At 63.0% G+C, this 57,671-nt stretch carries 50 protein-coding genes and 1 tRNA gene (2 of these 51 cut by a window edge); 26 read left to right on the forward strand and 25 right to left on the reverse strand.

Features of this window, described 5'->3' with window-relative positions:
* The 3 genes from QRN42_RS03975 to QRN42_RS03985 all read left to right on the forward strand — a co-directional run.
* Positions 1 to 893, forward strand: partial view of an MFS transporter gene (locus QRN42_RS03975; protein WP_284978189.1) — the 3' portion only. The gene continues 511 nt to the left of window position 1, outside the view; the window shows 893 of its 1,404 coding nt (coding positions 512–1,404); its start codon lies beyond the left edge, outside the window; the stop codon is at positions 891 to 893.
* 65 nt (positions 894 to 958) lie between these two features.
* Positions 959 to 1,441, forward strand: a complete 483-nt coding sequence (locus QRN42_RS03980; RefSeq protein ID WP_284978190.1) for a cation:proton antiporter regulatory subunit — start codon at positions 959 to 961, stop codon at positions 1,439 to 1,441.
* A 5-nt stretch (positions 1,442 to 1,446) separates the two neighbouring features.
* Entirely contained in the window at positions 1,447 to 2,646 is a 1,200-nt protein-coding gene (locus QRN42_RS03985; RefSeq protein ID WP_284978191.1) for a cation:proton antiporter, read from the forward strand.
* Between the two features lie 70 nt (positions 2,647 to 2,716).
* Here the strand turns inward: QRN42_RS03985 and QRN42_RS03990 are convergent, their stop codons facing one another.
* The 3 genes from QRN42_RS03990 to QRN42_RS04000 form a co-directional block, all read right to left on the reverse strand.
* A complete protein-coding gene (locus tag QRN42_RS03990) occupies positions 2,717 to 3,658 on the reverse strand; it encodes an endonuclease domain-containing protein (RefSeq protein ID WP_284978192.1) in 942 nt (313 codons plus the stop codon).
* A 151-nt stretch (positions 3,659 to 3,809) separates the two neighbouring features.
* The gene (dcd, locus tag QRN42_RS03995) at positions 3,810 to 4,385 is read right to left on the reverse strand and encodes a dCTP deaminase (protein WP_284978241.1); all 576 of its coding nucleotides are present in this window, start codon (positions 4,383 to 4,385) and stop codon (positions 3,810 to 3,812) included.
* A gap of 180 nt (positions 4,386 to 4,565) precedes the next feature.
* Positions 4,566 to 4,793 carry a hypothetical protein gene (locus tag QRN42_RS04000; RefSeq protein ID WP_284978193.1) on the reverse strand — a complete coding sequence of 76 codons (228 nt, stop codon included), beginning with the start codon at positions 4,791 to 4,793 and terminating at the stop codon, positions 4,566 to 4,568.
* A 136-nt stretch (positions 4,794 to 4,929) separates the two neighbouring features.
* Between QRN42_RS04000 and QRN42_RS04005 the strand changes: the two genes are divergently transcribed.
* A complete protein-coding gene (locus tag QRN42_RS04005) occupies positions 4,930 to 6,447 on the forward strand; it encodes a CAP domain-containing protein (protein ID WP_284978194.1) in 1,518 nt (505 codons plus the stop codon).
* Between the two features lie 6 nt (positions 6,448 to 6,453).
* On the opposite strand, the gene QRN42_RS04010 is transcribed toward QRN42_RS04005, so the two are convergent.
* A complete protein-coding gene (locus tag QRN42_RS04010; protein ID WP_284978195.1) occupies positions 6,454 to 6,897 on the reverse strand; it encodes an SRPBCC family protein in 444 nt (147 codons plus the stop codon).
* 219 nt (positions 6,898 to 7,116) lie between these two features.
* On the opposite strand from QRN42_RS04010, the gene QRN42_RS04015 reads away from it, so the two are divergent.
* Positions 7,117 to 8,565 carry a M15 family metallopeptidase gene (locus QRN42_RS04015; protein ID WP_284978196.1) on the forward strand — a complete coding sequence of 483 codons (1,449 nt, stop codon included), beginning with the start codon at positions 7,117 to 7,119 and terminating at the stop codon, positions 8,563 to 8,565.
* 74 nt (positions 8,566 to 8,639) lie between these two features.
* Positions 8,640 to 8,710 (forward strand) — tRNA-Gly (locus QRN42_RS04020).
* A 59-nt stretch (positions 8,711 to 8,769) separates the two neighbouring features.
* Here the strand turns inward: QRN42_RS04020 and QRN42_RS04025 are convergent.
* Positions 8,770 to 10,215 (reverse strand): MFS transporter, encoded by a 1,446-nt coding sequence (locus tag QRN42_RS04025; RefSeq protein WP_284978197.1) that lies wholly within the window; start codon positions 10,213 to 10,215, stop codon positions 8,770 to 8,772.
* A 158-nt stretch (positions 10,216 to 10,373) separates the two neighbouring features.
* On the opposite strand from QRN42_RS04025, the gene QRN42_RS04030 reads away from it, so the two are divergent.
* Positions 10,374 to 11,228, forward strand: a complete 855-nt coding sequence (locus QRN42_RS04030; protein ID WP_284978198.1) for a LysR substrate-binding domain-containing protein — start codon at positions 10,374 to 10,376, stop codon at positions 11,226 to 11,228.
* 62 nt (positions 11,229 to 11,290) lie between these two features.
* Here QRN42_RS04030 and QRN42_RS04035 read toward each other — a convergent pair whose 3' ends face one another.
* From QRN42_RS04035 to QRN42_RS04045, 3 genes are all read right to left on the reverse strand, one after another.
* Positions 11,291 to 11,497 carry a hypothetical protein gene (locus QRN42_RS04035; RefSeq protein ID WP_284978199.1) on the reverse strand — a complete coding sequence of 69 codons (207 nt, stop codon included), beginning with the start codon at positions 11,495 to 11,497 and terminating at the stop codon, positions 11,291 to 11,293.
* A 30-nt stretch (positions 11,498 to 11,527) separates the two neighbouring features.
* Positions 11,528 to 12,589 (reverse strand): YihY/virulence factor BrkB family protein, encoded by a 1,062-nt coding sequence (locus tag QRN42_RS04040; RefSeq protein WP_284978200.1) that lies wholly within the window; start codon positions 12,587 to 12,589, stop codon positions 11,528 to 11,530.
* A gap of 130 nt (positions 12,590 to 12,719) precedes the next feature.
* Positions 12,720 to 13,934 (reverse strand): ROK family transcriptional regulator, encoded by a 1,215-nt coding sequence (locus tag QRN42_RS04045; RefSeq protein ID WP_284978201.1) that lies wholly within the window; start codon positions 13,932 to 13,934, stop codon positions 12,720 to 12,722.
* Between the two features lie 185 nt (positions 13,935 to 14,119).
* Between QRN42_RS04045 and xylA the strand changes: the two genes are divergently transcribed.
* From xylA to panD, 8 genes are all read left to right on the forward strand, one after another.
* Positions 14,120 to 15,307 carry a xylose isomerase gene (xylA, locus tag QRN42_RS04050; RefSeq protein ID WP_284978202.1) on the forward strand — a complete coding sequence of 396 codons (1,188 nt, stop codon included), beginning with the start codon at positions 14,120 to 14,122 and terminating at the stop codon, positions 15,305 to 15,307.
* A gap of 81 nt (positions 15,308 to 15,388) precedes the next feature.
* On the forward strand, positions 15,389 to 16,819 hold the full coding sequence (xylB, locus tag QRN42_RS04055) for a xylulokinase (protein WP_284978203.1): 1,431 nt from the start codon (positions 15,389 to 15,391) through the stop codon (positions 16,817 to 16,819).
* 69 nt (positions 16,820 to 16,888) lie between these two features.
* Positions 16,889 to 17,872 (forward strand): LacI family DNA-binding transcriptional regulator, encoded by a 984-nt coding sequence (locus tag QRN42_RS04060; protein ID WP_284978242.1) that lies wholly within the window; start codon positions 16,889 to 16,891, stop codon positions 17,870 to 17,872.
* A gap of 153 nt (positions 17,873 to 18,025) precedes the next feature.
* Entirely contained in the window at positions 18,026 to 19,837 is a 1,812-nt protein-coding gene (gene araB, locus QRN42_RS04065) for a ribulokinase (protein ID WP_284978204.1), read from the forward strand.
* Positions 19,834 to 20,541, forward strand: a complete 708-nt coding sequence (locus QRN42_RS04070) for an L-ribulose-5-phosphate 4-epimerase (RefSeq protein ID WP_284978205.1) — start codon at positions 19,834 to 19,836, stop codon at positions 20,539 to 20,541. The genes araB and QRN42_RS04070 overlap by 4 nt, the downstream gene beginning before the upstream one ends.
* A gap of 76 nt (positions 20,542 to 20,617) precedes the next feature.
* Positions 20,618 to 22,147 (forward strand): L-arabinose isomerase, encoded by a 1,530-nt coding sequence (araA, locus tag QRN42_RS04075; RefSeq protein ID WP_284978206.1) that lies wholly within the window; start codon positions 20,618 to 20,620, stop codon positions 22,145 to 22,147.
* Entirely contained in the window at positions 22,144 to 23,040 is an 897-nt protein-coding gene (locus QRN42_RS04080; protein ID WP_284978207.1) for an aldose 1-epimerase family protein, read from the forward strand. The genes araA and QRN42_RS04080 overlap by 4 nt, the downstream gene beginning before the upstream one ends.
* 107 nt (positions 23,041 to 23,147) lie before the next feature.
* Complete coding sequence (panD, locus tag QRN42_RS04085; RefSeq protein WP_284978208.1) at positions 23,148 to 23,579, forward strand: aspartate 1-decarboxylase; 432 nt, start codon at positions 23,148 to 23,150, stop codon at positions 23,577 to 23,579.
* On the opposite strand, the gene QRN42_RS04090 is transcribed toward panD, so the two are convergent.
* From QRN42_RS04090 to QRN42_RS04105, 4 genes are read right to left on the reverse strand one after another with little or no spacing between them, the layout of a single operon-like run.
* Complete coding sequence (locus tag QRN42_RS04090) at positions 23,572 to 24,924, reverse strand: flavin monoamine oxidase family protein (RefSeq protein WP_284978209.1); 1,353 nt, start codon at positions 24,922 to 24,924, stop codon at positions 23,572 to 23,574. The two genes, panD and QRN42_RS04090, sit on opposite strands and share 8 nt — an antisense overlap.
* Positions 24,925 to 24,934: 10 nt before the next feature.
* Positions 24,935 to 25,267, reverse strand: coding sequence for a cupin domain-containing protein (locus QRN42_RS04095; RefSeq protein WP_284978210.1), 333 nt, complete (start codon positions 25,265 to 25,267; stop codon positions 24,935 to 24,937).
* Positions 25,268 to 25,295: 28 nt separating this feature from the next.
* Positions 25,296 to 26,087, reverse strand: coding sequence for a MoaF C-terminal domain-containing protein (locus QRN42_RS04100; RefSeq protein ID WP_284978211.1), 792 nt, complete (start codon positions 26,085 to 26,087; stop codon positions 25,296 to 25,298).
* A 19-nt stretch (positions 26,088 to 26,106) separates the two neighbouring features.
* Positions 26,107 to 27,567 (reverse strand): APC family permease, encoded by a 1,461-nt coding sequence (locus QRN42_RS04105; RefSeq protein ID WP_284978212.1) that lies wholly within the window; start codon positions 27,565 to 27,567, stop codon positions 26,107 to 26,109.
* A gap of 200 nt (positions 27,568 to 27,767) precedes the next feature.
* Between QRN42_RS04105 and QRN42_RS04110 the strand changes: the two genes are divergently transcribed.
* Positions 27,768 to 28,367 carry a TetR/AcrR family transcriptional regulator gene (locus QRN42_RS04110; protein ID WP_284978213.1) on the forward strand — a complete coding sequence of 200 codons (600 nt, stop codon included), beginning with the start codon at positions 27,768 to 27,770 and terminating at the stop codon, positions 28,365 to 28,367.
* Between the two features lie 109 nt (positions 28,368 to 28,476).
* Positions 28,477 to 29,403 carry an AEC family transporter gene (locus tag QRN42_RS04115; protein ID WP_284978214.1) on the forward strand — a complete coding sequence of 309 codons (927 nt, stop codon included), beginning with the start codon at positions 28,477 to 28,479 and terminating at the stop codon, positions 29,401 to 29,403.
* A gap of 17 nt (positions 29,404 to 29,420) precedes the next feature.
* On the opposite strand, the gene QRN42_RS04120 is transcribed toward QRN42_RS04115, so the two are convergent.
* Both QRN42_RS04120 and QRN42_RS04125 read right to left on the reverse strand, forming a co-directional pair.
* Entirely contained in the window at positions 29,421 to 32,057 is a 2,637-nt protein-coding gene (locus QRN42_RS04120; RefSeq protein WP_284978215.1) for a trehalase-like domain-containing protein, read from the reverse strand.
* 86 nt (positions 32,058 to 32,143) lie between these two features.
* Positions 32,144 to 33,133 (reverse strand): LLM class flavin-dependent oxidoreductase, encoded by a 990-nt coding sequence (locus QRN42_RS04125; RefSeq protein WP_284978216.1) that lies wholly within the window; start codon positions 33,131 to 33,133, stop codon positions 32,144 to 32,146.
* Positions 33,134 to 33,402: 269 nt separating this feature from the next.
* Here QRN42_RS04125 and QRN42_RS04130 point away from each other — a divergent pair, with 269 nt between their 5' ends.
* On the forward strand, positions 33,403 to 34,395 hold the full coding sequence (locus QRN42_RS04130) for an ABC transporter substrate-binding protein (RefSeq protein WP_284978217.1): 993 nt from the start codon (positions 33,403 to 33,405) through the stop codon (positions 34,393 to 34,395).
* 45 nt (positions 34,396 to 34,440) lie between these two features.
* Here the strand turns inward: QRN42_RS04130 and QRN42_RS04135 are convergent, their stop codons facing one another.
* Positions 34,441 to 35,370, reverse strand: coding sequence for a threonine/serine dehydratase (locus QRN42_RS04135; protein WP_284978218.1), 930 nt, complete (start codon positions 35,368 to 35,370; stop codon positions 34,441 to 34,443).
* Positions 35,371 to 35,514: 144 nt separating this feature from the next.
* Here QRN42_RS04135 and QRN42_RS04140 point away from each other — a divergent pair, with 144 nt between their 5' ends.
* On the forward strand, positions 35,515 to 36,396 hold the full coding sequence (locus tag QRN42_RS04140) for an aldo/keto reductase (protein WP_284978219.1): 882 nt from the start codon (positions 35,515 to 35,517) through the stop codon (positions 36,394 to 36,396).
* 166 nt (positions 36,397 to 36,562) lie between these two features.
* Here QRN42_RS04140 and QRN42_RS04145 read toward each other — a convergent pair whose 3' ends face one another.
* Genes QRN42_RS04145 through QRN42_RS04175 form a run of 7 tightly spaced genes read right to left on the reverse strand, consistent with a single transcriptional unit; the run spans position 36,563 to position 43,838 of the window.
* Complete coding sequence (locus QRN42_RS04145) at positions 36,563 to 37,909, reverse strand: NtaA/DmoA family FMN-dependent monooxygenase (RefSeq protein ID WP_284978220.1); 1,347 nt, start codon at positions 37,907 to 37,909, stop codon at positions 36,563 to 36,565.
* 8 nt (positions 37,910 to 37,917) lie between these two features.
* On the reverse strand, positions 37,918 to 38,970 hold the full coding sequence (locus tag QRN42_RS04150; protein WP_284978221.1) for an LLM class flavin-dependent oxidoreductase: 1,053 nt from the start codon (positions 38,968 to 38,970) through the stop codon (positions 37,918 to 37,920).
* Positions 38,967 to 39,818 carry a DUF1684 domain-containing protein gene (locus tag QRN42_RS04155; protein WP_284978222.1) on the reverse strand — a complete coding sequence of 284 codons (852 nt, stop codon included), beginning with the start codon at positions 39,816 to 39,818 and terminating at the stop codon, positions 38,967 to 38,969. Before QRN42_RS04155 ends, QRN42_RS04150 begins: the two co-directional genes overlap by 4 nt.
* Positions 39,802 to 40,968: an LLM class flavin-dependent oxidoreductase gene (locus QRN42_RS04160; RefSeq protein WP_284978223.1), complete on the reverse strand. Its 1,167-nt coding sequence runs from the start codon at positions 40,966 to 40,968 to the stop codon at positions 39,802 to 39,804. Before QRN42_RS04160 ends, QRN42_RS04155 begins: the two co-directional genes overlap by 17 nt.
* A complete protein-coding gene (locus tag QRN42_RS04165; protein WP_284978224.1) occupies positions 40,965 to 41,990 on the reverse strand; it encodes an ABC transporter substrate-binding protein in 1,026 nt (341 codons plus the stop codon). The genes QRN42_RS04160 and QRN42_RS04165 overlap by 4 nt, the downstream gene beginning before the upstream one ends.
* A gap of 10 nt (positions 41,991 to 42,000) precedes the next feature.
* On the reverse strand, positions 42,001 to 42,876 hold the full coding sequence (locus tag QRN42_RS04170) for an amino acid ABC transporter ATP-binding protein (protein WP_284978225.1): 876 nt from the start codon (positions 42,874 to 42,876) through the stop codon (positions 42,001 to 42,003).
* On the reverse strand, positions 42,873 to 43,838 hold the full coding sequence (locus tag QRN42_RS04175; protein WP_284978226.1) for an amino acid ABC transporter permease: 966 nt from the start codon (positions 43,836 to 43,838) through the stop codon (positions 42,873 to 42,875). The genes QRN42_RS04170 and QRN42_RS04175 overlap by 4 nt, the downstream gene beginning before the upstream one ends.
* Positions 43,839 to 44,133: 295 nt before the next feature.
* Between QRN42_RS04175 and QRN42_RS04180 the strand changes: the two genes are divergently transcribed.
* The 4 genes from QRN42_RS04180 to QRN42_RS04195 all read left to right on the forward strand — a co-directional run bounded on the left by QRN42_RS04180 (position 44,134) and on the right by QRN42_RS04195 (position 49,387).
* Positions 44,134 to 46,113, forward strand: a complete 1,980-nt coding sequence (locus tag QRN42_RS04180; protein ID WP_284978227.1) for an FAD/NAD(P)-binding protein — start codon at positions 44,134 to 44,136, stop codon at positions 46,111 to 46,113.
* Positions 46,110 to 46,628: a GNAT family N-acetyltransferase gene (locus QRN42_RS04185; protein ID WP_284978228.1), complete on the forward strand. Its 519-nt coding sequence runs from the start codon at positions 46,110 to 46,112 to the stop codon at positions 46,626 to 46,628. Before QRN42_RS04180 ends, QRN42_RS04185 begins: the two co-directional genes overlap by 4 nt.
* A 9-nt stretch (positions 46,629 to 46,637) precedes the next feature.
* Complete coding sequence (locus tag QRN42_RS04190) at positions 46,638 to 48,251, forward strand: helicase HerA-like domain-containing protein (RefSeq protein ID WP_284978229.1); 1,614 nt, start codon at positions 46,638 to 46,640, stop codon at positions 48,249 to 48,251.
* Between the two features lie 143 nt (positions 48,252 to 48,394).
* Complete coding sequence (locus QRN42_RS04195) at positions 48,395 to 49,387, forward strand: hypothetical protein (protein ID WP_284978230.1); 993 nt, start codon at positions 48,395 to 48,397, stop codon at positions 49,385 to 49,387.
* Positions 49,388 to 49,428: 41 nt separating this feature from the next.
* Here the strand turns inward: QRN42_RS04195 and QRN42_RS04200 are convergent, their stop codons facing one another.
* The 3 genes from QRN42_RS04200 to QRN42_RS04210 all read right to left on the reverse strand — a co-directional run bounded on the left by QRN42_RS04200 (position 49,429) and on the right by QRN42_RS04210 (position 54,038).
* On the reverse strand, positions 49,429 to 51,402 hold the full coding sequence (locus QRN42_RS04200; RefSeq protein ID WP_284978231.1) for an NHL domain-containing thioredoxin family protein: 1,974 nt from the start codon (positions 51,400 to 51,402) through the stop codon (positions 49,429 to 49,431).
* Positions 51,399 to 53,546, reverse strand: a complete 2,148-nt coding sequence (locus tag QRN42_RS04205; RefSeq protein WP_284978232.1) for a bifunctional copper resistance protein CopD/cytochrome c oxidase assembly protein — start codon at positions 53,544 to 53,546, stop codon at positions 51,399 to 51,401. Before QRN42_RS04205 ends, QRN42_RS04200 begins: the two co-directional genes overlap by 4 nt.
* 204 nt (positions 53,547 to 53,750) lie before the next feature.
* Positions 53,751 to 54,038 carry an HU family DNA-binding protein gene (locus QRN42_RS04210; RefSeq protein ID WP_284976225.1) on the reverse strand — a complete coding sequence of 96 codons (288 nt, stop codon included), beginning with the start codon at positions 54,036 to 54,038 and terminating at the stop codon, positions 53,751 to 53,753.
* Positions 54,039 to 54,517: 479 nt separating this feature from the next.
* On the opposite strand from QRN42_RS04210, the gene QRN42_RS04215 reads away from it, so the two are divergent.
* The 3 genes from QRN42_RS04215 to hxlA form a co-directional block, all read left to right on the forward strand.
* Entirely contained in the window at positions 54,518 to 55,921 is a 1,404-nt protein-coding gene (locus tag QRN42_RS04215; RefSeq protein ID WP_284978233.1) for a DNA-binding protein, read from the forward strand.
* A gap of 154 nt (positions 55,922 to 56,075) precedes the next feature.
* Positions 56,076 to 57,452 (forward strand): C1 family peptidase, encoded by a 1,377-nt coding sequence (locus tag QRN42_RS04220; protein ID WP_284978234.1) that lies wholly within the window; start codon positions 56,076 to 56,078, stop codon positions 57,450 to 57,452.
* Positions 57,453 to 57,567: 115 nt separating this feature from the next.
* Positions 57,568 to 57,671, forward strand: the beginning of a protein-coding gene (gene hxlA, locus QRN42_RS04225; RefSeq protein WP_284978235.1) for a 3-hexulose-6-phosphate synthase. Its footprint extends 535 nt past the window's final position; the window shows 104 of its 639 coding nt (coding positions 1–104); it begins with the start codon at positions 57,568 to 57,570; its stop codon lies off the right edge, out of view.

Genomic DNA, 57,671 nt, shown 5'->3' on the forward strand with positions numbered 1-57,671 from the left:
ACCTCGGTGGGATCGTGGCCTTGTTGTTGGTGCTGCAACTCTTCGTCCAACCCTCCTTCGAGTGGTTCGGCGCATCAACCCAGGACTCACTGAACATCCGGCTCGTCGCAATCTTCTCAGCGCTGTGGTTCTTCATTTTCGCGCTTCCTGTGATGCTCGCCGTTCCCGAACTATCCGTAAAGAAGGAAGGCGCATCCCTTGGTTTCATAGCGTCCTACGGACTGCTGATCCGGCGGGTCCGAGCAATGTACCGAACCAGCCCCCACACCATCTACTTCCTGCTCTCGAGCGCCATCTTCCGGGACGGGCTGGCCGCGGTCTTCACCTTCGGCGGTGTCATCGCCGCAGGCACCTTCGGCTTTCAGCTCAAGCAAGTCATCTTCTTTGCCATCTTCGGAAACATCGTCGCTGCCGTCGGCGCCATGATCGGCGGGTTCATGGATGACAAAGTAGGGCCCAAGACAGTGATTGTGTGCTCGTTGATTGGCCTGCTCACTGCGGGGACCGCCATCCTGGTGCTCGGCAACGGCCACTACGTGTTCTTCGGCTCAGATTGGCCCGGAACCAACACCTTCTGGGTCTTCGGCCTGCTGCTCTGCCTGTTCGTAGGACCGGCCCAGTCATCGTCGCGGGCCTACCTCGCCCGGCTGGCACCGGCAGGTGAATCGGGTGAGCTGTTCGGCCTCTACGCCACCACCGGACGTGCAGTGAGCTTCCTCGCTCCCCTGCTCTTCACGCTCTGCATCACCATCGCAGCACCCCTGGTGGCCGAGGGCCAAGCCCAACGCTGGGGCATACTCGGGATCATGGTGGTCCTCTTGGCAGGGTTGCTGGTGATCCTTCCGGTGAAGCCACCTGCCGCTGTGGAAATAGCGGTGGTCCCCGAACGTTAACTAGATAGGAACGGCCGACGGCGGTCGCCGCACCAGCGCCGTTTCAGCAAGGTTAGGGTGGAGCTATGAACGTGGAAGAGACTGAACTGCCGGGCCTGGGGATCCGCAAGGACTTCGTCACGGCATCAGGACGCCGCATCGGCGTGGTGGAACTTCGCGAAGGCGAAACCCAACTATTCGTCTCCACCTGGGACGATCCAGACACGTGCCAAGCATCCATCCCCCTGACGGCCGACGAGGCAGCGGCCTTGGGCAACCTCTTGGGCGGCCAGCACATAGCCATGCGGCTCGCGGAGGCCCACCGGGAAGTGCCGGGGATCGTGACACGGCAATTCTCCATAACTCCCGATTCCCCTTTCGTGGACCAAGCAATGGGCAAAGCCCAGATTCGTACCCGGAGCGGAGTCTCGATCGTGGCGATCATGCGCGAAGGCGAAGTTGTTCCGTCGCCGGCGCCCGACGTCGTACTCCACACCGGTGACCTGCTCGTGGCGGTGGGCACCCAGGAAGGCCTCGACTCGGCAGCCGGCATCCTCCGCAACGGCTGAGCGGGATGGATCCGCTCGCGCTTGCCCTCGTTGAACTGGGCGCCGTGGTCTTCTGCCTCGGCCTCCTGGCCAGACTCGCGGGACGGATCGGCATGTCGCCCATTCCGTTGTATTTGGTAGGTGGCTTGGCTTTTGGAGCCGGGGGCCTGGTCAAGCTGGATGGAATGCACGAATTCGCCCACCTCTCGGGCGAGATCGGGGTCATCCTGCTGTTGCTCATGCTTGGTCTGGAATATACCGCCTCCGAGCTGGTGACCGGACTACGGCGTTCCTGGCAGGCCGGCGTGGTGGACTTCGTGCTCAACTTCCTCCCCGGGGCCGGCATTGCCGTGTTCCTCGGCTGGGGACTGGTAGGGGCCATCGTCATGGGCGGCGTCACCTACATCTCGTCCTCCGGCATAGCAGCGAAAGTCATCACGGACCTGGGACGGATCGGTAACCGCGAAACACCCGTGGTGCTGTCAATCCTCGTCTTTGAAGACCTGGCGATGGCCATCTACCTTCCGATCCTCACGGCCATGCTCGCCGGCGTCGGATTCCTGGGCGGTCTCCAGACCGTGGGGATCGCGCTTGCCGTCGTCACCTTGGTGCTCTTTATCGCGCTGAAGCAGGGGCACCGGGTCTCCCAAGCGGTGCACAGCGAGAACTCGGAAGTCTTCCTGCTCAACCTGCTGGGGCTGGCGTTGCTGGTGGCTGGAATAGCCTCTGCCCTCCAAGTTTCCGCAGCCGTGGGCGCCTTCATGCTGGGCATCGCTATCTCCGGCGCAACAGCACACAACGCCACCCGGATCCTTGAACCGCTGCGCGACCTTTTTGCGGCAATTTTCTTCGTGGCGTTCGGGCTCAACACCGATCCGGGTTCGATTCCACCAGTGCTCGGCTGGGCGCTGGTGCTGGCGGTGTTGACCACAGCCACCAAGATGATCACGGGTTTCTGGGCTGCCAAGCGCGCAGGTATCGCCGTGCCGGGCCGGTTCCGTGCCGGCGCAGCGTTGATAGCGCGCGGCGAATTCTCGATCGTCATCGCAGGTTTGGCGGTGACCTCCGGGGTGGTGCCGCACGACCTCGCCGCGCTTGCCACGGCCTATGTGTTGATCATGGCCATCATGGGGCCCCTGGCCGCGCGCTTCGTCGAACCCGTGGTCAAGGCCCTTCGCAGGTCCCCGAAGGCGCCACCCCGGACGCAGGAGCGCCCAGCGGCCTAGCCAAAGCGCCCTGCTTCCCCTCGCCGAGGGGCGACATCTCGGCCGAAAGATCCCACCAAAGCCCCGAGAGCTAACCCCTCGGCACCCACCCGCCACGTAGGAGAGCCTCCCGGACGCGGTGGACAACCCCGTCGTATCCGCGGTCCCGAACCTGCGCGGCCGTGATAACCACGGAGATCCACCCGTTCGCCGCCAGCAGGGCCTCACGCCGAATATCGGATTCCTTCTGCGTCGCGGTGAGGTGATGGCCGCCGTCGTAATTAACCGCAACTTTGACGTTCGGGAAAGCCAGATCCGGCCACGCTACTTCCCGCCCAAAGGCGGTGCAGACGACGTAACTCAATACCGGCTCGGGCAGGAAGTCTCGCCCGATAGCCAGGCGTAGTTTGGTCTCCGGAACGGAATCGGCACCAACCCTCGCCAGATCCAGGGCAGCCCGAGCCTTCCGAATGCCACGCATACCGGTGTTCCGCTTCACCTGTTCCCGCAGGTCTTCCAGCGTGCAGAGGGCGGTCCTGTTATGGCCGAAGCTCCTCCGCTGGCTGCAGATAAAGTGGTCGGCTGCTGCGACCAGGTCCTCAAAGGGCAGGATCGCGGCAAGGTCCAGCCACGTTCGGGCGGGAGTCGTCACTGGAATGGTGTGCACACAGGCGATGTCTTGATCCCCCAGCAGCATCCTGTGTCCGCGAACTCCCCTGCGTTGCGGGCGGAAGCTGCCTTCCGCCCGCGTGAGATGCACCAGAAAGTCCTGCTGCTGCTCCCACGGCAGCGGGCATCCCCACAGCAACGCCGCGGTTTCCCGGCAACAGAGAGCACCCTCACTCATGGCGCTGAGGAGGCGGGCCGTATGGGCAAGGTCCTGCTCCTGACCCCACGGAACCCGGATACCCCTGCTCGCAACATGCAGGTCGCTGTTCCACGCGCGATGCTCCGGGATGCCTGCGGCACGTTGTTCGGAAAGCGTGAATGAGCGGTCGCGGAGCTCATCCGGGAGTGGCTGCGGAATCCTCATCAGCCCATTGTTGGCGCGCTCTAGGAAGCCCGAGAGGTTACCCACAGTGTGGAGGAGAAGTGGAGCCTAGGAGGCTGCCGCGAGGGGCGACATCTCGGCCGAAAGATCCCACCAAAGCGCCGAGAGCTAACCCCTCGGCAAAGGGGAAGTGCTAGATGGCGGTCTTGTGGAAGTTCTGGTGGCTGCGGCTCGCCGTGGGCCCACGTTGACCTTGGTATCGGTTGCCGTATTTCCCGGAGCCATAGGGGTGCTCGGCAGCGGAGGTCAGCCGGAAAAAGCACAACTGGCCGATCTTCATGCCGGGCCACAGCTTGATGGGCAGCGTAGCGACGTTAGACAACTCCAACGTCACATGCCCTGAGAAGCCAGGATCGATGAAACCGGCAGTCGAGTGGGTCAACAGTCCGAGCCTGCCCAAGGAAGATTTCCCTTCCAGCCGTGCGGCGATGTCATCGGGGAGGCTGACCATCTCATACGTGGAACCAAGGACGAATTCGCCCGGGTGCAAGATGAACGGTTCGTCGCCGTCGACCTCCACCAGGCGGGTCAGTTCAGGCTGCTCCTCCGACGGGTCGATGTGCGCATATTTGTGGTTGTCGAAGAGCCGGAAAAACCGGTCAATTCGCACATCCACAGATGATGGCTGGACCATCGCGGGGTCGTACGGTTCAAGAACAATCCGTTGGGAGTCTATTTCGGCACGAATATCGCGGTCAGAGATCAGCACAGCATCAAAAATACCCCATTCATTGTCCAAGCCGTCCCGTGGGACTATAGTTCCGGGACGTAAACAACCGCGCCCGTACTTGGGGGCAACGAGCATTCGCGGGGTTATTGTGAAAAAACTGGCAGCGCCGGCCGCTATTGTGCTGGGCGGAGCGCTGGCCCTCCTGGTCGCCGCCTCGGGTCAGCTCTTGCCTGCGACACAAGCAATTCCCTCCCCGGCCCCTCCCGCAAGTACCGCGCCAACCGGATTGGCGGCGTCGGAGCCAAGCACGACGCCGGTTCCGGCGCCTTCCGTCGCGACGCCCACAGCCGCGAGCACTAGCCCGGCCGTGGAGGCCGAGCCGGGCGCAGGGACGAACACGGATCCCGTCAGAAGTCGGCCGATTGCCGTGGACCCTGTGTACGACACCCCGCCTCCAGTGCCGAACATTGGGCCGTTGCGGGGGCCCGACGCTCCCTCCACTCCAGTAGCGGGCCCAGGCCAGCCGCCTGAAACCGCCATCTCCGAACCTTCCCCAAACCTGCCCGCAAACACGGCAACCCCCGTGCCCACTCCGTCGGCAGGAGCAGCAGGGCCGGCCGCCGTCGTACCTCCAGCAGGGCCAACCACGGCACCCGCCACCCCCTCACTCAAAGCGGCAGCCCCGAGCCCGGCCGCCGTCCCGACCACGTCACCGACCGCAAGCCCGTCACCAACCGCAAGCCCGTCATCAACACCAACCCCAACCAGCACGCCCTTCCCCGGCAAGGCGCCAAGCAGCCAACCGGACCTGGAAAACGGTGCGCTTGCCCTTCTTCCTGATGACAACCGGGCAGCAATCCTGACCGTATTCAACGCAATCAACAGCTACAGGGTCTCCCTCGGGCTGACGGCGTTGAAGTTCAACGCCACCGTTGCAGGCATGTCCCAAGAGTGGTCAAACAGCATCGCCTCGCGGGAAATCATCCAGCACCGTGCCAACTTTTGGACCGACCCGCGCGCCCTGAACCCAAACAATGGCGCAGGTGAGGTGATCGCCGTCCGTTGGGACCGGGACGCCGCGCAACTTGTGGAGTGGTGGAAGCATTCCCCTGGACACGACGCCTTGTTGCGCGATCCCCGGTTCAACGTCATGGGCATCGGGATCACCTACACGGACGGCAACCCGCAGACCACACCGAACCGGTACACCATCTGGGGCGTGGTGAACTTCTTCGGTTACACCACCTTGCCGCCAGGAACCACCACCAGCCCGGGCGGTGGCGGTGGCGCTGTGACTCCCCCGGTGGATCCGGTGGGAGTCTGCGAACCCAGTGACAAATACCAGCCACCCACGGTGAACTTGAGCGCGGCATCGATCGGTAGTGCCGCCGACCTCGTGTCCGTCGCTTCCGACGGAACCGTGTACTCCTACCCTTCCACCGGCAACGCCACCTACGGTGCTCCGCGGAAAATCGGGGTAGGGTTCACTGGCCTGAAGGAACTCTTCGTCTCCGATTGGGATCGCGACGGCGTCTTCGACCTCATCGCCCAGCGCACGGACGGCACCCTGCTGGTTTACCCAGGCAAGCAGTCGGGTGGCTTTGGATCGCCCGGCATCCTGGGGCAGGGCTGGCAGTCCCTGAACATCTCGGTCGGTAACTGGTGTGCCAATAACCGCCTTCCCCAGATCGTGGCGATGGACGGATCGGGCGGGCTGTGGCTGTACAAGAATTCCGGGCTTTCCTACATACGCTCACAAGCTGCTATCGGAACCGGGAATCCCGCCACGCGCCTCAGCATGGTCGATTACGACGCAGATGGGTTCCAGGACATCCTGACTGTGGAGGCCAACGGCTCGCTAAGGCTCTACCGGGGCAGCGGCTTGGGCACCCCCAAGCAAGAGAGCCGGCCGGTGGTTGGCGCGGCATGGACCGACTACACCGCTCTGCGCGCCCTGAAGGGCGTCTCCGGGGTCGGCTCCACCGGCGTCGCAGGCTTGGGCAGTAACGGCGTTTTGGAATATTGGGACCTCACCTCGGGCCGATTGACGACGCCGGTCACCGTGGGCGGAGGCTGGGGCGGCTTCAGGCTCGCACAATAAGAGGGGCTAATCCGCCGGGTGTGACTCGATCACCGTTTTTAGCTGCTCCAGCTGTGCAACTTCTGCCTCCATGGTTTTCTGGACCATGCCGTTCATGAGCTTTTGCAGGCCTTTGGGGTGATACTCAAGGGCGAACCGCAGCCGGGTCATGGCTCCCTCGGTGCTGAGGAAATAGCCTCCCGTGGGCCGGGCCGGGCCTGCGACAACGTTGAACCGGATTTCAGCTCCGGGACGGGCCTCAGTGATTTGGAAATCCGCGGCGATCGGGCGCCCAGCGGGACCTGCCACGGTTTGCTTGTACACCGCACCGTTTTCGCCAAGGACCCCTGACTGGAGTGCAACGCTGCGGACGCCGGGGCGCCACAAGGAGTTGTTGGTTCCGTCCATCAGGAACTTGTAGACGGTCATGGCGTCCTTGCCAATCAACACTTCATAGTCTGCAAATGCCACGGAAACCTCTTTCGGCGTACGGTTCGGGGAGGTAGCCGGGTCCCCCCTCCACAGCAGCCATCTCTCATAGAGTAGCCAGCGCTGAGCGGCAATCACCATATGATCCCCGAGCCTTGACCTAATGGTTATGTGCGGGCCTCGACTGGGAATGGCTGACAATCCCACACTGACCGGGTAGAGTGCCTGCCGCTGGCTAAAAACAATTTGGGGGCGCCGTCCGTGCGAGTTCACATCCATCCACGAAATGCCCGACGCCGGATTGCCGCTTGCGCTGCTTCGCTCGCACTGGCGCTGATGTTTGCAGGCGGAGCCTTCGCAACTGCTGCGGTTCCCCTCACCGCGAACCCGCTTCCGAGCCTGGATCCCATCAGCGATCCCACGAGCACGTCGGTGCTCGTCAACAAATCCCGGCCATTGAGCCCCGCAAATTACGCCCCCGCCGATCTCATCAACGTCCGCGGCACGGGTCAATACATGCGCCAAGAGGCTGCCGCTTGGCTCAATGGGCTTTTCCAAGGCGCGGCGGACGCCGGAACCGGCGGCCTGGCCGTCGTCAGCGGCTACCGTTCCTACGCACAGCAGCAGCAGGTGTACTCGTCATACGTCAGCCAGTATGGACAGGCGTACGCCGATACAATCTCGGCCCGCCCCGGATACAGCGAGCACCAAACCGGTATGGCCATGGACATCGGAAACGCAGCGGGCTCCTGCGGACTGACCACGTGCTTTGGAGACACAGTTGCCGGGAAGTGGGTGGCGGCGAACGCCTACAAATACGGCTTCATCGTCCGGTACCCCAACGGCTACACGAACATCACAGGATACAGCTACGAACCGTGGCATCTTCGGTATGTGGGGGTTGCCCTGGCAACGGATATGAACCGGCGTGGATTTGCCACCCTGGAGCAGTACTTCGCAGGGAACCCCGCCGGCGCAGCCAGCATCAAGTCAGGGGCCGACCTGGTGGCTGCTGATGCTTCGGGCCGCTTGCTGCGCTATCCGGCGACGACGGCGGGAGGCTACGCGGCGCCCGTGCAAATCGGTTCGGGGTGGACCGGCCTGAAGCAGGGCTTCGTAGTGGACTGGGACATCGACGGTGTTTACGACGTCCTCGCGCAGTGGGACAACGGAACTTTGGGCGTTTATCGGGGCTTGCCTGGGGGCGGCTTCGCCAGCCAGGTCGTTGTGGGCAACGGCGGCTGGGACCGCATGACCATCACGGTCGGAAAGTGGACGCATGCAGATGCCCGGCCCGGCGTCGTCGGGTATTTCCCCGATGGCGTGCTGCGCTACTACCCCAATACGTTCGGAGGAGCCCTCAGCGCCCCGCAGGCGATTGGAACAGGCTGGAACGGTTTGGACCTGACAATGGCTGATTGGGAAGGCGACGGAGCCAACGACATCCTGGCCCGGACGGCTTCGGGCTCCCTCATTAACTACCGCGGCGACGGCTGGGCCGGTTTCTACGGGCCCGCAACCACCGCGGGTACAGGCTGGCAGTACATGAACACCCTGCTTCCCAGCTTTGGCCTAACGGGCGCTGGTACCAGGGGAATCACGGCGCAAACGGTCGACGGGAACCTTTACAACTACGGACTCGGGGCTGGTTCTTGGACGACGTACGGGCAGGTGGGCTCCGGCTGGAACGGCTTGAAACTGTTCAAGTAGGCACATCGGTGGTCATCGGGAGCCCTTCAACTACGCTATGCTAAAACTCGCTCGGCGGAATTTAGCCGGGCTACGCGGGCGTAGCTCAATGGTAGAGCGCTAGCTTCCCAAGCTCGATACGCGGGTTCGATTCCCGTCGCCCGCTCACAAAAACCCCGGATCAAGCGATCCGGGGTTTTCGCTTTTGACCGGCCGGTTACCCGATCAGGCCGCTTGCCTTCGCTCCACAATGCGCAGCACGCGCCGCCTATCGCGGAGGTCAACCTCCAAATGCAGCGATGACTTCCGGGCAAGTACGACGGCGACCACGGCGGCCGCTATTGCCGGCACCCCGCCTGCAACAAACAACGCCAGGTGCGGCCCGACGTGTTCTGCCAGCCAGCCCATCATGGGACCACCAATGGCCTGGCCGCCAATGAGCACCACAAGGTAGAGGCTCATGACACGCCCACGAATGCTGAGGTTGGAACTCGTCTGGACCATTTGGTTGGCCGCCGTGAGGAACATCAGGCACCAGAAACCAGCCAAGACCATAGTGGCGCTGAACAAGGGCATGGACGGCATGGCTCCCGAGAGGCAGAGCATCAGCCCATACAAACCGGCCGCCACGACCACCGAACGTAGCCGCAGTTGCCGCCGCCGGGTGGATGCAACAGCTCCTGTGAGCGCCCCCAAGGCAACCATAGCGTTCAGTAGTCCGTAGCCGCCGGCACCGGCGTCGTACACGTGGTCCGCGAACGCGGCCAGCAACACCGGCAGGCTCATCGCGAAGACAGCAACGAATCCTGCCATCAGCCACGGCCAGTAGATGGTGGGCTTGCTGAGTGCGTAGTTCAGCCCTTCGCGCAGCATGCCCTTTTTGCGGGGCGTCGGTTGGCTGGTGTGGAGCTGGTCCTTATGCAAGAGCATCAGCATGGTCACCGTGGAGCAGCATGCAACCGCATTTGCCGCGAAAGCCCACCCTGCACCTACTGCGGTGAGCAGCCAACCGGCCACCGCTGGTCCGATCAGCCCACCCAACTGGAATGTTGTGCTGTTGACGCTGATCGCGTTGCGCAGGTACTTGGGTCCCACGAGTTCGTTCACGAAGACCTGACGGGCCGGTTGGTCCAGGACGGTAACGAAGCCAAGGACAAAGGCAATCACATACACGTGCCAGACCTCGACGCGATGGGTCAAGGAAAGCGTTGCGAGTACAGCCGCGAGGACTGCTGCGGCCGATTGGCACGCGATGAGGATCTTGCGTTTGGCAAAGCGATCGGCGATCATCCCGCCCCAAGGACCCAAGAACAGGGATGGGGTGAACTGCAGGGCGACAGTGATCCCCACGGCGGTCACGGAGCCTGAGAGCTGCAGCACCATCCAGTCCTGGGCGATGCGCTGCATCCAGACGGCCACCACCGCAATGAAGTGACCGATTGCGAAGATCCTGAAATTGGGAACCTTCAAGGAGATAAACGTGTGCCGCCACGGCAGCTTTTCGCCAACGACGGCGAGTGGCTGGGTGACGGTGTCCGGCTGGTTTGTTTCCGGCTGGTTTGTTTCCGGCCGGTTTGTTTCCGGCCGGTTTGTTTCCGGCAAGGGACGGGCGGACGGGGAATCGACGACGGGCTGGCTGACATGTGCCGCTGAAGGCGGTGGGGGTGCCAAAGGGAGTCCTCGGATCGAGAGTTTCGGTGGGATGTGATTAACGCTATGGTGGCCAGCAGCAATCATGGAAGCGTATTAGGCCTATAACTAGCATTGCGAAACGCAATGACCGCTTCCCGTACGGCGCAGTTTCCATCCCGGCCCCTCCGAGGAGTTCCGTGTTCGAACCCGTCCAGCTCCGCACCTTCCTTGCCGTCGCCGAGACCCTGAGTTTCACTAAGGCAGCAGAGCGGCTCGGCCTGGCCCAGCCCACCGTCAGCCAGCATGTCCGCAAGCTCGAAGCCGCAGCCAAACGTGCGCTCGTCGCCCGTGATACCCGCGAGGTCAGGCTCACCGATAATGGCGACGCCATGGCCGGTTTTGCCCGGAACATCCTGGCGGCCCACGACTCGGCAGCCCGCTACTTTTCCGGATCGGCCATGCGTGGCCGCCTCCGCTTCGGCACGGCAGACGATCTTGCCATCACCGGACTCCCCCGGATCCTGCGCGAATTCCGGCAGCTGTACCCCCAGATCAACCTGGAACTCACCGTCAGCCAAAGCGATCAGCTCTACAAGCGGCTCAACGCCGGGCAGCTGGATCTGGTCTTTGTAAAGTGGGTCGCCGGAGCCAAGGAAGGGACCGTGGTCCGGCACGACAACTTTGCCTGGGTCGGCCTTGAACAGACCCAGTTGGAGCCGGGAGCCCCTGTACCGCTTATTGCCTACCCCGCGCCCAGCCTCAGCCGGAAGCTGGCCATTGACGCATTGGAGGCAGCGGGCAGGACGTGGCGGATCACGTGCAGTACCAAGCAGATCAGTGGGGTACTGGCGGCGGTGCGCGCCGGCATCGGAGTGGCTGTGATGCCGGCGTCCCTGGTTCCCGAGGACTTGAAAGTGATCACTCAGCGCTTCGGACTGCCACCAGTAGGTGACGTCGATTTCACCTTGATCCGAAATCCGTTGGCGAACGCTGAGGTGATCGACGCACTGACCCAAGCCATCATGGGACGCACCCTGAGCAAGTCGACTTAGCCCAGGGAGCCCGTCCGCCCACCGCAAGCCAGTCCGCTCACCGGCCAGGCCCCTCCGCTCAATCAGGGCGTTGCAGCCAAGGAGACTCTAGCCCCCGGGACCCCTATAACGGTGACCGAGCCGCCGTCGTTCCCTTGCAGCTCCAGCTGGATATTCTGCGAGTCTGCTTGTGGCCGCACCGAACTGACCTGGAACACTTCGCCACGGATGGCCACCCGATCGCCGTTCTTGATGCTCTTGAGTTTCTTGTTTCGGGGCTCCGTTTTCACCGTTAGCGGCCTCCCTGGCTTGCGCCGACTTTAGTCCCGGTGCGACTCGCGGAGTTCTTCACCTGCACGGATGCCTTCTTCTTCCTTCTTCTGCGCCTTGTCACTCCGCTTGGTACCGCGCGGAGGCAACTGGAGGCTCTCTTCGGCTTCGATGCCTGACTGCAGCTCGCGTCCGCGTTCCATTTCGGCGTCGAATTCGGCACCGAAGAGGAGTGACATATTGAGGATCCAGAGCCACAAAAGCATGATGATGACCCCGGCCAAGGCCCCGTAGGTCTTGTTGTAGTTGCCGAAGTTGGCAACATAGAAGCCGAAGCCAAGTGACGCCAAGGCGAAGATGACCAGGGCGATCAGGGACCCCATGCTCATCCAACGGAACTTGGGCTGCTTGACGTTGGGGGTGAAGTAGAACAAGACCGCGATGATGATGACCACCAATACGACGAGTACGGGCCACTTGGCTATGTTCCATACAGTCAGGAACCCCTCAGACATGCCGATGGCTTTCCCGATCGATTCGGCCACAGGTCCGGTGAGGACCAGCATGGCGGCGACGAGGGCGGCACCAACAACCGCGACGACGGTAACGGCAAGCATGGTGCCACGGAGCTTGATGAAGCCGCGGCCCTCATCAACTTCGTACACGCGGTTCATCGCCCGGCTGAACGCCGTCACATAACCCGACGCTGACCACAGCGCCACCAGAATGCCCAACACCAAGGCGAATCCCGCCGCGTTGGAGGTGGTCAACTCCTCAATGGGCTTACGCATGGCGTCCAGCCCGGGTCCCGGCGCGAATTGCTGGACGATGTCCAGCAATGACGACGTGGTTTTTTGGGCGTTTCCGAAGAGTCCCAACAGGGACACCAGCGCCAGGAGCGCAGGGAAAAGCGAGAGGACGGCATAGTAGGTGAGCCCGGCAGCAGCGTCGGGGCACTGGTCTTTGCTGAACTCACGCAAGGTCCGCTTGGCAATGTACATCCACGTGGGCTTGGTGAGGTCCGTGGGACCATCGGCCTTGCGGGAATCATCGGGTGAAGGAGCGGTCTGCGCCTTCGCCGTGCTGGTTTGGGCTGAGTCTTGTGATGTCATGGGGCACTCGTCCGTTGGGGTAGTTTGCGCGAACAACTGACCCCTCAATACTAAGCATCCTGATGAATCCATGGGAAGCATCCACGCCGTTTTACCTCGAGCGCCTTCCGAATCAGCGGATCCAGTCCGGCTAAGCGAGCTTGGCAGCCAACAGGAACTCAAAGGGTGATTCGATGACCGAACGAATGACCTGGCCAGCTGCGCCCAGGAGCGTTCCGGAGTGCTCCAGCCCGGATACGGTGAGGTTCTTGGGATCCAGAAGCCCCGGAGCGTGTCGCTCGAGGCTACCGGCCAGCGCGGGCATCAGCCACTGTCCCAACACCGCAAAATGGCCTCCGAGGACGATCGCCTGCACATCCATCAGGCGGGCAGCAGAGGCGAGCGCCACGCCCAAGTACCGGCCGGCGTCGTCCACTGCCTTGGACGCAGCCGGGGTTCCGTCGTCAAGGGCGCGCAGCAGCAGCTCGGTCCGTTCCTTGAAGGAGCCTTCGGCGATGCCGGCAGCTTGGAAGATGGCCTCTTGGCCTGCAAAGGTTTCCAGGCAGCCGGCGCCTCCGCAGGAACAGGGCGGCCCATCCGGGTGAACCACCATATGCCCGAGCTCGCCCGCATTGCCGCCGGGGCCCGTGTAAAGCTCGGACCCGATGACGACTCCCCCACCGACCCCAACCTCGCCCGAGACATAAAGGAAGTCCGGCCGCCCCCCGCCGTACCAAAGCTCGCCGAGCGCGGCGCTATTGGCCTCATTGGACAACCTGACACCCAGGGGCGCACCGTCCAACAAGGCCTGGGGATCCAATCTTTCGTACTGCCAGTGCAAGTTGGGGGCTGACAGGACGATGCCGCGTTGCTCATCCACAAGGCCAGGCACGGCGAGACCGCCTCCCATGATGCTGATGCCTTCGGCGTCGGCGGCCGCCCTTGCCTCGGCTGCCAATCCGGCCAGACGGGCCATGACAGCGTCTGGAGCCAGCCCGCGGTTCCGTGATTCGATGCTGGCTGAAAACCTGAGGTTTCCTGCAAGGTCCACCAAGCCGACCGACAAGTAATCCACATTGATCTCCATGCCCACCACGCCCCGTCGGGAACTGAGCTCAAGGCCTTGCCCTGGGCGCCCACGCTCGCCGTCGCGGTAGAGGCCTACCTCCGCGACCAGTCCGGATTCGACGAGGTCCGCGACAAGGCTGGACACTGCGGCCTTGGTCAGCCCCGTTCCGGCGGCTAACTGCGCCCGGCTTGGCTTCGAATCGCCCGTGCGGGCAATGGAGTCCAGCACCAATGACAGGTTTCGACGGCGGACGTCCCCCACCCGGCCGGGCGCATTGGGCGCTGCTGGTTCATTCACGGCGCACCCTCCTTGCTGTTAGCACGATCCGGACGTTCGCATGCTCGGCTGTTCCGGCGCGCTTGGCTGTTTCGGCGATGTGGTCATCGCCTATTGACCATGATCCATTATCAGCCATATAGTTCAGATTGAAAACTAAATCCCAAGGTTTTTCACCCTTCCCCTGCTTTGCAAAGGAGCAATTCATGTCCCCGCAGCCAACCCCGCAGGATCGCTTCACTTTCGGCCTCTGGACCGTCGGCTGGACCGGTGCGGATCCCTTCGGTGTCGCCACCCGAGCCGCTTTGGATCCAGTGGAAGCCGTCCACAAGCTGAGCGAACTCGGTGCTTACGGCATCACTTTCCACGACAACGACCTCATTCCGTTTGATGCCAGCGCGTCCGAACGCGACCTTATCCTCAAGAACTTCAAGGGTGCGTTGGCGGAGACGGGCCTGAAAGTTCCCATGGTCACCACTAACCTGTTCAGCCACCCGGTGTTCAAGGACGGCGGTTTCACGTCGAACGACCGCTCGGTTCGGCGCTTCGCACTCAGCAAAATCCTGCGGAACATCGACTTGGCAGCAGAGCTTGGTGCAGACACCTTCGTCATGTGGGGCGGCCGCGAAGGCAGCGAATATGACGGGTCCAAGGATCTCTCTGCCGCCCTGGACCGGATGCGGGAAGGCGTTGACACCGCCGCTGGCTACATCAAGGAAAAGGGCTACGGCCTGAGGATTGCCCTTGAACCGAAGCCGAACGAGCCCCGTGGTGATATCTTCCTGCCCACCGTCGGCCACGGCCTTGCGTTCATCGCCCAGCTGGAACACGGAGACATCGTCGGCCTGAACCCCGAGACCGGCCACGAGCAGATGGCGGGGCTGAACTTCACCCACGGCATTGCCCAGGCCCTGTGGGCGGGCAAGCTCTTCCACATCGACCTCAATGGCCAGCGCGGCATCAAATACGATCAGGACCTTGTGTTCGGCCACGGCGATCTCACCAGCGCCTTCTTCACCGTGGACCTGCTCGAAAACGGCTTCCCCAATGGCGGACCTAAGTACGATGGTCCCCGCCACTTCGACTACAAGCCCTCGCGCACGGATGGTTACGACGGCGTGTGGGAATCCGCCAAGGCGAACATGTCCATGTATCTCCTCCTGAAGGAACGCGCCCTGGCATTCCGCGCCGATTCGGACGTCCAGGAAGCCCTCGCCGCATCTGGCGTCTTCGAACTGGGCGAACCCACGCTGAACGCCGGGGAGACCACGGCGGACCTGCTTGCAGACGCCAGCGCCTTCGACACGTTCGACGCCGACAAGGCCGCCGAACGTTCGTTCGCCTTTGTGCGCCTCAACCAGCTGGCCATCGAGCACCTGCTCGGCGCCCGCTAAACCACACCCCACCCTCACGCCGTCACCGGCCGCGCCAACTTCACCCGGCACGGCCGGTGACGGTCCGCCAAAGGAAAATTCATGCCCCTTGTAGCAGGAATCGACAGCAGCACACAGTCCTGCAAAGTCGTCATCCGGGACTCTGACACCGGTGCCCTGGTGCGTCAGGGCCGGGCTTCCCATCCCGACGGCACAGAGATCCACCCGGATCACTGGTGGACCGCCCTGCAGGAAGCCATTTCCCAGGCGGGCGGCCTGGACGACGTCGAGGCCGTTTCAGTGGGCGGCCAGCAGCACGGCATGGTGTGCCTGGACGAGTCCGGCGAGGTAGTCAGGCCCGCCCTGCTATGGAACGACACCCGATCGGCAGGCGACGCCGAAGAATTGATAGTGGAGGCCGGGAACGGCAACGCCAAGGCTGGGGCCGAGCATTGGGCGGCCAGGACAGGGACAGTGCCCGTAGCTTCCTTGACGGCCACGAAACTCCGGTGGCTTGCGCGCCACGAGCCGGAGAACGCAGCCCGGACCGCCGCAGTATGCCTCCCCCACGATTGGCTCTCCTGGCGGCTCGCTGGCCACGGACCTGGCACTGGGCCGTCGTCGCTGGGCCTCCTCCGGACTGATCGTTCGGACGCCTCAGGAACGGGCTACCATGCGGCTTCTTCGGGCGAGTACCTACCCCAGGTCCTCGAAAGCACACTCGGACACGTGCCGGCGCTGCCCACCGTTGCGGGGCCGTTGGACGTTGCCGGGAAAATGCCGTCCGGTGCACTGATAGGGCCAGGCGCCGGGGACAACGCTGCCGCAGCTCTGGGCGTGAGCGCGGGCGTTGGCGATGTCGTGATTTCCATCGGCACCTCGGGGACAGTGTTCGCTGTATCCGATGTTCCTTCAAAGGATGCGACCGGATTGGTGGCAGGTTTCGCTGACGCCACCGGCCATTACTTGCCACTGGCCTGCACGCTCAACGCCACCCGGGTGTTTGATGCGACAGCGGCACTGCTGGGCGTGGACCTGCCCGAACTCAGCGAGCTGGCGTTGACCGCCCCGGAGGGAGCAGAGGGGCTGACACTCATCCCCTATTTCGAGGGAGAGAGGACACCGAACCTGCCGAACGCAACCGGCTCCTTGCACGGCATCACACTCTCTAATTACACACGGGCCAACCTTGCCCGGGCCGCCGTCGAGGGCGTGGTCTGTTCCTTGGCGGACGGGCTGGCCGCGTTGCAGGCCCAGGGGGTCTCGGCGCGTCGCGTCGTCCTGGTGGGCGGCGGGGCCCAATCACCGGCAGTGCAGCATGTTGCTGCGACCGCCTTCCAATTGCCGGTATTCGTTCCTGAACCCGGCGAGTACGTTGCGAATGGAGCGGCACGCCAGGCTGCCGGCGTTCTCGAAGGCCGGTTCCCCGAATGGCCCATCGAGGGCACGGAAGTAGTGCCGGCGCCCGCGGATGGGCCTGCCCCTTTCCTGACGAGGTATCGGCAGTGTGCCACTCGCGCAGCGATGAGCTGATCGGCGTCGCCAGTGCTCTATCGTGACAGGGTGAGCACTGAACAATCCGCACAAGGCCGGCCACCCGTGATGGAGGATGTTGCCCGCGTGGCCGGCGTCTCCCACCAGACCGTGTCCCGGGTGCTCAACAACCATCCCAACGTCAGCTCCACCACACGTGAGCGCGTGGAACAAGCCATCACTGAGCTCGGATATCGGCGAAACACTGCCGCGCGGAGCCTGGTGACGCGGCGCTCCCAAACCATAGGCGTCCTAGGAAGCGAAATGGCCCAGTATGGTCCTTCCCGCACCCTCCTTGGTGTCCAGCAGGCGGCGAGGGACTCCGGATATTTCGTCAGCATCGCCAGCTTGCGGGAGGTAACACCGGCTTCCATCAAAGACGCGATCGCCCATTTCATGGATCAGGGCGTGGATGGGATCGTGGTGATCGTTCCGCACCCGGGCACTTTTGAGGTCCTCCAGGATGTGACCGCGCATGTGCCGCTCGTTGCCGTGGGCTCAGCCGGAGATGAACGCCTCAGCGGAGCCATGGTTAACCAACGCCAAGGGGCGCGCCTGGCCGTAGAGCACCTTGTGGAGCTGGGACACACCCGGATTGGGCACCTCTCCGGTCCCGCCGATTGGATCGACGCGGCAGCTCGGATCGACGGTTGGCGGGATGCCGTGACCGAAGCGGGCCTGGAACCCGGCGCCATGATCGAAGGCGATTGGAGCGCCGAATGCGGCTACCGGGCGGGTTTGAGTATCGCGCAGGAGCGGACTGTGACGGCGCTTTTCGTAGCCAATGACCAAATGGCGTTGGGCGTCCTGCGTGCCTTCCACGAGTCAGGTGTGCAGGTACCGTCCGACATCAGCGTTGTGGGCTTCGACGATCAACCTGAATCGGCCTACTTCATCCCGCCGCTGACCACGGTTGCCCAGGACTTCGAAGAACTGGGGCGCAGGTCCATCGACTTACTGGTGGAACGACTCGAGGGCGGGGACCCTCGGCCGGCAGTCACGGTGGAGCCCTACTTGGTGGTCCGTTCCACCACGGCGACGTTCTCGAATTAAGTAGCCCCGCGCCACACCGGCGTCGCAAGCAACCCTGACCGAAGAGCCCGCTCTTGACATCAAAGTTGTGAGCGCTAACAATTGCATCAGACCTAGTGTAGTTTCCCACCCCAACCCCCGGCAATGAGGCCCTGGCCAGCCGGATGGAGACCCATGAATACCTTTGAAAACCTCCCGCTTGACCAGCAATATGTGATTGGCGTGGATTACGGGACGCTGTCCGGACGCGCCGTCGTGGTACGGGTCTCGGACGGCGCCGAACTCGGCAGCGGTGTGTTCGAGTACCCGCACGCCGTCGTGACTGAAAAGCTCCCCGGTACCGGCCGGCGGCTCCCGGCCGACTGGGCCCTGCAAGTACCCGACGATTACCGCGACGTTCTCCGCAACGCGGTCCCGGCCGCCGTCGTCGACGCTGGAATTGACCCCGCCGCGGTGGTGGGCATCGCTACCGACTTCACCGCATGCACCATGGTTCCGACGACGGCCGACGGCACGCCGCTGAACGAACTGGAACGCTTCGCGGACCGTCCGCACGCGTTCGTGAAGCTCTGGCGCCACCACGCAGCTCAGCCGCAGGCCGACCGGATCAACCAGCTCGCCGAGGAACGCGGCGAGTCGTGGCTCCCCCGCTACGGTGGCCTGATTTCCTCCGAATGGGAGTTCGCCAAAGGCCTGCAGCTCCTCGAAGAGGATCCGGAAGTCTACGGGGCCATGGACCACTGGGTGGAGGCAGCAGACTGGATCGTCTGGCAGTTGTGTGGAAGCTATGTGCGCAATGCGTGCACGGCTGGCTACAAAGGCATCTACCAAGACGGTCATTACCCGTCGGACGATTTTTTGACGGCCCTCAACCCGGATTTCAAGGACTTTGTCAGCGCGAAACTCGAACACACCATCGGCCGCTTGGGTGACGCGGCCGGCTACTTGACCGAAGAAGCAGCCGCGTGGACGGGTCTTCCTGCTGGAATCGCGGTAGCCGTGGGCAACGTGGACGCCCACGTCAGCGCCCCGGCGGCCAACGCAGTGGAGCCCGGGCAACTGGTCGCGATCATGGGCACATCCACCTGCCATGTGATGAACGGCGACGTCCTGCGTGAGGTTCCGGGCATGTGCGGCGTTGTCGACGGCGGCATCGTGGACGGGCTGTGGGGTTACGAAGCCGGCCAATCCGGCGTCGGGGACATCTTCGGTTGGTTTACGAAGAACGGAGTCCCGCCCCAGTACCACCAGGCCGCCGCCGAACAGGGCCAGGGCATCCACGAATACTTGACCGAACTCGCCCAGAGGCAAGCAATCGGGGAGCACGGCCTGATCGCCTTGGACTGGCACTCAGGCAACCGCTCGGTGATGGTTGACCACGAGCTGTCCGGAGTGTTGGTGGGGCAAACACTGGCCACTAAGCCCGAAGACACCTACCGCGCCCTGCTGGAAGCCACGGCATTCGGGACGCGCACCATCGTGGATGCCTTCCGCGACTCCGGCGTCCCGGTGAAGGAGTTCATCGTGGCCGGTGGACTCCTGAAGAACAAGTTCCTGATGCAGATCTACTCGGACGTCACCGGGCTGCAGCTATCCACCATCGGATCCGAACAAGGCCCTGCCCTCGGCTCTGCCATCCACGCCGCAGTGGCCGCCGGGAAGTACCAGGACATCAGGGAAGCCGCTGCGTCCATGTCCGCTGCACCGGGAGCTGTGTACACGCCCATCCCCGAAAATGTCGCGGCTTACGAGGTCTTGTTCCAGGAATACCAAGCCCTGCACGACTACTTCGGCCGCGGGGAGAACAACGTTATGCACCGCCTCAAGGCAATCCAGCGCACAGCAATCCAAGGGGCGGCACTCGACCGCGCTGCATCTAACAACCCAGCATCTAACAGCTCAGGACCTGGCAGCTCAGCATCCGGCAGCTCAGCATCCGGCAGCTCAGGGGACCAAGTCAACTCCTTGGAAGGAGCCACCAAATGAGCGCGTTGCTGGACACCATCGCAAGGGTGCGCAAAGAAGTTTGCGAGCTTCACGCCGAACTGACGCGTTACGAGCTCGTGGTCTGGACGGCAGGGAACGTTTCCGCCCGGATCCCGGGACACGACCTGATGGTCATCAAACCCTCGGGCATCTCCTACGCGGAGCTCACCCCGGAATCGATGGTTGTCACCGACCTCTACGGCACCCCTGTCCGCGGCATCAACACGGGCAGCAACGGCACTGTGGATTGGGGAAACCCGGACCTGTCGCCGTCCTCGGACACAGCGGCGCATGCCTACGTTTACCGGCACATGCCCGAGGTTGGCGGCGTGGTCCACACGCACTCGACCTATGCCACAGCGTGGGCGGCCCGGGGAGAAGAAATCCCGTGCGTACTCACCATGATGGGCGACGAATTTGGTGGGCCCATCCCGGTGGGACCGTTTGCGTTGATCGGAGACGACTCGATCGGCCAGGGCATCGTGGCAACACTTAAGGGCTCCAACTCCCCCGCTGTACTTATGCAAAACCACGGCCCATTCACCATTGGCAAGGACGCCCGCGCCGCCGTCAAAGCCGCCGTGATGTGCGAGGAAGTGGCCAAGACAGTGCACGTATCACGCCAACTCGGCGATCCGCTACCGATCAATCAAGCCCAGATCGAGTCCCTGTACGACCGCTACCAAAACGTCTACGGCCGCTAGCGCACTGAAGAAACCAACACTGAACAGCCAGCAACGGTACAGCAAGCCGAACACCCCCACACTCCAGGAGCACCACATGCCCAACAAGACTGCCGCCAACAACACTTCGCTGGAGCAGTACGAAGTCTGGTTCCTCACCGGCAGCCAGCACCTCTACGGTGAGGATGTCCTTAAGCAAGTCGCAGCGCAGTCCCAAGAGATCGCCAATGCGTTGAACGCTGCCAGCGACGTACCGGTCAGGCTGGTCTGGAAGCCGGTCCTCACCGATTCCGATGCCATCCGCCGCACCGCGCTGGAAGCGAATTCAAACGATGCCGTCATCGGCGTAACGGCGTGGATGCACACCTTCAGCCCGGCCAAGATGTGGATCCAAGGCTTGGACGCACTGCGCAAGCCGCTGCTGCACCTGCACACCCAGGCCAACAGGGACTTGCCGTGGGCGGACATCGACTTCGACTTCATGAACCTCAATCAGGCGGCCCATGGTGACCGGGAATTCGGTTACATCCAGTCGCGCCTCGGCGTGCCGCGGAAGACAGTCGTCGGGCATGTCAGCAATCCGGACGTGGCCCGTCAAGTGGGCGCGTGGCAGCGCGCCTCCGCCGGATGGGCCGCCGTCCGCAGCCTGAAACTGACCCGCTTCGGTGACAACATGCGCAACGTCGCCGTCACCGAAGGCGACAAGACCGAGGCCGAGCTGCGCTTCGGCGTTTCGGTGAACACCTGGTCCGTCAACGAGCTCGCCGACGCCGTCCACGGCGCTGCAGAGTCCGACGTCGACGCCTTGGTCGCCGAGTACGAGCGCCTCTACGACGTGGCTGACGAGCTAAAAGCAGGCGGTACCCGCCACGAATCGCTCCGCTACAGCGCGCGCATCGAACTCGGCCTGCGCAGCTTCCTCGAAGCGAACGGCTCGGCCGCGTTCACCACCTCCTTCGAGGACCTCGGTGAGTTGCGCCAGCTCCCCGGAATGGCCGTGCAGCGCCTCATGGCCGATGGATACGGATTCGGCGCCGAAGGGGACTGGAAGACCGCTATCCTGGTCCGCGCCGCGAAGGTCATGGGCTCGGGCCTGCCCGGCGGTGCCTCGCTCATGGAGGACTACACCTACCATCTGGAGCCGGGCTCGGAGAAGATCCTCGGTGCCCACATGCTGGAGGTCTGCCCCTCCCTGACAGCGAAGAAGCCGCGCGTGGAGATCCACCCGCTGGGCATCGGCGGCAAGGAAGATCCCGTCCGCATGGTGTTTGACACCGATGCCGGCCCCGGCGTCGTCGTCGCGCTGTCCGATATGCGCGATCGGTTCCGCTTGGTCGCGAACGTCGTGGACGTCGTCGACCTTGACCAGCCGCTCCCCAACCTGCCCGTGGCCCGAGCGCTCTGGGAGCCCAAACCCAACTTCTCCACCTCGGCCGCAGCGTGGCTGACCGCCGGTGCGGCACACCACACGGTGTTGTCAACGCAGGTGGGCCTGGAGGTGTTCGAGGACTTCGCCGAAATCGCAAAGACCGAACTTCTCACCATTGATGAGGACACCACCATCAAACAGTTCAAAAAGGAACTCGCTTGGAACGCCGCCTACTACAAGCTGGCCGGCGGCCTGTGAGCCCCGAATTTACGCTGAGCGCGGGCGGTTACACGGCTGTTGTGACCGCCCACGCGGCTGCCTTGCGGGTGTTGCAGTTTGAGGGACGGGACCTTGTGGTTCCGTTCCCGGTCGGCGGTCCGATCCCGGACTTCCGCGGCATCATCGCCGCGCCGTGGCCGAACCGGATCGAGGACGGGAAGTACATTTTCGACGGCGTCGAGCACCATGCGCCGGTCAACGAACCCGAGCGCGGAACCGCCTTGCATGGGCTGGCTTTCGCCCTCGACTGGACCTTGAAGGAGTCCGACGCCGCGTCGCTCACGTTGTCGTGCACTGTGGGGCCGACCACGGGCTATCCGTTCGTGCTTGAGCTCTCGGCCAGCTACGTGCTCGACGAAACCGGGCTGCACGCGTCCGTCACGGCCCGCAACGCAGCCGACGTCACCGCTCCCTACGGTGTCTGCCCGCACCCGTACCTCGTCGCCGGGTCCTCACCCTTGGATGAGTGGGTGCTGGAGTTTGCTGCTGACACCTTCCTTGAGGTCACGCCGGATAGGCTCCTGCCTGTTTCGCTGGCTCCGGTGCAGGGCCACGAGTTCGATTTCCGTTCCCCGCGTGCCATCGGAGCCACCGAGATCGACCATGCCTTCACGGACATCACGTTCGACGGCGGCCTGGCCCGCCTTTCCGTACGGGACCCGGCGGGAACCGGCGTCGGAATGTCCTGGGACCAAAGCTGCCCGTGGCTTCAGATCCATACGGCAGACAAACCGGCACCAATTCCGAGCCGGATTGGGCTGGCCGTGGAGCCGATGACGTGTCCGCCGGATGCGTTCAGTAGCGGCACGGACCTGATCCGGCTGGCGCCGGGTGCCGAGCACACGGCCTCGTGGAGCATCTACGCGCTGTAGCGACCCAACCAGGGGCGGCAGACGCCGCAGTGTTGTACGTTCCACGGTGCTGAACGTCAGATCCGTCACAGCGCTGGAACAGGGTGCCGCGCTAAACTGTAGGCATTATGATCCGCACAATGTTCAAGTCCAAGATCCACCGCGCAACGGTGACCCATGCCGACCTCCACTACGTCGGCTCCGTCACCGTCGATCTGGATCTCTTGGAGGCGGCCGACATCCTTCCCGGTGAGCTCGTATCCATCGTGGATGTGACCAATGGCGCCCGTCTGGAGACCTACACCATTGCGGGCGAGCGCGGCACCGGCGTGATCGGGATCAACGGTGCTGCCGCCCACATGGTCCATGTTGGCGACACGGTCATCCTCATTACCTATGCCGAGATGACCACGGAGGAAGCCAGGGCATACCAACCCAAGGTCGTTCACGTGGGTGCAGATAACCACATCATCCGGCTCGGCAATGATCCCGCTGAGGCACACACGCCCGGGCTCCTCCGACCGCCGCACGCCCTCAGCAACGCCGCCCAGCTCAGCTAGGTTTTTGCACTAACTCCTGGTCCCGTAAGTGCTCCTGGTCCCGTAAGCGCGCCTCCATGAGCAGCTCGGCTTCCACGTGGCGGGCAGCGTCGATTCCGCTCTCGATGGCGCCGTCAATGAAGCCGCCCCACCCGTTGGCGTAGTCCGAGCAGGCAAGGTGTATCCGGCCCTCGGGGCGTTGAAGCTCGGTCAAACAGTTTGTGAGGTAGCCCGTGTAATGCATGGGCCACGTGGACTGGGCAAACTGGTCCGCAACCCAGTCGTGCCCAGCTACATCCAGCACTTCCAGACCTGGGACCAGTGCGTCCACATGCCGTTGAGCTGCGGCGACATCATCGACGTCCACGGCCGCGGCGTCGGGACCGAACCCCACCAAGGTGGTGGATTCGTCGTCGATGTACTCGACCTGGAGGAAGTTCAAGGCGCCTGTCTCCGGCCCAAGGGCAACGAAGCGTTCGTGGCAACCCTTCACCGTGATCCACAGTTTGGCACCGCGGCCCGCTTGGCCTTTCGCCGCTGCTTCCCTTTTTACAGGGGACAGGGGCGGCTGGATGTCGATATCGTTCAACACGCTCAGAGGCAGGCCGAGAATGAGTTGCCGTGCTGCGTAAGTCTTTCCGCACGTGGTTGTAACGCGCACTTCATCGCGGTCCTGTCGAACCGAGACGACCTGTTGGTTCAGCCATAGCTCCGCCCTTGAGTCAGCGAGGATCGCATCTATCAGGCGACGGGTGCCCCCTTCGATCTTGAAACTGGCACATGCTTCAAACATGAGCTGCCAATCGCCACTGGCTACCGCGCACCAACGCAACGCCTGCGTATACGCGGCCTCGTCAAGCCTGCCATTGAAGTTCAGCGTCCAGAAGGACCTCAGCAGTTGCCGCTGATCCTCGGGGAGGGCAAGCTTGTCAATGGCCTCGGAGAGCGTGATCCCGTCAATGTCGAGCACCTCCGGGTTGGTCAGCGGTTGCCAAGGCAGCGGGAAATAGCGGCGGGAGTCAGCCAAGAGCGTTCGGTTGGGAGCATCGAGCAACTCCGTCAACTGCTCAGCGGGCCCCTCGCGCCGCAGGCCATCGGCCACCCAGAAAGCCTTGGTGAAATCCGGTCCAGGGACGGCCGGGATCCCGTACCGCCCCAGCTCTGCCCAGACATAGGGCTGGGTCCAATGCACCCAGGTTCCTCCCAACTCGAGGTCGCGCCCGAGGCGTTCCTCCAGATAGGTTCGGCCGCCAATCCTATCTCTGGCCTCCAGCACGGTGGTGGTGTGACCGCGCCGTGACAGCTCGCGGGCCGCGGTGAGTCCCGCGAACCCGGCACCAATGATCAGTACCTCGGAAGTCTCCACGCGCTGGCTCCTAGCTGTAAACGAAGAATTCGACAGTGGGCTCAAGGACCGCCCATCGCGTCATGGCGCCTTTGGACAGGGACGCCATGGAACCTGCGGTGAGTTCGAAGGTCTCGCCACCCTTGACATCGATGCGGAGGTGGCCCGAAATGATGTAAATGGTTTCGTCCTGGTCGATGGGGAGGTCGAACGGCTCAGGCGCTTGCTCAGGGGTGACTTTCCAGATACCGCTGCTGAGCGAATCGTTGCCGTCATCACCGGGACGGCGGAGCCATTGGACGCTTCCAAGCTCAAAAGAGTCGAAGCCTGTGTGGTCGAGGTGGGCGTGAAAAACTTGGGCCATGGTGTACTCCTGTCATCGGGAACCACGCTCAACGCTTGCGCGTGTCCTGTGGGTAGTTGGTGGTGTTCAGGATGCTGAGCCTTGAATCGAACGGCAGGCTAACCGGTTCCCCGGTTGGATTGTCCCACCCGAACATGCGCCCAATAGATCGTTTTTCGCGGAGGTCTATCAGGAGCACCGCTTCCACGGTCATGACCTTTTCGGTCCAAAAGAAGATGTACAAATCCTCCGCAACGTCCCACACCATGCAGCGATCCGTGTCAGCCAACCCGGCCTCCCCACCGCGGACGCAGTGCCATGTGAAGGTGCCTTGGTTCAGGTAGATGTGCTCGTAGGATTCGACGTCGCTGTAGCGGTAGAAGATCCGCTTACCTACGAGTGCCGACGATCGTTGGTGCACCGTGGGGTGTCCGTTGATGTTCGTATGCGTGAAGCCCGTTGAGGCGCGCACGGTCCCCTTGGATGTGGTGAACTTGGAGACGGCCGTGGTGAGCGCACCGTTGGTGCGATCAAAGATGATGGTGACATTTTCGGCGTCGGCAGCCTGTCCGCGGACGAAGTCGATAATGAAAATGCCCTCGCGGGCCTCAATCGCCTTATAGGCGGCAGTCCCTCCCGAACTTCCTTCCGACCAGGAGAGGGTATTCGGGGTCTGGAACGCGTATTCGATGCGGGAACCGTCAGGTGTTTCCTGGGAGATCTTCGTATTGACCAGTGCAGGCGAGGCAGGCAGCGTCTGGTCGCCAAATCCGTCCACCATGGTGGAGACGGGCGGCCACTCTTCTTCCGGAACGTAGTCTTGGAGAGCTGTGGTAGTCATGCGTGGTCCTTTCGGGATGTCAGACGATTTCGGCTGCGTAGTTGATGGTTGGTTTTTGGGCTCCGCGGACCATACCTGCAATGAAGAACAGCGGGATATCGAGGAGCAGCCATCGGGCTACCCCTCCCTCGCCTCCAAGCAGGGCGTCATAGTTGTCCAAAGTCAGGTAGGCGACCACCACAAAGGCCAGAAGCGACAGAGCCGGCGCGATGGTGGTGACCCAGAGGTTGTCCCTCAGCCCTGATCTGGCGAAGTACACCAGGATGGCCGCTGATGTCAGGAGCAGGATGGAAATGAATCCCGCTGTGCCCAGGGCCACGAACCAGGCGAAGACCGTTGCCATCGGATCGGCGCCGGCGATGAGGAAAGCGCTGATCACTGCCAGGACGACCAAGGAGTTGACCAGGCCGGCGAACGACGGCGCACCTGATCGGGAAACCGAGGACAACTTGGCCGGAAGTGATCCCGCGCGCCCAAGAGCGAAGAGGTACCGGGAGAACATGTTGGCCAATCCAAGGAGCATTGCGATAAAGCTTGTGACCACCAGCACCTGCATGGCGATGCTCAGCCACGATCCCGCACTGGCCGCAGCGAGGTCGAAAATCATGCCGGAGGGGTTTTCGGTTGCCGCCGCTTGGATCCCGTCAATTCCGATGGAACCACTGATGGCCCAGGTGGACACCGCGTAGAAGACGCCCACAAACGCAATGACCAGATAGGCGGCGCGCGGGATGGTGCGACGCGGATTCTTTGCCTCCTCGGCGAACACCACCGTGGCTTCAAAACTGGTGAAGCAGGCGAAGGCAAACAGCAGCGAGATGCCCAGGCCCGGGCCTACTATGCTTCCCGCCGTGAACCCTGCGAACGTAAAGATGCCGATACCTTTTTGGGCGATGAGGGAGGCAATCAACGCGGCAACTACCAGGGTTTCGCCAAGAATCAGGACCCCCAAAACCCTAAGGCTGGCATCCACGCCTTTCATGGTCAGGAACGTAGTGAGCGCCAGAACGGCCACGATCCAAAAGTAGACAGGTACTGCGAGGCCCGCGAGGCCCTGCACCAACTGTGCCGCGAAAACGCCAAACTGTGACCATAGACCAATTTGCAGGCTGAGGTACGTGAGGATGGCAATGCCGGCCCCGCCTGTGGCCCACTTAACTCCGAGTCCTTTGGCTATGTAGGCCACGAATCCGCCAGCGTTGGTGATGTGCTGGCTCATTCGGAGATATCCCACTGAAAAGAGGGCTACCAGGAGGGCGGCAATGATGTAGACAACCGGGGTTCCGGGGCCGCTCGCCGCGAAGATCACCGGACTTGCGCCCACGACGGCGGCCATGGGCGCCGCTGCGGCGATGGCGAAGAAGGCTATGGCGACGACGCCAAGCTTGTTTGCCCCGAGCCGCGCGTTGTTGCTGCTATGGGAAGGCTGTGCAGATTGAGTTTCGGCCGGAGCCGCTGTGGTGGGGCTGGGTTCGTTCATGAGGCTGTTCTTTCCGAAATGCAATGGCTCCATCGCCAGTGCGGAGGGATAGGGCGCCTACGCCCACGGTCACTTCCGGGGGCGTCAAGGCTGAAGCTGCTCTTGATGTGCGGCTAGTGATGCCGGCCACACTCAGAACTATACGTTTGTATAGTTCTGAGTGTCAAGAGTGGGTGTGGTGCCGCCGATAGACTCACTTCATGGCTCAGGAATCACACAGGTTGCCGTACGGAGACGGAAGGGACGCCCTCTTGTCTGCCGTGGTGGAGGTGGTAGCGGACAAAGGCCTGCGCGGGGCAACCTACAGATCGGTCGCAGCGCGTGCCGGCGTCAACCATGCCCTGGTCACCCACCACTTTGGCTCCATGGAGGGCCTTCTGGTAGCCACGATGGAGTGGTCCGTCCGGCGGTCCATTGAAGAAACCGGGCTGACCGGCGTCGCGGACTTTGAGGGCAACTTCGCAGATTCACTTATCGAGAGCGTTTCTGCCGAACCGGAACTTCAACTGTTCCAGTTTGAAATGATCCTCGAATCACGGCGCAACCCACGCATCCGTGCCATGGTGGAGCATTTGTACGCGAGTTACGTCGAAACCGTTGAGGATGCCCTGAAGCGCCGCGGATTGGATACGGACAACGAAGCATCCCTCGCGATATTCGCCGCACTCGACGGGCTGATGCTGCAGTTCGTCACTTTTGGCAACCCCGCCAAGATCAGGGCGGCGGTAACCCAGGTAGGCCGAATGGTTTCCGCCCTCGGCGAGGCGAACGGGACCGCTGGAGAGCCCCCCGCACATTGACCGCAGTGTCCGCATAACGGGACACCACCGTGAAAACGCTTACTGGCCACCCAGGACTGATTAGGCTGGAAGTCGTGACCCGTCGATTCCCTGCCCCTTCGCCGCTGCAATGATCGGCGTCCTCTCGGGTTTTTTCGTAGTGTGGGCCATCATCCTGGTGGGCATGTTCGTTGGCCGCCGGGGGATTTTGGGCGAGAACGCACGCTCGGTCCTGAGTTCCCTGACATTCTTCGTTGCCAGCCCGGCGCTGTTGTTCGAGACCCTGAGTAAAGCCAACCTGCACGACGTTTTCGCTGCCCCACTTCTTGTCACTGCGGTGGGCGCTGTGATCACCGGCCTGCTCTTCTTCCTGATCGTGAAGTTCTGGCTGGGACGCACCATGCCTGAGGCCCTGATGTCCTCCATGAGTGCGTCCTTGGCCAACTCGGCAAACCTCGGCATCCCCATCGCGGTTTTTGTCCTGGGCGATGCCAGTTATGTGGCGCCCTTGCTTATTTTCCAGCTGGCGTTCTACACACCGATGTACCTGATGGCCCTCGACGCCAGCACCAGCGCGCACCGCACCACTCCCCTGCGCTTCCTGCTGATGATCGTCAGGAATCCCATGATTGTGGGCTCTGCGCTGGGCCTGGTCGCGGCCGGCACGGGGTTCCAGGTGCCCTCGCTCATCCTTGAACCGATCCACCTGATTGGGGGAGCCGCGATCCCGGCCATGCTGATGTCCTTTGGCATGAGCCTGAACGGCTCCAAACCGCTGCAGAGGGACGCCGGGCGCCGGACGGACACCCTGCTGGCAAGCGGCTTCAAGCTGGTGGTCCACCCCTTGGTTGCATATCTCTTTGCCAGGTTCGCCCTGGGCATTGACGGGCATGCACTCTTCGCAGTGGTGGTGACATCGGCGTTGCCCACGGCGCAGAACGTGTTCGTGGCCGCGAACCGCTACCAGGCCGGGCTCACGGTAGCCAAGGACACGGTGCTCATCACCACGGTTGTGGCAGTGCCCGCAATGATCGTGGTGGCCCTGCTTCTGACATAAACGCTCCCCGGGCCGGCCTATTCGACGTCGGCCCGGGCGAGGTAGTGGTCCAGGAGTTGCGCGCAGCGGATGAAGCCCAGATGCGAGTACGCCTGCGGGTGGTTCCCCAAGTGGGTTTCCGTGGAAGGATCGTATTCTTCAGGCAGCAAACCGGTGGGTCCGAACAACGCCACCAACTGGTTGAATAACTCCAAGGCATCGTCCAAACGGCCAACAGCGAGGTAGGCCTCGATCAGCCACGTGGTGCAGACGTGGAACCCGCCCTCCAAACCCGGCAGGCCGTCGTCGTACCTGTAACGGAAAACCGTAGGCCCCACGCGTAAATCCCGCTCAACAGCGGTCACGGTGTCCAGGAAACGTTGGTCCTGGACATCCAGGAGCCCGGACAACCCGATGTGCAGGACGGCGGCGTCGAGGTCGGGACTGTCGTACGCAACGGTGTACGACGCAGCAGAGTTGTCCCAGCCCTCGTGGAGGACTTGTTCCCGGATAGTCACCGCCGTTGGCGCCCAGTCGGCGTGCGCCTCGCGGCCGTGCAGGGCTGCGGCGCGGACTGCCCTGTCCAAGGTCACCCAGCACATGACTTTGGTATAGACGTGGTGCCGCGGCGCGCGGCGCGCTTCCCAGATGCCGTGATCCGGTTCATGCCAGCGCGCAATGACTGCATGGGCCATCTGCTCCATGAGGAACCAGTGCTCGTCCGGCATGAACCCGCGGCGCTCGGCCAAATCATGGATCAGTTCGGCAATGGGCCCAAACACGTCCAATTGCACTTGGTGGTCCGCGGCGTTCCCGATCCGCACCGGCCGCGACCCTGCATAGCCGGGCAGGCTCTCCACAATCGCCTCCGTGGACAGCGGAGCGCCTGTCACTGAGTAGAGAGGGTGCAGCCACTCAGGCCCCGGCGCATTCTCCAGGATGCGTCCCAACCAGCTCAAGAACCCATCGGCTTCACGCGTGGAGCCAAGGCTGACCAAGGCGTTGACCGTCATGGACCCATCACGCAGCCAGCAGTACCGGTAGTCCCAATTCCTCGTTCCGCCGATGCCTTCGGGCAGGGACGTTGTGGGGGCCGCCAGTACAGCGCCCGTGGGCTCGTGAACCAGCGACTTCAGCACCAGCGCCGAACGGCGCACCAGCGACGGTTTCATGCTGGGAAGCTGGAGCGTCTTGACCCACTCCCGCGCAACCTGCCCGACGGCGGCACGCCGGTGGGGCTCTCCGTCGGGGTCCGCGGGGGGCGGCTCGGTGTCACCGCAGCGCAGGTTCAGGACCACAGGACCCCCGTAGAGAGGAACGTCGGCCATCGCAGTGGCATGCCTGCCGTCACTGGTGACACGGAAGGTAACTCCCGGCGCGGAAAGGATGATCGGGTCGGAGGTCCCCACCACATGGACCTCGCCGTCTCGGATTTCCATGCTGAAGGGCGCGTTGGCGTAGTCCGGCCGTGGCGCGAAGACCACCCGGGCCGTACCAGTCCCGGAGAGCACGCGGACCAAGCTGGTGATACCTTCCGGAGCAGGTTCCAGGTAGTCCGTCACCGTGACATCAGCCCAACGGGTCTCCACGATCATGGTGTTGTCCACGTATCGCTGGGCAAGCACGGGCGACGTCTTCACGGGTTCGATGCTGAAGTGCCCGGCCGGATCTCCACCAAGGATGTGGGCAAACAGTGAGCCCGAGTCAGGTAACGGGTGGCTCATCCAGCAGATTTTCGCATCCGGAGTGAGCAACGCCGTGGAGCTCCCGTTGCCGATCATGGAATGCCGTTCAAGGCCTACCGCGTCTTCGCCGAACAACCACGCCCGGCGCATCTCGAACAACAAGGCCAGCACCCGCGCAAAGGCCTCCGGGTCCGGGATGGTGTGTGCCGCCGTGGTATTCCCCGGTCCCACGTGAAGGCCGAGGTCGGGGCCCCGAAGGGTGGCGAGCGCCTTCTCGTCGCTTTCGGCATCACCGGCGTAAAGAGCCGCGCTCACGCCCAGGCTCGCTCGAAGCTGTTCCAGGGCGCGGCCCTTGGCCGGCTCCTCCACCGTCAGGTCCAGCACTGTGCCGTCCACGATGAAGAACAATCCGAATTCCATGGCGATCTGTTGGGCACGATAGATGACGCGTTCCCTGACCTCGGGTGTCGCAGGCCGGGTGTGAACGCCGACGCCCACAGGCTTGCGCATGATCCTGATGCCCTTTTCAAAGGCGACGGCCTCGGTGAGGGCCGTTACCACCTCCTGAAGCAGCGCGTCCGTGGCCAAGGACTGGTTGTAGGCGTAGCCCATGTCGAACTCGACGCCGTGCGATCCCACCAAATGAACTTCCGCGGGCAGCCTGGAGACCGCTGCCAGATCCCGCAAGGAGCGTCCGGAAATGACGGCCGTGTGGGTATTGGGCAACGCGGCCAAGGCCCGCAGTGCCACGGCTGCGCTGTCCAGTGGCAGGGTCTCGGTGGACACTCCTTCGGCTGAGCACAGGGTGCCGCCGTAATTACAGGCCACCAGCAGGCCTGGAACACGGGACAGGACCCTTAGCTCGGCGAGTAGCTCCGGGGTTATTCCCTGATCCGCATTCGACTGGACGAACGTCCGCAGCAATCCCAACGGTAGGGACTTCATGAGCAGTGCGGAGGCCGCGACTGTTTGGTTCAGCGGTGTGGGCATGGCGAATCCTTCCGGTGCGGACTATCCCAGTGTCCGCCCGGCCGGTTTCGCTTGTATAGCTCCGCCGTTGCGAATGCGTTACCGACTTACGCCGGGACCAGCCCGGTAACCTCCGCGACGAGTTCCACGGAGCGGAGCCGCTCTTCGGTTCCTGTGCTTTGGTGGGCAACAATGAGCTCATCAGCGTCCGCGTGCTGGGCGAATTCGTCCAGGTACTCGCGCACCACCTCCGGCGTGCCCACGGCCGAGTACTTCATCATCTGGGCAATGTGCTGACCCTGCGGGGAGTCCAGGACCATGTCAGCCTCGTCATCAGTGAAGTCCCGACCGCCGCCAAAGAACAAGGAGACACGGGCGCGCTTCACAGCAAGGTGTATGGCCTGGGCGTCCGCGTTGTTGTCCGCTGCAGTGACATTCACGCCAGCGATGACGTGCGGCTCTGACAACTGGGCGGATGGTTTGAAGTCGCGACGATAGATCGCCACGGCGTCCTGCAGTGCGGCAGGGGCAAAGTGTGAAGCGAACGCATACGGCAGTCCCAGCTGTGCGGCCAGCTGGGCTCCAAAGAGCGAAGACCCCAGGATATACAGCGGCACGTTGGTGCCTTTACCCGGCGTCGCCTCAACACCCTGGATGCGGGTGGGTCCGGTCAGGTAACCCTGCAACTCGAGAACGTCCTGCGGGAAGGTGTCGGCGGCCATGTGGTCCCGGCGCAAGGCACGCATAGTGTTCTGGTCACTGCCGGGAGCGCGTCCCAAACCGAGGTCGATCCGTCCCGGGTGAAGGGTCTCCAAGGTGCCGAACTGCTCTGCAATGGTCAGCGGCGAATGGTTGGGCAGCATAATGCCGCCTGCACCCAGGCGGATGCTCTTGGTGTGCGCGGCAACATGGGCGATCAGCACGCTCGTTGCCGATGAAGCGATAGCGGACATGTTGTGGTGCTCGGCGTACCACACACGGCGGTATCCCAGCTCCTCGGCTTTCTGCGCCATGGCAACGCTGCCCGCAAGGCTTTCCCCTGCCGTCTGGCCCTTTCCGATGGTCGCCAGGTCGAGGATGGAAAGAGGAACAGTCACGGGGAATGCCTTTCGGTACGTTTCGCGGCCCAGCGCTTTGCTTAGCGGGCACGTAATCGACAACGACGGCGGCACCCGCCTTATTTCTGTGAGTTGCGTCGCGCTTGGGTTACCTCTGTTTGCCGGGACGGTTTTATGACGTTGCCCGACGTCCGATTAACCGCCGTGACCCCCTGTATCCCAGCGTTTCAGAGTGCTTTGACCCTCCTTTAGGGTCTGCCGGATAGTTGCAGCCACAAGCACGCATCAGAGATAACTTAGGGGTTTACATGGCACGTTTCGCAGCCAGGACCGGCGTCACCGCAGCGCTGGCCGCCACTGCTCTTCTGGGCCTCGCGGCCTGCTCGGATCCAAGCGCGACGGCGGCAGCCGGGCCATCGGCACCGGCGTCGAACGCTTCAGCCAGCTCAACGGCGCGAGCCTTCAACCTGACACCGCAACAGGACCGGATCAAGGTCAGTGTTGATTCGTCGGCTGCGGCGCTGGTACCGGACGCCATCAAGGCAGACGGCAAACTGACGGTGGCCTCCACCGGCGGCACAGCGCCGCTGACGTTGTTCGCCACGGACAACAAGACCCTTATCGGCAACGAGATCGACCTCGCCTACGCGATTGGAGAGACCCTCGGCCTGCAGGTGGAAGTAGTCCCCGCGGCGTGGGCCGACTGGCCGCTCGGCGTCGAATCCGGAAAGTACGAGGCAGTCCTGTCCAACGTCACTGTCACCGAAGCCCGCAAGGAAAAGTTCGACTTTGCTACCTACCGCAACGATCTTTTGGGCTTCTACGCCAAGTCCGACTCCGGTATTTCCAGCATCAAGGAAGCCAAGGACGTGGCGGGCAAGCGGATCATCGTGGGCTCCGGCACCAACCAGGAGGCCATCCTGATCCGTTGGGACCAGGAAAACAAGAAGAACGGCTTGAAGCCGGTTGACTTCCAGTATTACGACGACGACTCCGCCTCCCAGCTCGCCCTGCAGTCCGGGCGTGCGGACCTGACCTTTGGCCCCAACGCTTCCGCGGCCTACAAGGCAGCCAAGGACGGCAAGACCAAGCAGGTGGGCACCCTCAACGGCGGCTGGCCGCTGCAGGCTGACATCGCTTTCACCACCAAGAAGGGCAACGGCTTGGCTGCCGCTGCGCAGGCTGCGATCAACCATCTGATCAAAGACGGCGACTACGGGAAGATACTTGACCGTTGGGGGCTTTCTTCCGAGGCCATTCCCGCCTCAGAACTGAACCCGGCAGGCCTGCCTAAGTCCTAGGCCCGCACCTTGAGTGGCAGGCCCCTACCCGAAGTGGCAGGCCCCTCAAAAGTGGGATGGGTCGGTGTTGGCGCCGCAGAGAACTACCGCAACGGTCTCGCCGTCGTGCGGCTGATAGGTCCCTGACAGCAAGGCCGCGTAGGCAGCTGCGGCGCCATGTTCCACCACTATCCGGTATTCCTCCCACAGGGAACGCCTGGCGTCGATGATGTCCTGGTCGGTGACCAGGACGCTCTGGACTCCGGTGCGGCGTGCGACGCCAAAGCCGATCTCGCCAATGCGACGGGCACCCAGGGAATCCGCGGCGATTCCGGACACCGCCACATCCACGGGCCCACCCTTCGCCAGGGCCGTGTGCAGGGTCGGGACCGTCTCAGGTTCGACGCCGACAACGCGCGCTTTACCCTCTGCCGCCGCAGCGATGCCGCCCATCAGCCCGCCTCCGCCGACAGCGACGAGGATAGTGTCGACGCCGGGCAGTTCGTCCAGCAGCTCAAGGCCCACACCCCCGGCACCTGCAACAATTTCCGGCTGATCGTAGGCATGGCAGTAGACGGCGCCCTTGTCTTCGGAAAAGCGAATGGCCGCAGCGTAGGCTTCGGCATACTCGGCCCCACCTTGGACTACCCGGGCACCAATGGCGTACAGCTTGTGGACCTTGTTGGCCGGCGCGGATTCGGGGACGAAGACGGTGGCGGGGACTCCCAGCTTGGCAGCGGCATAGGCATTGGCCAGGCCGGCGTTGCCACCTGAGGCGACAACAATGCCGATCGCGGGGTCCAGTTCGCCATCTTCCCGGGCCGACAGCAGGCGGTTGAACGCACCGCGGGCCTTGAAGGAGCCGGTGTGCTGCATGTACTCGCACTTGAACCAAAGGTTGTAGGGCTCCCGGTTGCCGCTCTCGGCCAAGGGCGTGTGGCGGACCCAGCCTGCCGTCCGTGAGTAAGCCGCTTCCACTTCTTCGCGCGTGACCATCCGTGCACCTTTCGTCCGACTTTCATCCTAGGGTGCCTTGGAGCGGATGCGCACACGGTGTTTACTGGGAAGGAGGCCCTCTGTGGAGTGCACACATCGCCCGTCCACCGCTGAAGAAGCTGCTGAAGAAGAGGATCAGGAATCATGGACATCACCTTGAATAACGGCGTCGTCATGCCAGCACTCGGCTTGGGCGTGTTCCAGAGCGCCCCTGAGGAGACGACCGCGGCCGTTGAGTCAGCGCTTGCAACCGGCTACCGGCACATCGACACCGCCGCGGCCTATGGTAACGAGCGCGAGGTGGGCGAAGGCATCCGCAACTCCGGCCTGGACAGATCGGAGATATTCATTGAGACCAAGGTCTGGGTGAGCGACTTCGGCTACGACGAAACGCTCCATGCATGGGAAAAGGCCGTAGGGAAACTCGGAGTCGAGCAACTGGACCTTCTCATCCTGCACCAGCCCGCACCGGACCGGTTCCAAAAAACCATCGCCGCTTACAAAGCCTTGGAGCAACTGCTTGCCGACGGCCGCGTCCGTGCGATCGGTGTCAGCAACTTCATGCCACACCACCTGCAGGAACTTTTAGCGTCCACGGATATCGTTCCCGCGGTGAACCAGATCGAGCTGCACCCCTATTTCACCCAGCCGGACGTCCAGGCCGCCGACGCCGAACACGGCATCCTCACCCAGGCATGGTCGCCGATCGGCGGGATCACCTTCTACCCGGGCTGGGGCGAGCAACGCAAAAATGTCATGGAAGACCCCACGATTGCCGGGATTGCGCAGGCACACGGCAAGAGCCCTGCCCAGGTCATGATCCGGTGGCACCTTCAGCAGGGGCGCTCCGCGATTCCAAAGTCCACCAACCCTGCCCGTATCGCCCAGAACTTTGACGTCTTCGACTTTGAGCTTTCCAGCGAAGAAGTCGCAGCCATCGATTCGCTTGATACGGGCAACCGCAACGGGCCGGACCCCGACGTTGCCCGCGAAGAGCGCTTTGCCCTGGTCATCCCCGAAGCCTAGATCCCGCGGGGGAATGAAGAGTTTTCGCACGCAATGTTTCCGCGAACTGCTCTAGTCCCGAGGTGCGGCTACAGCGGCTGAGCCCAAGCGGCCAGTTGTAGCCGGACCGTGCCGTGGGAGGAATCGCTGGTGAACAATCGGGCAAAGATCGTGAACCAACGCGCCCTCACGTTGCCGGCACCGTTCCGCTGGACCGCACCGGCGTCTCCAAGCCCAGGTTTTCGCGCAGGGTGGCGCCCCGGTATTCCGTGGGGTACACGCCGCGTTCCTGGAGTTCGGGGACCAGGTGGTTCACGATGTCGTCCAGGCCAGTGGGGATGAGCCACGGTGAAATGTTGAAGCCATCCACGGCCCCGACGCGGGCATACTCGGCGAGGTGGTCGGCCACTGCGGTGTAGGAGCCTGTGAACGTGGCATCCACCCTGGCGGTGCGGGAGGTCACGAACTGCCGGATGGACAGGCCCTTGTCCTTAGCCTCGGCGCGCCACTGATCTGCGAGCTGCCGGGCCTTGGCACCGTGGAAGCCACTGCCGCGGGTTTCGGAGGTCTCCTCAACTACGGGGTCGATCTCGGGAAGTGGGCCATCGGGATCGTAAGAGGAAAGCTCGCGACCCCAGAACTGCTCCAGGTACGCGACGGCCTGCTGGGGACCGATCTGCAAACTGCGGACCCAGGCCTTCTTCTCCTGGGCTTCCTGGTCCGTGGCGGCGAGGATGAACTCGCTGGCGGGCATGATCTGCACCGCGTTGGCGCCGCGCCCTGCGGCTATGGAACGCGTGACGATGTCTCGGCGTAACTCCACGGCGTCATCGAGCTTTGGGTGCGCCGAGAAGATCACGTCAGCTTGGCGGGCAGCAAAATCGCGGCCTTCCGGGGAGTCGCCGGCTTGGAAAAGCACGGGGCGGTATTGGGCGCTGCGCGGTAGGCGGGGTGTGACGTCCACGGTGTAGTGCTGGCCCTCGTGACGGACGTGACGGGCTGGCCCAGAGGGCGTCTCCCATGAATCCCATATGCGCTTGACCGTTTCAACAAATGCCTCCGCGTGCTTGTAACGGTCAGCATGGTCCAGATACCCACCTCGGCGGAAGTTCGCTCCGGTCCACGCGTTGTCCGTGGTCACGATGTTCCAGGCGGCGCGGCCCGCTGAGATCAAATCCAGCGAGGACAGCCGGTGCGCCAGGTCTGCGGGATCGTTGTACGTGGTGTTTTGGGTGGCAACCAAGCCGATGTTTCGGGTGACGGCGGCGAGCGCAGCGAGCATGGTCTGCGCGTCCGGGCGTCCCACCACGTCCAGGGCATGCGGCCGTCCCAGATGTTCGCGCAGGCGCAGCCCTTCGCCGAGGAAGAAAGCTGCAAACTTCCCGCGTTCGGCCGTCTGGACGATATGACGGAACGACTCGAAGTCGGTTTGCGAGCCCGACTCCGGAGCCTTCCAGATGGTGCCTGAGTTGACGCCCTGGAAGAAGATGCCGAGCTGGATCTGCCCCGTGGGCTGGAAAACGTCGCGTGACATGGTGGTTCCTACTTTCCAGCCGCATCGGCGGCGGTTATCGAATAGCGGTTTTCCGTCGGCGCCAAGCCCAGCACGTCGCGGAAGGTGCCGTCCTGGATGGGTGCCCGCAAGGCGCCCCGCCTGCGCAGTTCCGGGAGGACAAGGCGCGAAAGCTCCTCGAGCTCCACGTCCACAACAGCCGGGTTGAGGCGAACGCCGTCGGCCTCGTTCAACAAGGCCTCAAGCAGATCGGTCAGGCCGGAGGCAGAACCAACAAAACGCGCATGCTCCGGCTCCGTTAAGGCGCGGGAACCCGCTGTCTCGCCGCGCGAGTCCAGGACGACGTCGAGCTCAGCAACAACCGCCACCGACGCACCGAGCCGGGCACGCACGTCCCGGACCTCGGCGGCAAGCAACTCCGGCGTGGGCGCGGAAACCAGTACAGCGTCCACGGCCTCGACCGGAACCAAGCCCTCCCCCACCAGGGATGCCGCCGCCAGCACAGGCAACTGCCCCTGGAGCGGCCGCGGGATGATGGAGGGGCCCTTCACGGAATAGGGTGTGCCCCTGAAGTCGGCAGGCGTTTCGAAGTCGACGTAGTGCAGCTTGTCGACGTCGATGTATCGGCCCGTGGCGACATCGCGGATCACGGCGTCGTCCTCCCATGAGTCCCACAGGCGACGCCCGACCTCAATAGACGCGGCGGCCTCCTGGGCCAGCGCCTTACCGCTAACGAAGGAACGCCCGACGGCGGCAGCGCCCTCCGGTGACTCTGCTGCTGTCGCGATCCACCCGGCGCGCCCTCCGGACACGTAGTCCAGGCTCGCGAGCTGCGTGGAGATGTGGAACGGCTCCGTGTATACGGTGTCCACTTCCGGAACCACCGCGATGGCCCGGGTCGCCGGTCCGGCAAACGCAGCGCGTTGCAGGGCGTTCACCCGGCCGTCCCGGGGCGAGTCCTTGAAAGTTGCCACATGGAAGCCGGCGGATTCTGCGGCGAGGACGGCGGCGGAGAGGTTCTCATACCCCGCTCCGTCGAGCTCAATGGCCAGGAACCCGGCTGTGTTGTTGTTGCTGCTCACTTCTGGTCCTGACGTTCGTAGGGGATCTTTTCGCCGGCTTCGATAGCCACTGGAAGCCGGTTTTCGGCGGGCGGCAGCGGGCAGGTCGCGAGGTCGGTGTAGGCGCACGGGAGGTTCACGGCCCGGTTGAAGTCGAGCTGGACCGTTCCGTCGGCGGCCGGGACTACGGATAGTGAGCGGTTGGCTGCGTAGGTGGTCTTACCGGAGGTCTGGTCGGTGAACAGCACGGACAGCGAGCCCGGCGCGTAACCGTTGAACGCGGTCAGCGCCAACTCCTTTCCGGCCAGCTTGAAGCGGATCTCGCCTGGAGCTTCGTACACATGCTGGATACCTTCCACCGCGGCACCCACCGTGGTGGCGCGCGGTGTCTCGAACGGCACGAACCTACCGGCAACGGCAAACGCGGCGTTGGGCGTGTATGCGGGCGTTCCCTGGTACTGCTTCAGCAGCTGGTTTTCGGGGTTCCGCGGCCGCACAATGTACTCGCCGCCCCGCTTGGCAACCTCGATCACGGTATCGCCGGAGACCAGGTTGATCCCGCCGCGTTCCTCGATGGGACCCAGCTCCAGCGACTTGCCTGCGTCTGAGTTCAGTTCCACCCCGTCCTGCAGGAGGCTCTCGCCCGGTTCCAGGACAACCCGTACGACGTCGTCATCCGCACTCCAGGTGCCCGGCGCACCTTCCAGCCGGGTCGCCTCGCTGCTGAGCCAGTGCAGGTGGGTCACTGCGAGGAAGCCGTGCGGGTGGGCACGGTTGCGCTCATGGGCAGCGTGCCATTCCAGCCATTCCTCGTCGAAGGCTTCCAGCGTGGTTGCGGCGTGTGTAGCGCTATTAGTGTGCAAAGACATGGGCGTTATCCGTCCTGTTGAAGGCGTGGTCGGCGGTGACTGTTGCTGCGGCGTCAGGTTCGGTGGCTCCGGCAAATTCCGGCCTGCCACCGAAAGGATCCCCCGCTTCCCACAGAGTGGTGGGGGCTGCGGCGCGGACGGCCGGGATGACCTCCGATGCAAAGCGCTCCAGGATGTCGAGTTGTTGTTCGAACGGCAGTGTGGTGGGCAGGGAAATTGACTGGAGATCGTGGCTATACAGGGAGTGGTAGCTGAGGATCTTGTCAATCACTTGTTCGGGGCTGCCCACCAACGCCGGGCCCTGGGCGACTGCGTGCTGGATATCCCGGAAAGGCGAGTTGTTACCTGGAACGTTGCGGCCGGCGGTCAGGGCCTCATACACGGGACCGTACTGCCGGATGGCTTCCTGGGTAGTGTCCGCGATGAACACTCCGCCTGCTCCGCTGCCCGAGCCGATGTACTGGTGCCGTGGATCATGGCCGTGACGCTCGTACTCTTCCCGGTAGTGGTCGATCAGGACCTTGTAGTTTTCCCGCGGTTGGATGGCGTTGGCCGTGAACAACGGATCGCCCCATTTGGCGGCGAGCGCAGCCGACGTGAGGGTTGTAGCCGAACCGTGCCAAATCCGGGGCGACCCGGCAAAGGGCCGCGGCGTCGTCGTCGTAGGTTCGGTGAGGGCGGGCCGGAAGCGCCCGGACCATGTGACACTTTCCTTGCGCCACAGCGTCCGCAACAAGGCGTACTTTTCAGCCAGGAGCTCCCATTGATCGTCCAAGGACAGGCCGAACAACGGGTATTGCAGGACCTCGTTGCCCTTGCCGATCACCAATTCCAGGCGTCCGCGGCTCAGCTGGTCGATCGTGGCGTAGTCCTCGGCCACCCGAACCGGGTCCAGCACGGACAGCACGGTGACCCCGGTCTGGAGGCGGATGCGGCTGGTGACAGCGGCGATGGCGGCGAGGACCGTCGTCGGGGATGAGGAGACGAACTCACCGGCGTGGCGTTCACCAACTGAGAAGCTGTCGAAGCCGAGCTCCTCCGCGCGGCGGGCCGTCGCCACTACCTGGTTGAGCCGATCAGCAGTGGAGACCCTCTCCCCCGTCACCGGATTCTTCAGGTGCGGAATGATGTCAAGGACCTGGAACTTCACTTGCCCGCTCCGAAGCTTGCTTCTGTGACGGTCTTGGATTCCGGCACAGCTTCTTCGGAAAGGCCCCAGCGTTCCAGGACCTTGCCGTAGGAGCCGTCCTTGATGGTGGAGTTCAGGGCGTCCGTGATGGCAGGAGCCAAGCCGTTGCCCTTCAGCGTGGTCGCTGCTACCAGCGTTTCAGACGGCCACCCTGCGTTGACCTTGCCCACTACCTTCAGGTCGTCCCGGGTGTTTTCGCGGTACGTCACCGACGGGTAGGGCGCCAGGTTCAGGTCCGTGCGGCCCGAGGAGAGCGCAAGGATGGTGTCGGCGTCGGAGGAGTAGTACTGGAGTGTGGCGGGCGCCTTTCCTTTCGCCTCAAGTTCCTTGTTCCACGCCAGCAGGATCTTCTCCTGGTTGGTGCCCGAGCCCACGGAGACTTTCAAGCCAGTGATGTCGTCCGGGCCCTTGATGTCGTAGCTGGCGCTCTTTTTGGCTTCGAAGCCCATGTACGCAGCGCGGTACGTGGAGAAATCGAAGAGTTTCACCCGTGCTGCGTTGATGCCCACGTTGGAGAAGACAGCTTCGAAGTCACCCGACTGGGTCTTCAGCGGCCAGTTCTCCCACGATGTCACTTGAAGGTCCAGGGCGAGGCCGAGTTTGTCGGCCACGAGCTGGGCGATGTCCACCTCAACGCCGATCGGCGTCTTGTCGTCCGTGGCATGGAAGGACAGCGGAATAGCGCCGGCGGTTGTCGCGACGGTCAGCTTGCCGTCCTTGGAGATGACCGCGGGAACCTTGGCCGCGGCGGCTGCGTCCTTCTCATCGCGGATACGGTTCTGGTTTACGGAGGTGTTGTACACCACGCCGTTCTTCGCCGCTTCGGATGCCGGTTTGGCGGCCGACGCACCGGGATCGGAGCACCCCGCCAGTGCAGCGACTACGACGGCGGGAAGAACAGCAAGTGCCGCGAGCCTGGTTTTGCGTGCTGCGGCGGAACTGGTTTTGCGTGCTGCGGCGGAACTGCGGGTGATGCGAAGCATGGAGGGTGTCCTAGATGTTGAAAGCCGGTTCGATGACTTTGGAGAAGAAGCTGCGGGTACGTTCCTCGCGAGGGTTGGTGAAGATCTCCTGCGGTGTGCCGGACTCGACAACCAACCCGTCGTCCATGAAGACCACGGTGTCCGCGACATCCCGGGCGAACCCCATCTCGTGGGTAACCACGATCAATGTGGTGCCGGACTTGGCGAGTTCCCGGATGACGTCCAGGACCTCGTTGACAAGTTCAGGGTCCAGCGCCGAGGTTGGCTCATCGAAGAGCAGGATCTTGGGATTGAGGGCGAGCGCCCGGGCAATCGCAACACGTTGCTGCTGGCCCCCCGAGAGCTGGCGGGGGTAGGCCTGTGCACGGTCTTTGAGACCCACCCGGTCCAGCAGTTCCAGTCCCCGCTTGCGTGCCTCCGCTTTGGAACGTCCCTGCGCCACGATGGGCGCTTCGATGACGTTCTCCAGCGCGGTGAGGTGCGGGAACAGGTTGAAGTTTTGGAACACCATGCCAATGTTGGTGCGCTGCTTGAGGATGTCTTTTTCGCGCAGCTCATGCAGCTTGTTTCCACGGACTTCGTAGCCCACCAGGTCGCCGTCGATAGTGATATAGCCGCCGTCCACCTTTTCCAGGTGGTTGATGGTCCGCAGCAGGGTGGACTTGCCCGAGCCGGAGGGGCCGACGATCACTGCAACGCCGCCGGGCGGCACGGACAGGGATACGCCTTTGAGGACTTCGGTTGCACCGAAGGACTTCCTTACGTTGGTGATATCGACCTGGCCGCGGGAGGCTGTCCTGGAACCGACCAGCGGCGGAGCCACGTGGCCGGCACCTGCCGAAGCGGCCGCCGTCGTCGATTCTTTGCGTGCAGCGGTGATGCTCATCGGGCGTCCTTCGTGGGAGAAGCGGCAACGTGGGTGGCGAAGAATTTACGGGCCTTCTGCAGCGGCGTGAGTGGCAGGTTCCGCAAAGCGCCCTTGGAGAAATGGCGCTCGATGTAGTACTGGAAGACGCTGAGCACCGAGGTGATCACCACGTACCAGAGCGTGGCAACGAGCAGGAGCGGCAACACTTGCTGCGTCCGGTTGTAGATGACCTGGACGGTGTAGAAGAGCTCGGAGTAGGCCAGCACGTAAACGATCGAGGTGCCCTTGACCAGGCCGATGATCTCGTTGAAAGCGTTGGGCAAGATAGCGCGCATGGCTTGTGGGAGCACGATCCTGGTGGAGCGTTTCCAGGCTGGAATACCCAGGGCGGATGCGGCTTCCAACTGGCCCTGGTCCACCGAAAGGATGCCGCCACGGATGATCTCCGCGGAGTACGCTGCCTGATTCAGGGTAAGTCCCAAGACCGCGGCGGCGAACTGGCTGATCAGCGTGGTGGTCTGCGCCTCGAAGAAGCGAACGTCCGTGAACGGTATGCCCACGCTGACTTTCTCGTAAAGATAGCCAAGGTTGTACCAGAGCAGGAGCTGGACCAGCAGCGGCGTGGAGCGGAAGATCCAGGAGAACGTCCAGGACACCGAGACCAACAGCGGAGACGCGGATAGGCGCATGAGGGCCAGGATGAACCCGAGCACAAAGCCAAGGACACCGGAAATTGCCGTGAGCTTGAGGGTTTCGATCAGCCCGTTGACTACGGACTGCGCGGTGAACCATTCGGCCACCACGCCCCACTCCCAGCGGGGATTGGTCACCAAGGACCACGCGATGGCGGCGACGCCGGCAGCCACCAGCACGGTGCCAACCCAACGCCATGGACGCCGGGCGGCGACCAGCTTGTACTCGGAGTAATCCGGGGTGGGCGGTGCAGTGTCCGCCGTGGCAGGCGATGCTAGTGCACTCATGCGCCACCTCATTTCAGATCGGTTGTTCACTATCGGATGGCTGCCAATCTAGGGCCGCAGGAAAGCGCCCAGCAAGGCGGGAATTTGCACTTCTTCACCGGACTTAGCGGGACTTCTTGAAGCTTCCCGGGACGTCACACTTCGCTCTGCAGGCCGCTGATTGCGTCCCTTTTTTGCGCTCATTGACGCGGCATGACGCGCAGTTAACGGCAGTTACCAGCTCCTCGACCAGCCCGCCCCATCCTCCTTAGATTGGGTGCACCACCCTCCCTTGCCAGGCCGTTCAGGAGATCCCATGACGTCACGAGTTCCCGCCATCGCCTTCATCGGCGGCGGCCCGCGTACGGCTGGAGTCCTCGAAAGGCTTGCCGCCAACCGTCCGTCGTTGTTCGGCGGTCCCTTGCACGTCCACGTCATCGAACCCCACCAGCCGGGGTCCGGGAGGATCTGGCGCTATGACCAGAGCCCGGGCCTGCTGCTGAACTCCACCGCGGCTGACGTCACCATGTTCACGGACGGTTCGGTGGTTTGCGACGGTCCCGCAGTGGACGGGCCGGGGCTTTCCACGTGGGCCGCGGGCGTGCTGGACGGCAGCATCCGGGACGTTCCGGTGCTGGAGCCGCATATGCTCGAGCAGCTTCGCGCCCTCACACCCGCTTCCTTTCCTACGCGGCAGCTTCAGAGTAAGTACTTGGAGTGGTTCTTCCGCCGCGCCGTTTCTGCTCTGGGCACGGACGTCACAGTCACCGTGCATCGCGACACCGCCACCGCCGTTTCGCCTGCTTCAGCCTCGTCCGGCACCCATGACGGGCACGACGACGGCACGCACCGCATCCGGTTGGCACCAGGCGCGGAGGTGGTTGCCGACGTCGTGGTTTACGCACTGGGCCACACCGATTCCCTGCCGGATGACGAGTCTGCCGGGCTCAGCGATTTCGCCGCCCGGCACGGCGGGTTCCATGCACCGCCGTCGTACACCACGGACGTGGACTACTCCGCTATTGGGGCCGGCCAGGACGTGATCGTCTCCGGCATGGGCCTGGCGTTCGTGGATCTTTTGGTGCTGCTGTTCGAGGGCCGCGGTAGCCGCTTTGAAGAAGGGCACGACGGCGAACTCACCTACCTGCCATCCGGAGCCGAACCGCGGGTCTGGGCAGGGTCACGACGAGGCGTGCCGTACCACTCCAAGATTTCCTCCACACTCCGCGGTGAGCCAGCCGACCGGCCCCGGTACTTTACGGCATCCGCCATAGAATCTTTGCTCGGCTCACATTCGGAACTCGACTTCCGCGCGCATTTGTGGCCGTTGATCGCCAAGGACGCGGGCTACGCCTATTACCGCGAGCTCTTCACCGGCCATCCCTCCCGGGTACGTGGTACATGGGCCAGTTTCGAGGCCCGGTTCGATGCCCTGGACTGGTACAGCCCCGGCCGCGAAGACCTGGTGGCCGCGTCTGTGCCTGATCCGGCATCGTGGCTGGACCTGGAAAGGCTGGACCACCCGTTGAGCGGTTGCGCTTTCGCTGATCACGGCGCCGTGCAGCGATCCGTGTCTGCCTATATCCAGCGTGATCTGGACTTGCGTACCAGCCCGGAGCACTCCGAAACTTTGGCGTTGTTCACTGCGCTCCTGTTTGTCTATATGGATCTGGGCCGCCTGGTTCCGCAGGAGCGGTTGAATGCCCGCTCCCAACAGGCGATCCATGGTTGGTGGCACGGCTTTTTCAGCTTTGTTGATTCCGGTCCCCCGGCGCACCGGCTCCGCGAGATGCTCGCGCTTCAGCGTGCCGGTTTCCTGAAATTCCTTGGGCCGGGCGTGTGGGTGCGCGCGGACGAATCGGCTGGACGGTTTGTGGCGGGTTCGTTCCAGTCACCTGTTGTTGTGGACGCCGCAGCATACATTGAGGCCCGGTTGCCTTCGGCCTCCGTGGAGCGCTCCGCGAACCCTGCGTTGACCGATCTACACGACGCCGGACGAGGTACGGAACAGAGACTGCTCACCTCCGAGGGGACCCATTCCACTGGCAAACTTCTGGTCTCCGGGAATCACGAGGTCCTCTCCCCGGTTGGGACACCACAGAAGGGTTTGTTCGCGGTCGGTCCGTGGACGTCCGGTTGGGGCGCGGGAGCTTTCGCCCGTCCCAATACCAATGCTGCCCCCTTCCGGGAAAATGATGCTTTGGCCCGCCGGATCCTGTCCACCATCGCCGCGGGTGCCGCATCCCGAGTCCCAGCAACCCAACTCAGGGGCGCAACCACGAAAGGTTTGATATGACCACGACGCCTACCGTGCCGCCGTCGGGCCTTACCGTCCTCAGCCTGCCCATGGGCGACCCCCGCGTCCGGCCGCTCCTGGATGAACTCGCCGTTGAATACGCAACACGATACGGAGATTTTTTCAGCAGCGGGGGCGCGGCCGAGGAAATGAACAGGTACCCCGCCGAGGAGTTTGAGGCCCCACATGGTGCGCTGATCATCATCCAGGAGGAGGGTGAATCGGTGGCCGGGGGCGCGTTCCGCCGCTACGACGAAGACACGGCGGAGCTCAAGCGGATCTGGACGCACTCGGCACACCGTCGCCGCGGGCTGGCTCGCCGCGTGCTGACAGAACTTGAGGACGAGGCGCGACGTCGCGGGTACCGGAAGCTGTACCTGACCACCGGTCCGCGCCAGCCCGAAGCCAAGAATCTGTACCTCTCCACCGGCTACCAAGCACTCTTCGACCTTGATGAGGACCCTGAGAAAATCATGCATCTGGCGTTCAGCAAGGATCTTGCACTGCCCAGCTAAGCTATGCCCATGGCCAACAAAACCACTGCTGAAAAACTCGCCACCATCCAGCAGGGGTACACCCTGCAAGGTGCCACCATTGAGCTGGGTGCCGCGATCGTGGACGACGTCGTCCACAAAGAAGCCCAGGTCCGGCTGCCCCTTGCCATGATGAACCGGCATGGCTTGGTGGCTGGCGCGACAGGCACAGGCAAGACGGTTACGCTGCACATGATGGCGGAACAGCTCTCGACGGCGGGTGTGCCGGTTTTCCTCGCGGACATCAAGGGTGATCTTTCCGGACTGGCGACGGCGGGGACCCCGAGTGAGAAGCTCACCGCGCGCACCGAATCCCTGGGCCAGCAGTGGCAAGCAAAGAACTTCCCTGTGGAGTTCCTTTCCCTTGGCGGCGACGGCAACGGAATCCCGGTCCGTGCCACCATTTCTTCGTTCGGGCCCATCCTGCTCTCGCGCATCATGGACCTCAACGACACCCAAGAGTCCAGCCTGCAGTTGATCTTCCACTTCGCGGACCAGCGACAACTCGAACTCGTAGACCTCAAGGACCTCCGCGCCGTCATCCAGTACCTCACCTCCGACGAGGGCAAGGCCGAACTGGAGAATCTGGGCGGACTCTCCAAGGCCACAGCCGGTGTGATCCTGCGTGAACTGGTCAATCTGGAAGCCCAGGGCATGGAGAAGTTCTTTGGTGAGCCGGAGTTCGATACCGCCGAGCTTCTGCGCACCGCGCCCGATGGCCGCGGCGTGGTCAGCTGCCTTGAGCTTCCCACCCTCCAGACCAAGCCGCTCCTGTTTTCCACCTTCCTCATGTGGCTGCTGGCGGACTTGTTCGAAGACCTCCCCGAAGCCGGCGACCTGGACAAGCCCAAACTCGTCTTTTTCCTCGACGAAGCCCATTTGCTGTTCAACGGCGCTTCCAAGGCGTTCCTCGAAGCCATCACCACCACGATCAGGCTCATCCGCTCCAAAGGCGTAGGCATCTTCTTCGTCACCCAAACACCCAAAGACGTACCGGCTGACGTTCTCGGGCAACTGGCCAACCGCGTGCAGCACGCACTCCGGGCCTTCACCCCAGAGGACGCCAAGGCGCTCAAAGCCACAGTCTCCACGTTCCCGGTCAGTGATTACGACCTCGAAAAAACCCTCACCTCGGCTGGCATCGGGGAGGCCGTCATCACAGTGATGAACGAGAAAGGCGCTCCCACTCCCGTGGCCCTGACGCGCCTGCGTGCCCCGGAATCTGTTATCGGACCCAGCGCAGATGACCTCGTCCGCAGTTCCGTGGCGGCATCCTCACTCCTGGCCAAGTACGGCACGGCAGTGGACAACGTCTCCGCCTACGAGAAGCTACGCGGTCAAGGTGCAGTGCCCACTGGCGACGCAGCCCCCGGGCAACCCCCGGTTCCGGCATCCGCCGAGCCCCTTCCGGCGCCCTCCGCACCCCTTCCGGCACCCATTCCCGAGCAGGCTTCGCCGCAGGAGGGCATGTTCGGTGACATTGCCGGCGCCCTCGGTGGTGTCTTGGGTGGAGGCCTGAAGAGCATGGCCCGTTCCATGGGCAATCAACTTGGCCGCGACCTCATGCGGGGCGTCTTCGGCACGTCCTCAAGGCGTCGCCGCTAGCCGTACTTTCCAGCCCGACGGCGGGTGGCGGCACTGCTTGCTGCCACCCGCCGTCGGGCTTCTCCACACGGTGGATAAAACCCGCCCTGACGTCATCCTGCGCCGTGGTTGCGCCCGCTGCAGGTAACGTAAAGGGCGTGCAGGTGAGCCAAGCGATAGTCAAGACCGCAGCCGGGTGGCTTCTCGGTCTGATGCTTGCTGTCGCCGGAGCCATAGTTTGCATCAATGTGGTCAGCTCGTCGGTGGCGAGCCCGCAACAGCCCGTCAAGGAATACCTTCAAGCCTTGCAGAGCGGCAAAGGCGAAGAAGCTTTGGGCCTCCTGCGGGCCAAAGTGCCGCCTGCAAACGCTGCGATGCTGGACGGAACTGCCCTGCAAACGGCCGCCTCCACATTGGCCGACATCAAGGTGGGCACCCCGCAGTCCCGTGACGGCAACCGGATGGCGGTTCCGGTCGACTACACCTTGGACGGCAAGCGGCTTCACACCGAGTTCCTGGTGGAACGGGTGGACACTCAATGGTTGTTCTTCGCGAAATGGGCGTTCGTCCCCACCACGCTGCCCACCATCGACGTCACGGTGGTCAACGCCAGCGAGGTAGCACTCAACGGGATGCCCGTGAACATGCCCAATGGCCGGAACACCTTCGCCGTCTTCTACCCGGGCAAGTACGAGGCCAGCCTTAACGGGACCTACTTCGAAGCGCCGCCGACGTCAGCCCTCGTTTCAACCCGCGATACTGCGCAGGCACCGCTGAACCTGCAAACCCGCTCCACCAAGGCCATGAACGACGCCGTCCAAGGCAAAGTCAAGGAGTTCCTGGACACCTGTGCCGCCCAGGCCACAGCGCAACAACGGCTTCAGCCCGACTGCCCGTTCTACCACGTGAGTAACGCCCGGGTAGTGGATGGAACCATCAAGTGGGCCATCACTGAGTACCCCAAGGTCACCATCGAACCGTTCAGTGGCAGATGGGTAGTGGCGCCGCTCAACGGCAAAGCCAAGCTAACCGCCCGCGAGATAGACCTGTTCACCGGGATCGCGCACGACCTCAGCGTGGAGCACGATTTCAGCTTCACCACGCAGCTGGATGTCTCAGGCGGCAAAGTGACCGTCACGCCGATGCTGACGTTCTAGATCGGTCCGCTCCGGGCACTTCGCCCCCTGATGCCTCGCTGTTAGTCCATGCCCCGAAGGTCCAGCACGAGCTCCGATTCGCCATCCGCCTGCAACACAACCGGGATGCCCCAGTCCTGCTGGTAGAGGTGGCAGGCTGCGTGATCCGGGATCTCGCCGTCTTCAGTCTCGGGTCCGTCGCAGGCAGCTGCGCGCGCGGTGATGTGAAGTATGCCTTCGGGAACATCGCTCGACAACTCGAGGGTGCGCAGCAGCCCCACCGACGTTCCGCCTCCGGAAACCAGGAGTTCGGCTGGCGTGGATGAGATTTTCAGCTGTGTGGGGTCACCCCAACGGTCATCCAGCTTCTGGCCTGTGGGGGCCTTGAAACGGACGGTCAATTCCAGCGCTCCTGGGGTCACCGGGCTCTTGGGCCGGTGCGTCTGCGATGCGCCCTCGTCAACCTGCTGGGCTTCCTTGGGGATCGGCACCAAAACCAGCTGGTGCTTGTTGGACTCCACCACAACAAGCAGCGGCTCGCTGCCCTCCACCTGAACCACGACGACGTCGCTGGGCTCCGCGAGACCCCGCGCCAAGGTCGAGACGGTCTTGGTGGTGGGGTCGTATCGACGTACGGCACCGTTATACGTGTCCGCGATGGCCACGGAGCCGTCCGGGAGAACCGTGACTCCGAGGGGGTGCTGTAGGCGGGCGTCATCAGCCGCGCCATCCCGGAAACCGAAGTCGAACAGGCCCTTACCCACTGCTGTCTCCACGGTCACCCCGGAATCGCCGATCACGAGGCGGCGCAACGAGGATGTTTCGGAGTCAGCCACCCAGATGTTGTCGTCGGCATCGATGGCCAAACCGGACGACTGGGCAAACCATGCTTCTTCGGCTTTGCCGTCCAAGAGGCCCTCCAAGCCTGAACCTGCCAGTATGGACACGCCATTGGTCAACGGATCGAAAGCAAAGATTTGGTGGGTTCCTGCCATGGCAATTACCACGCGCTGCAGCTTTTCGCTCCAGACCACGTCCCATGGCGAGGAGAGCGAGACGCCGGTACCACGGCCGAGCACCCCGACGTCGACGGCGTCGGCAGCGAAGTCTGCAGGGCCGCCGTCGTGGTGTTTGGACCAATCGCCCGCACCGGAGTCCGTCACGCGGGCCGGACCTGCGTCCAGCAACCGCTGAACACCGTTACCCGCCACGGTCTGAACGTAACCGGAGCTCAGGGTCACACCGCGGAGGCGGTGGTTGACGGTATCGGCCACGACGGCGTCGTAGCCGAGCTTCCACGCGAGTTCAGGCGGCAAGAGAGCCACGCCCTGGGGTTCGTTGAATTGTGCGATCTCCGCCTGGCCGTCCGCGTATCCCTTGGTACCCGACCCAATGACGCGTTCGACGGTTTCCAAATCGGGGCGCAACTCCACCAATCGGTGGTGGCCTGAGTCCACAACCAAGTAATTGCCGTTGGCAAGTTGGGTGGCCTTGCCGGGGAAGCGCAAAGTGCCCGACGTCGGCGCGGGCGCCACGTAGGGGCCGTCTCCACGGTGGAGGGTTCCCTTGGCTTCATGCTCGGCCACGAGTTCCTCAAGCAGGACGCCCAGGCCGCCAGCGTGGCCTTCACCGGAGAGGTGGGCAACGATGTAGCCCTCAGGGTCCACCACCACCAGGGTGGGCCAAGCGCGGGCTGTGTAAGCCTTCCACGTGGCCAACTCGGGGTCATCCAAAACCGGGTGGTGGATTTCGTAGCGCTCGACGGCTGACGCCAACGCCACGGGGTCCGCTTCGTGCTCGAACTTGGGCGAATGCACGCCCACTGTCACCAGGACGTCGGAGTACTTCTCCTCCAACGGGCGGAGCTCGTCGAGGACGTGAAGGCAGTTGATGCAGCAGAAAGTCCAGAAATCCAGCAGCACGATCTTGCCGCGAAGAGACTCAAGGTCCAAGGACTTGCCACCCGTGTTGAGCCATCCACGGCCCTCCAGTTCCGAGGCCCGGACCCGCAGTTGGGTGCGTACGGTATCGCTCATGAGCGTCCTTCCAGCTTGGTGTTTCGTTCGGGCTGACCCGTTGAGTCGTCTGTGGCTTCCGCGTTCGCTGAGTTACCGGGTGCGGTTCGGCTGGTCATTTTGGCATCGCGATCGGCCAGCCGGGCAAACATATCGTTGTAAGCACTGAGGTCGGCGTCATTATTCCTGTCAGCTGCACGGTCGACCCTGCGGGTTTCCCGTTCGTCCGAGCGGGACCACATGACCGCCACTCCGATAGCGACAAGAAGGGTGGGCACTTCACCAATGCCCCACGCCACGGCACCGCCGAGTTGTTGGTCGCCGATGGCCGACGCACCCCAGGTCCGGCCCAGGTTCCCGAAGTAGTCCGCTGCCAGCAAACCGGTGCCGCCCATGATCGCGACACCGAAGAAGGCGTGGAAGGCCATGGTGGCCAGCAAGAGCAGCAGGCGCATGGGGTACGGGGCACGCCGCGGCAAGGGATCGCTCCCGATCATGCTCAGTACAAAGATGTAACCCGTGAGGAGGAAGTGAAGGTTCATGAGCTCATGGCCCACATGTTGGCGCATCGCCAAGCCGAAGAGGTCCGAGTAATAGAACAAAACGATCGAGCCTGCGAAGTTCGCCGCAGCAAACAACGGGTGGGTCACCACTTGGGAGAACCGTGAATGAACGAAAAGCAGCAACCACTCCCGCAGGCCCCTGGAACCGTGCGTACCTTCGCCCCGGCTTGGAAGTGCACGCAGGGCGAGCGTCACGGGTGTGCCCAGCACCAAGAAGATGGGTGCCACCATGGTCAATGCCATGTGGTCCACCATGTGGGCCGAAAACAGTACCCGGCCATACACCGATGGAGGTCCGGAGGTGATGTAGGTGAGTGCCACCAGACCAATGAACCAGTTCACCGACCGGAACCAGGACCACTTGTCCCCACGTTTCCGGACCTTGGCGATGCCCATGATGTACGTCACGGCACCAAAGAGCGCCACAGCTACCCAGAGCCAATCAAGCCGCCATTCGGTCAACCAACGTACCGGAGTCAGCTCGGGCGGCAGCTCGTAGCCGGAAAGAATGAAGGCCGGGGAGGCATCCGCGGCGTATGTGGTGGGTTGCGGCGGGGCGGAGCGCCCTAGAGCGACCGCGAGTCCCGACGTCGCACCCATGACCAGCAGTTCAACCAAGACCAACTGCCACAGCACGCGGCGTGCGGAGAGTGAACCGCTTTTGCTGAGCTGGGGAATCACCCATTTCCGGTGCATGAAGCCGATACCGCCCAGCACCAGCGTGGCCAAGGTCTTGGCCACGATGATCTGGCCGTACGCGGAACCGAACAAGTCGCCAAAACTGGTGACCCGGATTGCCGCGTTGATGACGCCGGATCCAAACACCAGCACGAACGCAAAGCCGGCCAACGACGAGAACCGACGGAGCGTTTGGTCCGTGATATCCGTGGTCCCTTTGCTCTTGGACCCCGCGAGGAGACTGGACAGCACAGCGAGCATGATGATTCCGCCGACCCACGTGGAGACGCCGAGGAGGTGCAACCCCAAAGAGTTGATGGCCCCCTCGTGATCACTCGAACTCGAGGAGTGGCCAATGAGGGCCGTCGGAATCAGACCTATAAGCGCGAGGACCAACGTGAATGCCAGCCCGGTCAGTGACCGAACGCCAAACAGTGCAGTAGTGACCACGGCGGCAATGATGGTGACGGCGAGCCATGCTTTTCCGGTATCAATATCCGTCATGAAGTAGACCAGTGACCGCGTGAACTGCGCGTCCCCGGAGATACCCAAACCCGCCACGTCCGAGTAGGTTAGGACCAGAACCGCGACGGCAGATAGGGTCCATGCAGCGCCCGCGCCAGCCGCCACGGCGAGGGCCCGTGTGAACGCGGGATGCTCGGGGGCGTCAAGATCCTTTTCACGGGAGCGGGAGCCGCCGAGGTTCTTGGGGAGAATCCCAACGGCGAATAGTAGCCCTCCCACCACAGTGGCCAAGGACATGTCCTGGACCGCTTTGGCAATCGGAAGTCCCCAACGGACCAAAGCCCCGGGGTCTGAGACTTGGCGCGCCGCCGCTGCGCCCGAGAAGACGAGGGCCAGAGCCATGGCCACGAAGAGTACGGCCAAACCGGCAAGCTGCCAGGGAACCGAGATTCCCATCATGGCAGTACCTCCACGCCCTCCCGGCTTGGGGGCTGTGGAGGGGGCAGTTGCTGAATTTCTTGCTAGTGGCACTCATCCATTGTCCGCTACGTAGTGCCGGGCGGCGAATCGGGACGCCATTGGGGAGGGGTAGTGGCATTAACGGCAGAAGGGACGGCAACCAAGCCGGCCGCCGTCCCTTCCATGGCTTACGCCCAAAGGCAATTACTTCTTCTTGGCGACAGCAGCCTTCAGCTTGGAGCCAGCGGTCAGCTTGACGCTGTGGCCTGCGGCGATCTGGATGGTTTCGCCCGTCTGCGGGTTGCGGCCCGTGCGTGCGGCGCGGTCGGTGCGCTCAACGGCGAGCCAGCCCGGGATGGTGATCTTCTCGCCTGCGGCGACAGATGCCTCGAAGACCTCGAAGAGTGCATCGAGCACGGAGTTGACGGCTGCCTGGCTGGTGCCGGCCTTGCCTGCTACCTCTGAAACGAGTTCACTACGGTTCTTAGCCATTTACGTCCTCCTGGACTCATACGTTTTTGAACTTACAAGCGGACTGCGAGCAAGCCACTGTTCGAAAACTTACCAGCTTGGGCCCACATGGCCAGCCACTTCCGCGTGTTTCCGCGCTTTTTTGACGCAAATCACCGTTTTTTGGGGGTTTTTGGACCCTATTCATGCCGCTGGCGTATCGCTCGACGGCGGGCAAGCCCACCTTGGATTACCGGATCGGAAGGTTGGAGAAGCACCGCCGAACGGTAGCCGAAGCAGCCTTCGTCGTTTTCCTTGCCAAATGAGTTCGCGGGCAATAGAGTCCACTACTACTCCAGAGGGAATGCGCTCTCGTTGGATGCATGGAACAAAGCACGCACCTTACCGTGCCCCTAAGACGGGCGGGAAGGAGTGTTGGACGCCATGCCCGTTCGCAGCTGCTGCCTGAGCTACCGCGGCAGGCTCTGCGATTTCGATGAGTAGCGCTAAGGCGGTCCCCCATGCCAAAAGAGCAACGACTCCAAACACTAGCCCGCAACCCGAACCGCACGCCTGTCTATATCGCCTGGGAGCGGTTTGTGCACGGCGAAGACGACGTCGACGGCGTGAGGCCGGAAGTAGCGATCTCCTGGCAGCGGTCCCGGGATGTTTACCGCATCAACCCTTTTTTGTCCGAGGCACCCAATGCTGTCTCCCAATCCGCCAATTCCCTGGACCAGGACGCCGTCTTCGCGGAGTTGGGCTTCTGCGCAGCAGCAATGGCCCACGAGGTGGCCAGCGCCGGTGGGGTAGTCACCATCGCCGATGCCAACGGCAGGATCGTGGCCGCATGGGGCGACAAGACAACACGCTCTATTGCCACCGAGGGCGGCCTGGCGCCGTGGTACAGCTGGTCTGAGAGCGCAGTGGGGACGAACAGCATGGGCACCGCCCTGGCAACCAGGCGTGCAGTGATGATCAAGCAATCCGAGCACTGGCTCCAGGCCTTCCACAGTTGGTCCTGCGGGGCCATTGCAGTGCGTGAGGTAGTGAATGGTGAGCCGCTCGCCGTCCTGAATATCTCGTGTTGGGGTGGTGATCTTCCCCTATCAGCACGCAAATGGCTGGAGAGTTCCGCCGCTCACACCCAGAACAGTTTGCGCAGGCGCGGCCATGACGGCGGCACCGAATTGTTGGCTGCCTACACTCACGCCCGCGGTCGATCGACCCAACCGCTGGCCGCCGTCGACACGGCAGGTGCTGTGGTGATTGCCGACGACGCTGCCAGCATCATTCTTGGCGTCCCCGGCAACACCCCTGCCGTCGATCCTGTGCTTCGCTGGACCCCGCAACTCCCCCCTTTCATTCACGCCGCCCGCTATGCCACCAAACGGGCAAAGTCAGACCCGGGCTGGACTGGTTCAACCCAGATCTTCACTCCGATGGTCGACGAGCCGTCGTCAATCGGAATTCGGCCCGTTTTCCTCCATAGCAACCTGGTCGGACACCTGATTTCTTTCGGCGCCTTCGCTGGGGAGCAGTTTCCGCAGGCAGAAACAGGCGGGGTCCTTTTGGGGCAACAGTCCCGTCGCATCGTTGCCCTCCGGGAAGAAAACCGGATGGTGATGCTCGGAACATCAGAGGTCACGATGGCCGAAGCGGATGGCAACGAAGTGTGGTTGCACACAGATGAAGGCAAGCTGAAGGCTGCAATATCGGGTTTGGACAAATTTGAAAATGACTTATCCGATACCGGTTGTTTCCTGCGGGTACATAGGCAGTACCTGGTCAACCTAAGCCGCATCCGCGAAGTCGAAAAGCGGGAAAAAGGAGAACTGGTCCTGGTCATGAACGACCCGGGGAGCACCACGGTCCCGGTTTCCCGCCGCAACAGCCGGGCAGTACGCCACGCCTTGAATATTTGACGTCGTTTGGGGTGGCGAGCGGTCCGTCCGGGGTTGCAAGCGGCACTGTCCGGCAGTCCGGCGGTTGTCGCTGGCTGCCGGCCCGGAGCGGACATACGGTTGTCTCGCGCTTGCTCGGTTGAGCAAGCGGACCGCGTAGAAAGAGGCAGAACCAATGACCGCGGAAACCTTGGGCGCCAGCGGAGCGGCGACGCAAACGGGCGCCGCGGCGTCCCTGACCGCCGCCCGCCTTTCGGCCTTGCACGAGTCTTTCGCTGCAGACCCAGTCCTGAAGCAGAAACAAAACGCCATCGTCCGTGTCAGCGTTGACGAACTAGCCATCGACCACCAGCTGGCAACGTCACTTTCCACCACTGTCTCCCACCGCCTTGATGACTGGAAAGTCACCAACCAGAAGAAGTCAGGCCGCTGCTGGCTCTTTGCCGCCCTGAATCTGCTGCGATGCGGTGCCAAGGAGATCCTTGGGGTGAGGGACTTCGAGTTCTCCCAAAACTACGCGATGTATTTCGACAAGCTGGAGCGCGCCAACTACTTTCTGGCATCCATCCTGGATTCAGCGGAACGTGGCGAGGATGACCGTCTGGTCCAGTACCTCCTCCAGACGGTCATGGGCGACGGCGGCCAATGGAATATGGCGGTGAACATTTTCCAAAAGTATGGCGCGGTGCCTAAGTCCGCCATGCCGGAAACCGAGTCGTCCTCCAATACAGGCCGCATGAACTCCGTCCTGCGCTCCCTGTTGCGCCGCGGGGCCTTGGAGCTGCGCACGTTACACCGCGACGGCGATGCGGCCCGGTTGGAGGACGCGACGGCCCGCATCATGGCCGATGTCCACCGGGTCCTCACCCTCCACCTGGGCACCCCTCCAGCCACAGTTGACTGGGAATACACCGATGATGCCAAAGCTTTCCACCGCGTCGGCATTCTGACACCGCAACAATTTCTCTCGAGGTACACCACCATCGACCTCGACCAATACGTTTGCCTTGTCGATGACCCCAGGACAGAACATGCCAAGGGAAGCACACTCACCGTTGAGTACCTGGGCAATGTGCTTGGCGCTGAACAGGTGCTCTACCTCAACGTGGACATTGGACTGGCAAAGCAGTTGGCCAAGGAAGCCATCGTGGAGGGGGAACCGGTTTGGTTCGGGTGCGACGTCGGGCCGCATATGGTTCGCGGGGACGGCATCTGGGACGGGCACTTGTACGACTACGCCGGTCTTTATGCTGCCCAACTGGCGATGGATAAAGAGGCGCGTGTCCGCTGCGGTGAGTCCGCCATGACGCACGCGATGCTCCTCACCGGCGTGGACGTGCTCGACGGCGCCACGCGCCGCTGGCGGGTAGAGAACAGTTGGGGCGAGGAAGCCGGGGACAAAGGATTCTTCACCATGGCAGACAACTGGTTCGACGAGTACGTCTTTGAGGTCGTGGTCAACAAGTCACGCCTGTCACCAGAGCTTCAGCAGGCCTTGGCCGCCGAACCCATTGTGCTGCCGGCGTGGGACCCCATGGGGGCGTTGGCCTAGGAAGTGTCCCGGCCACCCTTAGGGGTAGTTTTTACCATCCTGAATCAGCGTTTCGCCCACCCCGAAATGGACAGACGATGAAAGCCGCAGTTCCCTATAGAAGGAAGAGAACATCATGAAGCTCCAAGTTGCCATGGACGTCCTGACTACCGAAGCGGCTTTGACGTTGGCCGGTCAGGTCGCGGAGTACGTTGACATCATTGAACTGGGCACGCCGTT

The organism is Arthrobacter sp. fls2-241-R2A-200 (assembly GCF_030209745.1).
Classification (GTDB): Bacteria; Actinomycetota; Actinomycetes; order Actinomycetales; family Micrococcaceae; genus Arthrobacter.

Excerpts from the sequence above, each read along its gene's own strand:
- QRN42_RS04140 (WP_284978219.1), top strand. The coding sequence starts at position 35,515 with ATGGACATCACCTTGAATAACGGCGTCGTCATGCCAGCACTCGGCTTG.
- araA (WP_284978206.1), top strand. The coding sequence starts at position 20,618 with ATGCCCAACAAGACTGCCGCCAACAACACTTCGCTGGAGCAGTACGAA.
- QRN42_RS04130 (WP_284978217.1), top strand. The coding sequence starts at position 33,403 with ATGGCACGTTTCGCAGCCAGGACCGGCGTCACCGCAGCGCTGGCCGCC.
- QRN42_RS04190 (WP_284978229.1), top strand. The coding sequence starts at position 46,638 with ATGGCCAACAAAACCACTGCTGAAAAACTCGCCACCATCCAGCAGGGG.
- QRN42_RS04115 (WP_284978214.1), top strand. The coding sequence starts at position 28,477 with ATGATCGGCGTCCTCTCGGGTTTTTTCGTAGTGTGGGCCATCATCCTG.
- QRN42_RS04220 (WP_284978234.1), top strand. The coding sequence starts at position 56,076 with ATGACCGCGGAAACCTTGGGCGCCAGCGGAGCGGCGACGCAAACGGGC.
- QRN42_RS04070 (WP_284978205.1), top strand. The coding sequence starts at position 19,834 with ATGAGCGCGTTGCTGGACACCATCGCAAGGGTGCGCAAAGAAGTTTGC.
- QRN42_RS04205 (WP_284978232.1), bottom strand. The coding sequence starts at position 53,546 with ATGATGGGAATCTCGGTTCCCTGGCAGCTTGCCGGTTTGGCCGTACTC.
- QRN42_RS04120 (WP_284978215.1), bottom strand. The coding sequence starts at position 32,057 with ATGCCCACACCGCTGAACCAAACAGTCGCGGCCTCCGCACTGCTCATG.
- QRN42_RS04155 (WP_284978222.1), bottom strand. The coding sequence starts at position 39,818 with ATGTCTTTGCACACTAATAGCGCTACACACGCCGCAACCACGCTGGAA.
- QRN42_RS04175 (WP_284978226.1), bottom strand. The coding sequence starts at position 43,838 with ATGAGTGCACTAGCATCGCCTGCCACGGCGGACACTGCACCGCCCACC.
- QRN42_RS03985 (WP_284978191.1), top strand. The coding sequence starts at position 1,447 with ATGGATCCGCTCGCGCTTGCCCTCGTTGAACTGGGCGCCGTGGTCTTC.
- QRN42_RS03980 (WP_284978190.1), top strand. The coding sequence starts at position 959 with ATGAACGTGGAAGAGACTGAACTGCCGGGCCTGGGGATCCGCAAGGAC.
- QRN42_RS04100 (WP_284978211.1), bottom strand. The coding sequence starts at position 26,087 with ATGACTACCACAGCTCTCCAAGACTACGTTCCGGAAGAAGAGTGGCCG.
- xylB (WP_284978203.1), top strand. The coding sequence starts at position 15,389 with ATGCCCCTTGTAGCAGGAATCGACAGCAGCACACAGTCCTGCAAAGTC.
- QRN42_RS04180 (WP_284978227.1), top strand. The coding sequence starts at position 44,134 with ATGACGTCACGAGTTCCCGCCATCGCCTTCATCGGCGGCGGCCCGCGT.
- QRN42_RS04095 (WP_284978210.1), bottom strand. The coding sequence starts at position 25,267 with ATGGCCCAAGTTTTTCACGCCCACCTCGACCACACAGGCTTCGACTCT.
- QRN42_RS04145 (WP_284978220.1), bottom strand. The coding sequence starts at position 37,909 with ATGTCACGCGACGTTTTCCAGCCCACGGGGCAGATCCAGCTCGGCATC.
- QRN42_RS04185 (WP_284978228.1), top strand. The coding sequence starts at position 46,110 with ATGACCACGACGCCTACCGTGCCGCCGTCGGGCCTTACCGTCCTCAGC.
- QRN42_RS04110 (WP_284978213.1), top strand. The coding sequence starts at position 27,768 with ATGGCTCAGGAATCACACAGGTTGCCGTACGGAGACGGAAGGGACGCC.
- QRN42_RS04105 (WP_284978212.1), bottom strand. The coding sequence starts at position 27,567 with ATGAACGAACCCAGCCCCACCACAGCGGCTCCGGCCGAAACTCAATCT.
- QRN42_RS04210 (WP_284976225.1), bottom strand. The coding sequence starts at position 54,038 with ATGGCTAAGAACCGTAGTGAACTCGTTTCAGAGGTAGCAGGCAAGGCC.
- QRN42_RS04165 (WP_284978224.1), bottom strand. The coding sequence starts at position 41,990 with ATGCTTCGCATCACCCGCAGTTCCGCCGCAGCACGCAAAACCAGTTCC.
- QRN42_RS04060 (WP_284978242.1), top strand. The coding sequence starts at position 16,889 with ATGGAGGATGTTGCCCGCGTGGCCGGCGTCTCCCACCAGACCGTGTCC.
- QRN42_RS03990 (WP_284978192.1), bottom strand. The coding sequence starts at position 3,658 with ATGAGGATTCCGCAGCCACTCCCGGATGAGCTCCGCGACCGCTCATTC.
- QRN42_RS04040 (WP_284978200.1), bottom strand. The coding sequence starts at position 12,589 with ATGACATCACAAGACTCAGCCCAAACCAGCACGGCGAAGGCGCAGACC.
- xylA (WP_284978202.1), top strand. The coding sequence starts at position 14,120 with ATGTCCCCGCAGCCAACCCCGCAGGATCGCTTCACTTTCGGCCTCTGG.
- QRN42_RS04200 (WP_284978231.1), bottom strand. The coding sequence starts at position 51,402 with ATGAGCGATACCGTACGCACCCAACTGCGGGTCCGGGCCTCGGAACTG.
- QRN42_RS04135 (WP_284978218.1), bottom strand. The coding sequence starts at position 35,370 with ATGGTCACGCGCGAAGAAGTGGAAGCGGCTTACTCACGGACGGCAGGC.
- araB (WP_284978204.1), top strand. The coding sequence starts at position 18,026 with ATGAATACCTTTGAAAACCTCCCGCTTGACCAGCAATATGTGATTGGC.
- QRN42_RS04170 (WP_284978225.1), bottom strand. The coding sequence starts at position 42,876 with ATGAGCATCACCGCTGCACGCAAAGAATCGACGACGGCGGCCGCTTCG.
- panD (WP_284978208.1), top strand. The coding sequence starts at position 23,148 with ATGATCCGCACAATGTTCAAGTCCAAGATCCACCGCGCAACGGTGACC.
- QRN42_RS04215 (WP_284978233.1), top strand. The coding sequence starts at position 54,518 with ATGCCAAAAGAGCAACGACTCCAAACACTAGCCCGCAACCCGAACCGC.